The following is a 52,807-nucleotide window of genomic DNA, read 5'->3' on the forward strand; positions in this document are numbered from 1 at the left end:
CGGGTGGGAGCGCTCCACGACGGGCTGCGGGCGATCGAAGACGGCCTGAAGCCGGGCGAGCGGGTGATCGTCACCGGCCTGCAACTGGTTCGGCCGGGCATCACCGTCGAGCCGAAGCTCGTGGACATGCCGAACGGAAGTCAGAGGTCAGAGGTCAGATGATTTTCGCTGGATTACCGGCGAGACGCTGCACTGACGGGCGGGTACCACTAACAGGAGATTATCATGCTGGCACGCTTCTTCATCGACCGCCCCGTCCTGGCTTGGGTGATCTCGATCGTCATCATCCTGCTCGGGGGCATCTCCGCCGTTCTGCTGCCGATCGCCGAGTATCCGGAGATTACGCCTCCGAATGTTCAGGTGACGGCCACGTACCCTGGCGCAGTCGCGCAGGTTGTTGCCGACACGGTGGCCGCGCCGATCGAGCAGCAGGTCGTTGGAGTCGAGGGCATGCTCTACATGTCGTCCCAGAGCAACAACGACGGCTCGTACACCCTGGATGTGACGTTCGCGCTGGGGACCGATGTCAATATGGCGCAGGTGTTGGTGCAGAACCGCGTCGCCATCGCCGAGCCGACGCTCCCGGACGTGGTTCGAGCCATCGGCGTGACTGTCAAGAAGCGGTCTCCGGACATCCTTCTGGCAGTCGGACTCTATTCGGAGATCAACCCGGAGACCGGACGTCCTTATTACGACCAGCTCTATATGAGCAATTACGCCACCATCCAGCTCAAGGATGCGCTGGCGCGGGTGGAGGGCGTTGGCGACGTTCTCATATTCGGCCAGCAGGACTACAGCATGCGCATCTGGCTCGACCCGGACAAGCTCCAGTCGAGGAACCTGACGGCCGACGACGTGATCCGCGTCTTGCGCGAGCAGAACGTGCAGGTGGCGGCCGGACAGATCGGCCAGCCGCCGGTCCCTCGCGGTCAGGACTTCCAGTATACCGTGAGCACTCTCGGTCGGCTTGTCGAGGCCGACCAGTTCGCCGACATCGTCCTCAAGACCGGCGCCGATGGGGAGGTCACCTATCTGAAGGACGTCGCCCGGACCGAGTTGGGCGCCCGGAGCCAGGACACGTTGCTGCGATGGGACGGCAAGCAGTCGGCGGGCATTGGCATCTTTCAGTTGCCCGGCTCGAACGCGCTGGACACGGGCGATCGAATCAAGGCCAAGATGCGAGAACTGGGAACCCGCTTCCCCAAGGGGCTCGGCTATGCCATCGTTTACGACACCACGCCGTTCATTCGCGAATCCGTGAACGAGGTGCTCCGCACGCTGCGCGACGCGGTCATCCTAGTGGCCATCGTCATCCTATTGTTCCTACAAGATTGGAGAGCACTGCTCTTGCCCGTCATCGACGTGGCCGTGTCGCTAGTCGGCACCTTCGCCGTCATGAAGCTGATGGGGTTCTCGCTGAACAACCTGACATTGTTCGGGTTAGTTCTTGCGATTGGCATCGTCGTCGACGACGCCATCGTCGTTCTGGAGAACATCGAGCGCTGGCTGGATAAGGGCCTACCGGTGCGCGAGGCCACGATCCGGGCGATGAACGAAATCACCGGGCCGATCCTCGCCATCACGTTAGTGCTCAGCTCGGTGCTCCTGCCCAGCGCATTTCTTGGCGGTCTCACCGGCCAGTTCTTTCGCCAGTTCGCCCTGACCATCTCGGTGTCGATGCTCATCTCCGCCATAAACGCCATGACCATGACGCCGGCTCGGGCGGCCTGGATTTTCGGTGGACGAAAGCCCGTCAAGGCTGTGGGACAAACTGTCCAGCCTGACTCTTCGAAGCGTCAGGCTGGAAGGTTTGACATACAGGGCAAGGAGGCTCTGCCGTGGTGGAGCTTCGCCCTATTCGGCGGATTGGCAACCGTCTGGCTACTGGCGCCGAATCTTGGCGCTTGGCTCGGCCTGCCGATTGGCGCAGAGGGCAGTGAGCCAGCGCCCGGCGGCCCGCTAGCAACGCTGCGATCATTGGGGGTGTATTTCGTCCTGTTCTTACCCGGCGCCGTCGCCGGAGGGGTGCTTGGCAGGCTCATAATCCGGCCGGTCAACTGGGCCTTGGACCGCTTTTTCCGGGGCTTCAACTGGGTATTCGAGCGGGTGACACAAGCTTACGGCAAGACGGTGGGCTGGTTCCTCCGCCTCAGCGCGATCGTGCTGCTAGTCTACGTCGGCCTGATCGGCATGACCGGTTTCGGCTTCGCTCGTGTCCCCGGCGGCTTCGTCCCTAATCAGGACAAGGGTTACCTGCTGGCCAACATCCAATTGCCCGATTCGGCCTCACTGGAGCGCACAACCGAAGTGACGCAGGCGGTCGAAAGGATTGCCCTCGAAGTGCCCGGAGTTGCACATACGGTGGCCATCCCGGGGCAGTCGTTCGTCCTCAACGCGCTCAGCTCGAATTACGGTTCGATGTTCATCATCCTCAAACCGTTCCCCGAACGCCGCGCCGCGGAGTTATCCGGCGAGGCCATCCTCAGCCATCTCCGCGGAAGGCTGCAGAGGGAAGTTCCGGAGGCACGCGTATTGGTCTTTGGGGCGCCGGCGGTGCAGGGTCTCGGCAACGCCGGCGGTTTCAAGCTGATGGTGGAGGCCACCGGCGACGTGAACTTCGACGCGCTCCAGGGCCAAGCGGACAATCTGGCCGCCAAGGGGAACCAACAGCCCGGCCTCGTCGGCCTGTTCAACGGCTTCCGCTCCAGAACGCCTCAGCTCTACGCCGACATCGATCGGACTAAGGTCAAGACGATGGGGGTGCAACTGACCGACGTCTTCGACGCGCTGCAAGCGTATTTGGGCAGCTATTACGTCAACGACTTCAACCGTTTCGGTCGCACCTGGCAGGTCAATATCCAGGCCGACGCCTCATTTCGCGAGGACGCGGACACCGTCCGGCAGCTCAAGATCCGAAATGCCGACGGCGACATGGTGCCACTGGGGGCGGTGGCCGACGTGCGTGACTCCGCCGGGCCAGTGCAGATCACTCGATACAACATGTTCCCCGCGGCGGCGATCAATGGCGCTTCGTTGCCCGGGATGAGCACCGGCGATGTGCTGGCGACGATGGAGAAGTTGTCGCAAGAGCTGCCGCGCAACATGACCACCGAGTGGAGCGAGTTGAGTTACTTGCAAAAGCAGTCCAGCAAGATCGAGCAGTTCCGGGACCTGCAGCAGAACCCGTTCAGCGCCTTCGCTCTGGGAGTCGTGCTCGTGTTCTTTGTGCTCGCCGGCTTATACGAGAGTTGGTCGCTGCCATGGGCGGTGATCTTGGTCGTGCCGATGTGTCTGCTGAGCGCACTGGCGGGCATCGCCCTGGCGGGGATGGATGTGAACATCTTCGTGCAGGTTGGGTTCGTGGTGCTGGTCGGACTGGCAGCCAAGAACGCCATCCTCATCGTCGAGTTCGCCCGCGACCGGCAGCAGGAGGGTGCATCCCGATTCGACGCCGCCGTGGAGGCCGGCCGGGTGCGGCTGCGGCCGATCTTGATGACATCGTTCGCGTTTATCCTCGGCGTATTTCCGCTGGTGATCGCTCAGGGGGCCGGCGCCGAAATGCGCCGCACGCTGGGCACGGCGGTCTTCGCCGGCATGGTCGGGGTGACCTTGTTCGGCATCTTTCTGACGCCGGTGTTTTACTATGTCGTCCGCCGGTTCAGCGGCTTGCGACAGGAGCCGCTACTGTCCGCCGGGCAAGGAGACGCGCCGCCGAGGGCCGGGGGGTGATTGTCCCGAGCGGCGGCAACGAACGCGCCTAGCGTCACGGCAATTTCGACGGCTCAACGGCTCGAGCCGCCAATGCTATTGGGAAGTGTGGGCCGCTGAGAATGCGGCTGGCAGGCAAGCGCGCGCAGGCATTCTTCCATTGATTGCCGATCGTGCCGTCAGCGAATTGCCAGATGAATAGCCAGTGCTGAAACGAACCGATCAGCAGGATAACATGAAACGTTTCGTGGGCGTGAATCACGCCGGGAATGAGGGTTGGCCAGCCGAATTCCTGACATAAGGCGGCGAGCGAGGTCATCGCACTGCCGGCCAACAGGGGCCAGATAAACGCAAATCCGTAACGCCGCCAGAGATCGATCATCGCCACGATGCCGGACCATCCGAGGCCAAGATAAAGTCCGAGCCGCAGTCCCTCGCCGACGTCGATTGCGAAAAACGTCGTGAATAGAATGCCCGCGACGGCAGCAGTCCAAACCGCGATCAACAACGCCCGGCGCAATCGACCTTGATACAGCAGGCCATAAACCGGAGTGAAGGTGCCGGCAATCAACAGGTAGACCGCGGCGTGGTCGAGCTTTCCCATCAATTGATGTGCCGCGCTGCCGCGAATCATCATGTGATAAAGACCGCTCATCGAAAACTGGAAGACATTCGCCGCAACGTAGACACTCAACAGCGTCACGCGGAGTCTGCCTCCCGAACCATGGCGCAGCAGAATAAGGCCCAGCACCACGAACAACGCCGCCCCGCAGAGATGGCTAATCGCGGCAAACGGCTCGTAAAAGCCCGGCAGATGATAGAGTTGCAGGAGGCTGCTCGATGCGGCGGTCGTAACCGTTGACAACATGCTTTGTCGATTCGCTGAGTTCCGTCGGCGCCTGGGATGCACGCATAGCACGTCCGTGCTTGGGCGAGGAAGTCTACCCGCGGACTGCAAGGGCGTCGAGGTGAGAGTGCGAGAGATGATCGGTCCGTTGGTTCCGCGTCAGGCCTTCTTCTTGCGGAACAGCGAGTGCAACTTGCACGCACATTGCGGGTGCACGCCGGACAGGGAGTACGTCCGCTCGCCGCAGACCGGACAAATCGACCGCTCTTCCGGTGGCAGCAATGGCGGCGGTTTCCGATTCTTTGGCGTTTTATGGTCGGTCATGACGGAACTTGGAGCACGTTGGTAGCGAGGACATTGCCCTTCCGCCCACCTTCACCGTTCCGGTTCTACGGGTGTCGCCATCGCTCCCAGAGTTCCGCGTAGGAGTTTGCATCGCGAATTCCGGCCAGCAGAGCGTCTCGGGTGCCCTCGGCGGCGTGCTGGTCGTCGCGCACGGCGATCGTCTTTTCGCCGGCGAGCACGTACAACGCCTCAAGATTTTCGTTCCGCCCGAATTTTTCCACGATCGCCTTTTTGACGGCTGTCGCGGCGTAATCAATGTCTCGCGCCATGCTTATCCAATCTGTCAACAGACTTTCATTCCTCTGCCGTCACTGGGAGCCGAACTTCGTAGCGCGTCATGCGGTTGACCTTTTGCGGCAATTCTTTAACCAGGCATTCTCGCCGGCATTCGGCGATGCTCATTGAATAGGGAATCCAGGCCCCTTTTTCATATTCGAACGTGCCCTTGGCTTCATCTTCGAGCACGATGAAAGCCTTTCCATACACGACCGGCGCCTTCTTCTCGTACACGGCCCGCGGCTCGCTCGGCGGCGCTGCCCGCGATGGCCGCACGGGCCGCCTGTTGCGCTGGTTGTGGAAGCGATGTTTCTGAGCCATAAGTGGTTCCTCCATCAACTCATCGAAAAAGAGGCCGCGACCTAACAGACTTCCGAGAGGTTCGGAAGGGCAAACATGGCGGCCGGCCAAGCAGGCAAGGCGAAAGAGGCGCCGCGGGCGACAAAAGAGCTACGCCACGGACCGCGTCGTCAAACCGACTGCGTTTCATTGTACCAGCCCCGCTGGCGAAAGATAGGGCGATTCGGACCTGCGCCATCTCCGCAAAACCGCCGGGTCGCACGTCCGCCGTGGCGGAGACAGTCCCGTTCGCCCTGGATGTTTTGCGAGGGGTTCTTACGGCTTGCGACGATGTCGAAAAACTCGGGTTGACGCGGCTTGGTGAGTAAGCATAAACTCACCGCCGCAACGACGCGAGCAAGCTATGAAGACCATCGTCAAACCGAAATCGACGAGCCGAGCGGCAACCCGATCCGCGGCAAAGCTCACCAGCGAAGAGCGCCGCGCCGCGATCGTCGTGGCCGTGCGGCAGGTATTTGCCGAGAAGGGGTTTCACGGCACCACCACCCGCGAATTGGCTGTCGACGCGGGAGTCTCCGAAGCCTTGCTCTTCAAGCATTTTCCAAATAAAGAGGCCCTCTACGCGGCGATGCAGATCTCGTGCAGCCAGCAGTTGGGGGAATTAGTGATGCAGCGGCTCGAGGCCCTCGAGCCATCGGCTTCGACGCTCGTGATCCTGATTCACTTGTTGGTATCGCACATGCTGTCGGTGAAGGCACCGGGTGAGGACGACACATCGATCCAAGTTCGGTTGATGCTGCACAGCATCTTGGAGGACGGGGAGTTTGCCCGGCTCAGACTCCAGAAGCTAGCGTCTTGCTGGATTCCGAAGATTGAAGAATGCTTGCAAGCGGCGATCGCCGCCGAGGAGGCAGTGGTAGGCCCGGTGCGGCCGAACGTGCGCGGTTGGTTCGTGCACCAATTGGCGGCCGGCGTGAAGATCCATCTGCTGCCGACCGTGCAGGTCGTCGATTATGGCCTTTCGCGCGAACAACTGGCCGAACAGGTTGTCTGGTTCGCGCTGCGCGGCATCGGGCTGACCGACGCGGCGATCAAGCGCTATTACAACCCGGCGGCCCTAGCATTGTTTGCCGGATGATTTTTTTGACCCAACGGTGAGTGAGTGCAAACTAAACGGCGGGAGACAATTTGCAGCCTATCCAAGAACCGCCGGGGACTGTCCCCTTTTGTGGAGCGGGCACCATCGTCCGATGGTCGGGAACAAAAGGGGACTGTCCCCTTCTCCGCAGGCGGTTCTTGGATAGGCTCGTAGAGAGACCCAAGGAGGGACAGTCATGCTCGTACTTAGTCGCAAAGTCGGTGAACAGATCGTCATGCCCGATCAAGAGGTGGTCGTTACGGTCGTGGCGATCCAAGGAAATCGAGTCCGGATCGGAATTACCGCCCCGTCGGGCGTGAGTGTCTTTCGAGAGGAGATCTGCCCAGCGGCGAGCGCCAACATGGGCTGCGCGGTCCAAACCGCGCCACTTCAGGAGTCTTAACCGGCGTCCTACCAAGCGGCTTCGAGACCCAGCGAGGGGCCGTCGAGGCTGATGCCGCCGTTGTGGCTGAAGCCGCCGAGCTGCCGTGGGCCGAGGGCCAGGCCGGCGAGGAAGTAGTTGCTCCAACCGCCGCGAATCCAGAGGTGCTGCGTGAGTTGGTAGCGCCCGATGATCGAGATTTCGAAGACTCCGGCGACGCCCGTGCTGGAATTCCTCTGATTGATGGGCACGAAGCCCGGCGGATTGCCGCTGATCGCGCCGCTCGAATTCAAGTTCGAATAGCTTTCACTATTGAAGTTGGCAAAGATGCCGGCCTTCAATTCGCTGTTCAATTGGAACCGCCGCCAATCGCGGATGATTTGGAATCCGACTTGCGGGCCGAGTAGATTGTTGGCCGTCTTGATGTCGATGTTCTCGAAATCTCCGGTGGCCGTGTCGGCGCCGCTGAGGTTGAATTTGTCGGAGACCTGCACGTAGCGCAGGCCCCACAGTCCGGCGACCGACCAGGTCATGCCGCCGCTGCCGCCGAAGCGCTCGTTAATTTCGACATTATTCAGGCGGCTGCCGTAGGTGTAGCCGAGGCTATTGTCGAAGCCGCCGATCAGCCCGTCGGTTTGGGTCCAGGGGGAAAACGCCAGGACGCTGTCGCCGATGGGATCGCCATTGATCGTGCGGCCGACGGACCATTGCTGGAGGCCGAAATAGGTCAGCTCGATGGCATCGCGATCGTTGATGCGATAGCCAAGCTGGAATTTGACGCCCGTGGCCAGTGGAAACAGCTCATCGCCACTGGTGAGTTGGTCGACAACGAAGCTGGGACCGCCGTTGTTGGTCACCGTTTGGCCCAGAATTACATCGCGGTCGTCGGAGCGTTCGAGCCACAGCGCTTCGGCGCTCACCATCCAGTGCGGCGCGTCGGCCGGTAGGCAGATCGTCGAATCCGGCGCGGCTTCTTGCGGCTGCACATAAGCCGGTGGCGGGGCGTACACGGGTTGGCCATAAACCGGCGGGCCGTAGACCGGCGGCTGCACATAGACGGGTTGCTGTGGATAGGTCGGCGGCGTTTGGTAGACTGGCCCTATCGGCGGCGCGGCGGCCGGGCCTTGCGAGATCGGCGGCGCAGCCGGCTGGGTCGTGCCGGGATAAGGCACCGGCGGCATGTTGGCAGGCGAAGCTGGCGCGGCGACCGGCACGGGATCCGGCGGCGGCAGCGAACCGCCGCCTTGCGCCCAGCTAATTGCTGGGATCAAGAGACCGATCGCGACGAACGTCAGGTGGAAAGCGCGGGAATTCGCAGGCATGGGGCGGCAATTGAAGCAAAAACTGCCGCTCGAATCAATGCAGATTTATGCTTCATTGCTGCGCAAGCTGCTGCCGCGCCGCTCGCAGGCCGGCGGAAAGGATCGCGTCACTGCTGTTGCCGCCGGCAATAGTGGCGACCTCGCCGGTGATCGGCTTGGCCGTTTGACGCACCACGATGTCCGGCAGCACGCCGACGTGGACGAACGGCAGGCCGTTTGGCGAGTAGAATTTCGCCGTCGTCAGGCGGATGCCCGCGCCCGCGATATTGAGAGGGAATATGCCTTGTACCGAGCCTTTGCCGTAACTTTTCACCCCGACGATCACGCCCCGATGATGATCGCGGATCGCGCCGGCGAAGATCTCGCTGGCGCTGGCGCTATCGCCGTCGATCAGCACCACCAGCGGCATCCGCCAGGCGCCGGCCGCGCGGGCCGTGTACACATAGTTCTCTTGCGGGCTGCGTCCCTTCGTGGAAACGATGTTTCCTTGGTCGATGAATTTATCTCCCACGTCAACGGCGGCGGTCAACAGCCCACCCGGATTCCCTCGGAGATCCATCACCAGGCTCTTCATCCCCTGGCGATAGAGCTTCCAGAGGGCCGCGTCCATGTCGCGGCTGGTGGTTTTTTGGAAGCAAGTGAGCTTGAGGTAACCGATTCCCGATTCTTGATCGAGCATCTTCACGTCATCGACGCTGGGCACGTCGACGTGCTCGCGGCGGACGACGACGCGGCGTGCCGGTTCGCCGCCGCTGACATCCAGCAGCTCGACCGAAGAGCCCTCCTCGCCCTGCAAAAGTTCGGCGGCTTGATCCGTGGTTAGTTCGCGGGTCGATTTGCCGGCCACCGCGGTCAGCCGATCGCCGGCCTTGATGCCGGCCCGTTCCGCCGGGCTGCCGTGGATCACGTTGACGATCAAGAGCGCGTTTTCAGCCGCCTTCAGCTCGACTCCGAGGCCCACGAAGTTGCCTTCGATTTGCGAATAGAGGTCATTCAGTTGGTCGGCGGTGAGAAAGGTGGTGTACTCGTCTAATCCGCCCGCGGCGCCGGCCGTGTATTCGAGAATCACTGACGTCGGGCTGAGGCCGAGTTCCGCGCGAGCCAGATGAGCGGCCGAGGCGACTACGTCGCGCAGCTCGTCGCGGTCGCGGACCGCATGGTTGTCGGTCAGGTTGTGCAACCTGCGGCGGAAATCATTGACCGTCTCGGACGGAACCTGAATCGGATTGCTGGAAGCGAACGTCGGCTCGTTCAAGGCGATGTCGAGATCGAGCGTCCCCCGGTCGAGCAGGTGCTTCCAATCGGGTTCTTGAACGTAGTGCGCGTAAACCTTCGACAGCACTTCGGCATAGAGGTCGAGCGCTTGGGCCTCGTCGAGCTGAGCGATGCTGCGGCGGAAGCTGCCATCCGCATATCGGCGGCCGAGATCGTAGTGAATCTTGGCTAGATCGATCCGTTGGGCCAGTTGTGTGATCGATGGATTGGTGCGGACGGCATCTTCGTAGAGCGAAAGCGCTTCACCCCAGCGGCGCTGGTCTTCGAGCTTCGCGCCGCTCGATACGATGTTGTTCACATCGGTCGTCAGCGTAGGCGCCGCTTGCGAAGGAGCGACCTCCAATGGCGCCGATTGGGCGGGCGCCACGCGCACCGCGGGCTCCCGAATTTGAATCGGTCCCTGCGCCCGAGCCGAAATAAAGGAGAAAGAAAAGCCAACCGCCGCCAAAACCAAGGCAGAGGTACGAAGCCAGACCCGGGATCGCATCATAGTAAGATTACCTGCGGAGGGAGGGCGCCGTCAGGCCATAAACTGGCCGTCGCATGGGCGTGCATCCGGTCGATAGGCATCGCAAGCAACTGCGATGCCCATGCACTCGCCAGGCATTTCAATGGGGTGGGTAGAAGGCCGATGCGCCATGCCGAGCACCGCAACTTTTGCCGAAGCAATTGCGAAACCGAACATCTCGCGAGCCTTCCGTTGCAAAACTTGTCCTACATGGGAAGCCGAGCGAGGATGGTCTAGCCCGTCGGCCAGATTGAATATAAGACATGTTTCGATGCCTGTCAAAAAGGTTCGTCGAAAGATTTTTTCCGCACGACTGCTACCATTGCTACGACGATTGCCTGAGGTCCGCCAGAGCGCCCCGTTGTGCGAATCGGCTTTGAAAGAAGGTAAAAAAGCTTTGCACGACTTACACGTTCTGGCGCGAAAGAAGCTAGTCTATGGATAAGAAGGGCCGGGTCGGCATAATGCGGGAAACCGCAACAGGTGGCAGAACCGTCGCCGTGCGAAATCCGATGGCTTGAACCATGAAGTGCACGAAGGCCACGAAGGGGGATTCGGAGCAGGATCAAACAGAGGAGACAGAGGGTAAAAGATTGGGCAAATTGCCTCCGTTATCTCGGTTTGCTACTGTTCGAAGTGTCTCTCTTTTGTGGCCACCGTGATCTTCGTGGTAATAATTGTAACTGCCGCAAATCCATTGGAGGTCGTCCCTCAAGATGTCCGTCGTTCAGCCCCCTGCAATCCGAGACGTACTCGATCGCCTGCTCGCCGAGCGGATTCTCGTGCTCGACGGCGCGATGGGGACGATGGTGCATGCTCTCAAGTTTGACGAGCGCGATTTCCGCGGCGAGGTGTTCGCCAATCATCCGAAGGATCTGAAGAACTTCATCGACGTGCTGGTGCTCACTCAGCCTGAGGCGATCAAAAACATCCACCGCCAGTATCTCGAGGCTGGGGCCGACATCATCGAGACGAACACTTTCGGGGCGACCTCGGTGGCGATGGCCGATTTTCAGCTTGAAGGTTCCGTGCGGGAATTGAATCTGGCGGCCTGCCGACTGGCCCGCGAGGCGGTCGATGAGATGAACCTCCGAACGCCCGACCGGCCGCGGTTCGTGGCCGGTTCGATCGGCCCGACCAACCGGCAGCTCTCGATCGCCGGCAACGTGAACGATCCGGGCTACCGCGCCGTAACGTTCGACCAGATGGTTGAGACATATTACGAGCAAGTGGCCGCGCTCGTCGAGGGTGGGGTCGACATTCTGCTCGCCGAGACGGCATTCGATACGCTGGTGCTGAAGGCCTGCCTATTCGCGATCGACAAGTTCTTTGAAGATCGGCGATGTACCGCGCGGGGGAAGGGGACAGTCCCCTTTTCCTCCGAAGACTCCGAAAAAGGGGACAGTCCCCGGCTTCCCGTAATGGCATCGTTCACCGTATTCGAAGGGGGGCGCACGCTTTCGGCGCAGACGGTCGAAGCCTGTTGGAATTCGATCGCCCATGCCGATCTCTTGAGCGTCGGGATCAATTGCTCGCTCGGCCCGGAAATGCTTAGGCCGTATGTCGAGGAACTGTCGCGGATCGCGCCGATTTATGTGAGCTGCTATCCCAACGCGGGACTGCCAAATGCTTTTGGCGGCTTTGACGAAACGCCCGCGATGATGGCCGGCACGCTCGGCGAGTTCGCGGCCAACGGTTGGCTGAATATCGTCGGGGGCTGCTGCGGGACGACCCCAGCGCATATCCGCGCGATCGCCGCCGCGGTAGCTGGCAAGCCGCCGCGCGAGCCGGCCCATCCCGAACCGCTCACTCGCCTCAGCGGCCTCGAGCCGCTGGTAATCCGTCCCGACAGCAATTTCATTATGATCGGCGAGCGGACGAACGTGACCGGTTCGAAGAAGTTCTCCAAGCTGGTGCTGGCGGGCAAATTCGAGGAAGCGGTGGCCGTCGCCCGCGAGCAGGTCGAAGCTGGGGCGAATGTGATCGACGTGAACATGGATGAGGCCCTGCTCGATGGCGAGGCGGCCATGACGCGGTTCCTCAATTTGGTCGCCGCCGAGCCGGAGGTTTGCCGGGTGCCGATCATGGTCGATAGCTCGAAATGGTCGGTGATCGAGGCGGGCTTGAAATGCGTGCAAGGCAAAGCGATCGTCAATTCGATCAGCCTCAAGGAAGGGGAAGAAGTCTTTCTGCACCACGCTCGGCTCGTGAACCGCTATGGCGCGGCGGCCGTTGTGATGGCCTTCGACGAGCTGGGGCAGGCCGTCACCGTCGAAGACAAGGTGCGCATCTGCCGCCGGGCTTATCGCCTATTGACGGAACAGGTCGGCATGGCTCCGACCGATGTGATCTTCGATCCGAACATCCTGACGGTCGCCACCGGGATCGAGGAGCACAACCGCTACGCGATCAACTTCATCGAGGCCACGCGCGAGATCAAACGGCTGCTTCCGTTGGCCAAGGTCTCCGGAGGCGTAAGCAACATCTCGTTCTCCTTTCGCGGCAATGACGTGGTCCGCGAGGCGATGCACTCAGCCTTTCTCTATCACGCCATCCGTGCCGGGATGGACATGGGGATCGTCAACGCCGGCCAACTCGCGGTTTACGAGCAGATTCCCAAGGACTTGCTCGAACGGGTCGAGGACGTGCTCTTCGATCGCCGGCCGGACGCCACCGAGCGGCTGGTCGAATTCGCCGAATCCGTAAAGCGGCAAGGGGGCAAGACTGCCGAGGCCGAATCGGCATGGCGGAGCGGCACGGTCGACGAGCGGCTGAGCCACGCTCTGGTCAGGGGGATCGTGGATTACATCGACCGCGATGTCGAAGAAGCCCGCGGCAAGTATCCCACCGGCTTGGCGATCATCGAAGGGCCGCTCATGGCCGGGATGCAAGTGGTCGGCGATCTCTTCGGCTCGGGAAAGATGTTTTTGCCACAGGTGGTCAAAAGCGCCCGCGTGATGAAGAAGGCAGTGGCCTATCTGCTGCCGTTCATGGAGCGGGAAAAAGCCCTGGCCGGCACCGCGGACAAACCGCGCGGAAAAGTGCTGATGGCGACCGTCAAGGGCGACGTTCACGACATCGGCAAGAACATTGTCGGCGTCGTGCTCGGCTGCAACAGCTACCAAGTGATCGACTTGGGGGTGATGGTTCACTGCGAGACGATCCTCGACACGGCCATCAAGGAAGGTGTCGACATGATCGGGCTGAGCGGCCTGATCACGCCAAGCTTGGACGAAATGGTCCACGTCGCCCGCGAGATGGAGCGTCGCGGTTTCGCGCTGCCGCTTCTGATCGGCGGGGCGACCACCAGCGCCAAACATACGGCCGTCAAGATCGCCCCGGCCTATGGCAAGGAGACGATTCACGTGCTCGACGCTTCGCGGGCGGCCGGGGTCGTCGATCAATTGCTGAATCCCGACGCGAAGCCGCTCTTGGATCGCCGCAATCGCGAGCAGCAGCGGCAGTTGGTCGAATCGTATCGGCAGCGGCAATCGGTGCATTTGGTTCCTTACGAGCAGGCGGTGGCCAATCGGTTTCACACCGACTGGGAGACCGTGCGCATCGACACGCCGGCTTTTCTCGGCCGCCGGGTGCTCGATGATTTTCCGCTCGAGCGGCTGGTGGAATTCATCGATTGGTCTCCGTTCTTCCTCACGTGGGAGCTAAAAGGCAAATACCCCAAGATCCTCTCCGACCCGAAATTCGGCGAAGCGGCCACGCGGCTATACGACGACGCCCGACGGCTTTTGGATCGGATCATTCGCGAGAAGCTACTCACAGCTCGTGGCGTTTACGGCTTTTGGCCTGCCGCGGCGGTTGGCGACGACATCGCACTTTACGCTGACGAGAACCGCGCCGCGGAGCTAATGCGCTTTCACACGCTACGCCAGCAATGGGAGCGCAAGGGACAGAGCGAGTTTTTTGCGCTGGCCGATTTCATCGCTCCGATCGAAAGCGGGCGGCGCGATTATCTGGGGGCATTCGCCGTTACGGCGGGGATCGGTTGCGACGAGCTGGCCCGTGCGTTCGAGGCCGATCACGACGACTACAATTCGATCATGGCGAAGGCGCTCGCCGATCGGTTGGCCGAGGCGTTCGCCGAATTCTTGCATCGGCAGGCCCGGATTGATTGGGGGTACGGCCGCGAAGAGAAGCTTTCGAGCGAAGATCTGATGGAAGAAAAGTATCGCGGCATCCGCCCGGCCCCCGGCTACCCGGCCTGTCCCGACCACACCGAGAAGCGCATCCTTTTCGATCTGCTACAAGCTGAAACCGGCGCCGGCATTCACCTCACCGAAAACTTCGCCATGCTCCCGGCCGCGAGCGTCAGCGGCCTGTACTTCGCCCATCCGCAGTCGCGCTATTTCGCCGTCGATCGCATCGCCCGCGACCAGGCCGAATCCTACGCCCGCCGCAAAGGCCTGCCGCTCTCCGAAATCGAGCGCTGGCTCACGCCGAATTTGGGGTATGAGCCGTGAGTCGCGCTACTTCGCCTCGATCGCCGTCAGGCTCTTCGCGGTTTCAGCGCCGCCGGCGGCCTCGCGCCACGGCGTCGCCAGCCAGAGGATGGCCCGGCCGTCGCGGCTGGCAGTGAGGACGTAGCGACCGTTCGGGGAGAAGGAGACCGCGGTCACTTCCTGCGAATGGGCCTTGAGAGACAGGATTTCCTTGCCGGTGGTGGCGTCCCACAGCTTGGCGAGGTCATCTTGGCTGCCGGTCATCACGCGCAGGCCGTCCGGAGAGAAGGCCACCGATGCGACGGCCGCCGTGTGCCCGGAGAGCGTCTGGAGCACCTTCTCGGAATCCACGTCCCAGATGCAGGCGGTGTCGTCGGCGCTGCCAGTGATGAGCCGTTTCTGCTTACCATCTTTGCTCTGCCAATAGGCCAGCGACAACACTCCCCATTGATGACCAAAGAATCGCTTGTCCTGTTCGTAGCGCTGGAATACATGGAGTTGCTTCGCGGTCGCGGCGTCCCACATTCGGGCAGTTTTGTCGCCGGAGCCGGTGAAGACAACCTTGCCGTCGGGCGAAAAAATGGCCGAGGTGACGCGACTCTCGTGGCCGACAAACGTGCGAATCACCTTGCCGGTCTTGGCGTCCCAAAGTTTCGCAGTCTTGTCTTCGCTGGCGGTGAGCACTTGAGTGCCATCAGGCGAAAAGCAAGCGCTGTTCACGAAGTCGTCGTGACCGATCAACTTCAGCTCGGCCACTCCGGTCTCGGCGTTCCAGATTCGGGCCGAATCGTCCCAACTTCCGGTGACGATCCGCTTGCGATCGGGCGAGAAATTGGCCGAGGCAACGACCCCGTTGGGCGTGAGCGACATCCGCTCGGCGCCGGTGGCCGCGTCCCAAACGTGGGCGCCGTTGCCGCCGACGGTGACGAAGTTCGCTCCATCCGGCGAGAACGTCGCCGACCAGACCTGCCCGCTTTTGAGCGTTAGAAACGCGTCGCGACTGTCTTTACTGCCCGGGCCGAGAATCTCGCGATCGGCTTGCAGATCCCAGATCCGGACCGTGCCGTGCTCGTAGTCGGCCCAGAGCGCCCGCCGCCCGTCAGCCGAGACGGCAAGCTGGCTCGGCGCGGGCGGTGAATCCTTCGCGGTTCCGGACGAGCCGATCGTTTTGATCAATTGAGCCTTATCGACATCCCAGAGCGAAATTATATGGTCGTCGCCTAATAGCAGCGCTTGCCGCCGCTGGGGAATGAATGCCATCGACATTACCGCCGTGAGCGGCTTGAGGTTCAATTCGATCGGCTCGGCGCCGGTGGCGACGTCCCATTGCCCGACCGTATTGTCGGTGCTTGCGGTGAGTACTCGTTTGCCGTCGGGGAGGAAAGCTAGGGCGGTGATCTTCCCACTATGACTGTTGCTTCGCTTGATTAACTCGTTGGTGGTTGCGTTCCAGAGTGCGCAGCCGCCGCGGCCGTCGCCGGTGGCAAAGAGCTGGTCGTCCGGAGAGAAGGCCACCGCGGTGACCTCCGCGTCGAGCGGCTTCGTGGCGCCGAGCAGCTTGCCGGTTGCTGCGTCCCATATCTTGGCAGTGTTCCCATCGCTGCCGGTGGCGATCAGCTTGCCGTCGTGCGAAATCGTCGCGGCGGACGCCCGTCCCGTGCGATCGAGCCGCAATGTCTGCGTGCCGGTCGTCAGGTCCCAGACGCGGGCCGTGTTGTCGGCCGCGGCGGTGAGCAGCAGCTTGCCGTTGGGGAAAAAGACGGCGGTCGAAGTGAGGTAATCGTGCCCTTCCTCGAAGTTCTTGAGCGGCTCGCCGGTCTCAAAGTCCCACGTTTTGGCAGTCCGATCGCGGCTGGCGGTGACCACGCGCTGGCCGTCGGTCGAGAAGGCAGCCGAGAGCACGGCGTCGGCGTGCCCTTGCAGCACCCTTTCCTGAAAGTAGCGCATCTCCTCGTAACCGGCGATACTCCACAACTTGGCCTCGTGGTCATGGCTGCCGGAGAGCACCTGATGACCATCTGGCGAAAAGACCGCGGCTCGAACCCAACTGGCATGTCCGCGCAGCGATTTCACGAGATGCCCAGTCTTGAAGTCCCAAAGCTTGATCGTATTGTCGTGCCCCGCGCTCAAAACCATGTTGCCGTCCGGGGAGAATTCCACGGCGCGGACCGGCGCCGTGTGGTCTTCAAGCGCGCGATATTTCGCCGGGGGAATTGGGCGACCAGCGACGGCGTCCAGATAATTGAACGGCTGCACGTCCTCGGGACGCCAAATCAGAACACGGTTGTCGTATCCCCCAGAAACAACGTATTTGCCATTCGGAGAAAACGCCGCGGCGTAGACCGGGCCATTATGTCCCGTAAATGGCGGGCCTTGCTCGCCCGTGTCGGTGTTCCAAACAATCACGGTGCCATCCTGGCTGGCGGTGACGATCCGCGATTCATCGGCGGAAAACGCGGCGGACCAAACCCACCAGTTGTGCCCGCGATACGTATGCAGCACGTGTCCGCTTTCGACATCCCAGAGTCGGGCCGTCTTGTCGTACGAACTGGTCAGGAGCCGCCGGCCATTGCGCGAGAAGGCGACCGAGAGCACGTCGTCTTGATGGCCGGAGGCCGGATCGCCGGGATTTCCCGCCAGCTTTCGCACGAGCGCGCCGGTCTCGGCGTTGAAGATCTGCACGTAGCCGTCTTTCTTGTTGTTGCCACCCAGCGCCACGTACTTTCCATCCGACGAGAGATCGACCGAGTGAACGTAAAGGCTGCCGTAGGGGATTTCGACCAGCACCTGGCCAGTTTTCACGTCCCAAATCCGGGCCATGCCGTCCCAACTTCCGGAGACGAAACGATTGCCGTCGTGCGAGAACGCGACCGATTCGACCGGGGCCTGGGCGTTCTTTTCGTTCGCGCCCACCGGTTTTAGCGAATAGCTGCGGACGCTTTGCGTCGAGAGATAGCGCAAGCGGCCCCATTCCCAATTGCGAAACTGATTCGGCGACTCATTCAAGAGCTGCTCGGCGGTGTCGAAGGAGTTTTCGTCGATCTTGGCGGCCGCCAGACCGATGCCGGCGATGTAGCTTTGGTACTGCGCGTTGTCGCGTTCCTCGGTTGCCCGCTGTTTCGCTTCCGTCGCCACTTTTTCAGCGGCGGTCGCCTCCATTTCTTTTTTCGTTGCCAGTTCTGCATTCGCGACCGCTTCTTGCTTCGCCTTCGTGGCGACTTCGGCCGATCGCTTTTCGGCCGCGGCCGAAGCAAGGGCGCCCTTTTCAGCCTCCTTGGCGCGGCCTTCGGCGATCACCGCATTATTCTTTTCCTCGATAGCAATCTTTCGATCCGCGCTGACCTGCAAGAAGGCAACGCCCACGACCACAAGCATCGCCGCGGCCAAGCCGACCGCCACGCGCTTGATGGTCTTCAGCCGCTGCTGCCGCGTGTCGCGTTCGCGCTGCGCGGCGACGATCTGCAGCCGCAGCTCCGCATGCGTCGGATCGTCAGCATCCAACAGCGAGGCGCCCAGATCGTAGTCCTCTTTCTTCATCGCCTGCTTGGCATACGCCAGCTTGGCGACGGAGACGCCGGTCTTGGCCTTCGAGTTCCCATCCCAAAGGGCGAAGGCCTCTTGAAAGGCAAATAGAGCGCGAGAGAAGACCTGATAATCTCCTGTGCGCTCCGCTTTGGCCAGATCCTCCTCGGCACGGCTGGAGAGCACGACGCTTTCCGAATGCGATTGATACTCGCGGATCAGATTCTGGAAATCCTGCACCGTCGCCGGGCGATCGGCCGGAGCGGTCGACATCGCCCTCATCGCGATCTCGAGCAGCTCGCCCGAATGCTCGGTCGGCTGGATCTCGTTCTTCGCCGCCGCGAATAGGCAGTTCATCACGTTCTTGCCGGTGTGCGGCGGCTTGCCCGTGATGACCTCATATAGAATCGCGCCGAGCAGATAGACGTCGGCGGCAGGTCCGATCCGATCGACCGGGCCGGTGGCCATCTCGGGGGCCATATAGGCCGGCGTGCCACCCATGCTGCTCGTCTGCGTGATGGTCTCGGCCTTGCGGAACAGGGCCGTGGACATCGCCAGCCCCCAGTCCATCACCAGCACCTCGCCGAAATCGCCGAGCATGATGTTCTCGGGCTTAAGATCGCGATGGATCACGCCGCGCGAATGGGCAAACGCCACCGCATCGGCCACCTTCATCAGAATTTCGGTGTTCTCGGCGAGCGACTTCTCCTCGATCACCGACATCCAGGGCGTGCCCTGCACCCGCTTCATCGAGTAAAACAGCGACCCGGCCTCGTTCGATCCAAGATCGTAGATTGGCACGATGTTCGGGTGGTCGAGATCGCCGGTGACGACCGCTTCCGAGAGAAACTTCTCGCGCTGCTCGGCTTGATTGGCGATGTCGGGCTTGAGCATCTTGACGGCGACCGTGCGGTCGATCGAGGCCTGGCGGGCGGCGTAGACTACGCCCATGCCGCCTTCTCCGATCGTGTTCAGCAGCTCGTAGTCGGACCCCTTTTGGGTCACCGCGGTCACTTCGCGCAGAGCGCGCTTCTTAATGACCAGCTTCGAGTCGCGCGCCTGCACGCCCGATTCGCTCTTAAGGCTGGTGCGCGGCGTGCACGTAGGAGAGTAGGTTCCCTTCCAGAGCCGGGCGACCCGCTCGGTATCTTCGGCCGGGATGTTGCCCGAATCCATCGTCGCGGCGAACCGGCGTTCATCGAACGTGCTCGGCCTTTTTGTCGGCGGGGAAAGCGGAAAGGATCCCGAATCAATCGTGGGAGTGACCGAGCCGCGCCCCGTTTTCTTCGACGAGTCCTTTTCGGCGGTTTCACTGGTGACGTGCGTATCGCTGATCGTCGGATTCGCCGGCGGAGGACTCGCGGCGGATTCATCCGCCGACGGGCCGAGAGCTGCCAGATTGGGTGGCGTAGTCGTGTATTCGACCGTGCCGCTTTCGTGTGGCTGGCGGCCGGTGAACCCCGGCGGCACGAGGGGCGCGATCGGCTTCGCTGGCTCGTCACTCGATTCGGCCGCGCGGCTAACGATTCGCGCCAGCGTCGCTTTGAGCAAGGCCACCGGATCGTCCGTGGCAGGCGGAGTCCATGGCGCCAGCTTCGGTTGGCCGACGCTCGGCGGCACTTCGACAGTCGAAGTCGGCGGCGGCTCTTCTTGATTCCAGTTCAATAAATTGCCGCAGACCGGGCAGCAACCCGCGTTGAGCGGCGTGTCGGACAGATTCGCTTGACAAAAGGGGCAAGTAGACATGGCAGACCGTCACAATCTAGATGACAAGAGGTGCGAACGTTCTTGGTTATTGGGGCTTCCGCAGCCATCGCGCCAGGCGTGCCGCCTTCGAGAGCGATCGCGGATCGAGTTGTTGCATTGCCTGATCGACTCGCTCTTCGCGCGACAGGCCCTTGCCGACGGCAACAGCGGCGCCGGCGGCGGCAATCGCCGCGCCCCAGCGGCTCTTCTCTGTCATATCGGCAGTCGGAGCTTTTGCCGGACCGACGCCCACCGCGGGGCGCTGGAGTTTCGCGGACGGCATGGATATCGCCGGCTTGACGGAAGACACCTGCACCGGACCGACTGGCGCCTCTGGTGACGCAGCCTGGCCGGATTCATTCGACGCATTGGGTGACTCGTTGTCGTTGAACTGCGGCAGATCGTTTTTCGCGGCGCGGTCGTCGCCGCCTGCCGCGTCAATTCGAGATCTCGCCTCGCTCGTGGCCACGGGATTGGGATGCCCCAATTCGATCTGGCCGGTCGGTGGGCGATCCTGGCCGCCGGAATCATCGGTCGGATCGACGGCCCGGCCTTGTCGCACCACCACTTCGATCACGAGCCGCTCGTGCCCTCCCTCGGACAAGAAGAGCTTATAGTGCCCGTCCGGGAGCTTCTTGAATAATCCCGGCAGGTCGGCCAATTCTTGCTCGGGCACAAGGAGCCTTTGCGCCACGTCTCCGGAAGGCGAAATGACCTGTAAGGTTACAATCCGTTCGTCGGCGTTCGTCGCCTCGCTCGAGGCCACGCCCCCTTCCGATGCCTGTGCAATGCTTGCCAGCGGCACCGTCGTCTGGATAGGCACTTCGACGAATGTTGCAACGGCCACGTCGACAAAACCTCCGCTCGTCGTCTGCACGACGTGCGGGGCGTGTATACCTTCGCCCGGCACCGACGCGGTGGATGATGCCGTGGCGGGAAGAGCGCCCGGATCGCCCGATGGCGCCGCAACCACGCTGATCGGGATCGGGTTCGCCCCGTTCGCCGTAAAGAAGTTGAACGGGAACATATGCACTATCGAAACCGGCTGATTCGGCCTGATCGTGCCGGTGCCGCTGGTGCTGCCGTCACCCCAGTGGATGATCCCGCTGAACGTTTGCGTCGGCGCCGCGGACTGCAAGTTGATCGTCAACGTGGTCGAGAACACGTTGTCGACCTGGGTGGCCGACGTTGTGATCATCCAGGGCACGATCGTCAGCGGTTGAGTGCCGGTCGCCGGCGGTGAGGTAGCGTTGAATTGGTTCTCCGTGGCGGCCACGGTCAGCATGTACGGCGTCGTCGAGAATGTGTACAGCGAGGTTTTGAAGACCGAGACCGCGCCGGTCGTGGGATTGATCGCGAACGCGCCGTTGTTCCCCGACGTGATCGCCCAGGCGAACGGCGCCGCGGGGAGATCCACGTCGGTTGACGGGAGTGTGCCGACCGGGGTGCCGTCCACCGCGCCGGTTGAGCCAGGAACTGTCGCGGGCAAGAAATACGTCTGGGGAGTCAAAACTGGCGGGTCGTTCACGTCCTGAACGGTGATCGCGCCCGTCGCTGTCGCGAGGCTGAAGGGGCTCGTGCCGCCGTTGACCGATGCGTTGAACTTCGTCCCCTGCGAGCCGAAACTGGCACCTGTCTGGTCCCAGGCACGATACGTGATCGCGGCGACATTGCCGTTTTTGGCGTCGGGGAGGAATCGAACCAGGTCGGTCGCCCGCAACAGCAGGGCCGAACTGTCAGAGACCGCTCCGAAGGCGGTACCGGTTCCGAAGGCCGTCCAAGTCGCGCCGCCGTTTACCGAGAACTGCCATTGCCCGAGACCATAGCCGGTGATCGTCGTGCCGGTGATGGCGATCCCTTGCAGCGGGGCGAAGTCGACGTCAGTCACTGCCAAGCCGAGTATCGAGGCCACCGTATTGCCGGGGTTCGCGAGGTCGGTGATGTTCTTCTCGGTGATCGTGGTCAACGACTGACCGAGCGACGGATTGAGCACCGGGGCATCGTTGATCGCGGTGGCGACGACGGTGGTTTTGCTGTCGCTCGCCAAATTCACAGGGCCGTCCATGTCTAAAATCGTGAATGTGGTCGTCACGGTTGAACCGGCGGCGGTTTGATGGATCGTGGGGACGAACACCAGGGCCTGCAGCGCGGCCTGCGCCTGCGCCCGCGTGCCGCTGAAGCTGTAGGTTCCCAGAAGCACGTTTGCAGTCCAGCCGACCGTCGAAGCGGCGCTGAATTGGCCGTTCACGGCCGCGCTGAGCGTGACCGTGATCGTGGCCGGTTCGGCAGAGTTGTCGGGATCGGAGATCGTCACGCCGCTGAAGGGCTGAAGCGTGGCGTTGTCGTTCACCGCCTGATTGGCGACGGTCCCCAAGATGGTCGGCGGATTATTGATCGCCGTGGCGACAACCGACGTGTTGGTGTCGCTGGCTGAATTCGATCCGTCGGCCAATTGGATCGTGAAGTGGGTCGTGACCGTCGCTCCGGGAACAACTTGATGATCCGTTGGAGCGAACACCAGCGCCTGCAGCGCGGCTTGCACCTGCGCCCGGGTGCCGCTGAAGCTATAAGTGCCCGCGGCAACGTCGACCGTCCAGCCGACCGTCGAAGCGGACGTGAATTGTCCGTTGGACGCCTGATCCAGCGTGATCGTGATCGACGCCGGTTCGGCCGAGTTGTCGGGATCCGAAATCGTCACGCCGCTAAAGGGCTGGATGGTCGCGTTGTCGTTGACGGCCTGATTTGCGAGCGTGCCCAAGATCGTGGGGGGATTGTTGATCGCCGTGGCGACGACCGTCGTTTGGTTGTCGGTCGCCGAATTCGCGCCGTCCGTCAATTGAATTGTGAATTTGGTCGTCACCGTATTGCCCGGGATGACCTGATGATTGGTTGGAGCGAAGACGAGTCCTTGCAGGGCGGCTTGCACTTGGGCGCGGGTGCCGCTGAATGTGTAAGTTCCCGCTCCCACGTTCACGGTCCAGCCGGTGGTGGACGCCGCGGTAAACTGGCCGTTGGCGGCTTGGTCGAGCGTGACCGTCACTGAAGCCGGTTCGGTTGAGAGGTCGGGATCGGAGATCGTCACGCCGGCAAATGGAGCGATCGTGGCATTGTCGTTGACCGCCTGATTGGCCACCGTCCCCAGAATCGTGGGCGGATTGTTGATCGCCGTCGCGATAACCGAAGTCTTGGAATCGCTGGCCGAATTTGCGCCGTCGGTCAATTGGATCGTGAAATGCGTCGTGACGGTCGTGCCGGGGTTTACCTGATGCTCGGTCGGCACGAACACGAGCGCTTGCAAGGCCGACTCCGTTGCAGCGCGCGTGCCGCTGAACGAATAGGTCCCGGCCCCCACGTTCACCGTCCAGCCAACCGTCGAAGCGGCGGAGAACTGGCCGTTCGCCGCGTTATCGAGCGTGACCGTGATCGAGGCCGGCTCGGCGGGATTGTCCGGATCGGAGATCGTCACGCCGCTGAAGGGGGCGATCGTTGCATTGTCGTTGACAGGCTGATTGGCGAGTGTGCCCAGAATCGTCGGGGGATTGTTGATCGCCGTGGCGACGACGGACGTGGTGTTGTCGCTCGCTGAATTGGCGCCGTCGGTCAACTGGATCGTGAAATTGGTCGTCACCGTGTTGCCGGGAACGACTTGATGGTTAGTCGGCGCGAACACCAACGCTTCCAGGGCCGCTTGCGCCGCCGCTCGGGTGCCGCTGAACGTATACGTTCCGGTCCCCACGTTCACGACCCAGCCGACGGTCGAGGTTGCCGTGAACTGGCCGTTGGCCGCGTTGTCCAGCGTCACCGTGATGACGGCTGGCTCGGTGGAAATGTCTGCATCTGCGATCGTTACGCCACTGAAGGGCTGAATCGTCGCATTGTCGTTGACCGCCTGATTGGCTACCGTGCCCAGAATCGTGGGCGGATTGTTGATTGCCGTGGCAATGACGGTTGTCTTATTGTCGCTGGCCGAATTTGTGCCGTCCGTCAGTTGGATCGTGAACTTGGTCGTCACCGTGTTTCCGGGGATCACCTGATGGTTGGTCGGCGCGAAAACCAGGGCTTGCAGGGCCGCTTCGACTTGTGCTCGCGTGCCGCTGAACGAATACGTTCCCGCTCCCACGTTCACCGTCCAACCAACCGTTGAGGCAGCCGTGAACTGGCCGTCAGCCGGATGATCAAGGCTGACGGTCGCGGAGGCCGGTTCGGTCGATAGGTCCGGATCGGAGATCGTCACGCCGCTAAATGGCTGGATCGTGGCATTGTCGTTGACCGCCTGATTCGCCACGGTGCCATTGATCGTCGGCGGGTTGTTGAATGCCGTGGCGATGACCGACGTGTTGGTATCATTTGCCGAATTCGCGCCGTCGGTCAACTGGATCGTAAAATGGGTGGTGAATGTCGAGCCGGGGATGCCTTCGTGGTTCGTCGGCGCGAAGACCAACGCCACGAGGGCCGATGCCACTTGGGCTCGCGTGCCGCTAAATGTATAGGTGCCCGCTGGGACATTCACGGTCCAACCGACCGTCGAACTCGCGGTGAATTGGCCGTTAGCGGGCGCATCGAGCGTGACCGTGACGGAAGCCGGCTCGCTCGATAGGTCGGGATCGGAAATCGTCACTCCGCTGAAGGGAGCGATGGTGGCGTTGTCGTTGACCGCCTGATTGGCGACGGTCCCGTTGATCGTCGGCGGATTGTTGATCGCCGTCGCGACCACCGTCGTGGTGTTGTCGCTGGCCGAATTCGCGCCGTCGGTCAACTGAATCGTAAACGTGGTCGTCACGGTATTGCCGGGGATCACCTGATGGTTCGTCGGCGCGAAGACCAAGCCTTGCAGCGCCGCTTCGACTTGCGCCCGCGTGCCGCTGAATGAGTACGTGCCGGCGCCGACGTTCACGCTCCACCCCGCCGTCGAGCCGGCCGTGAATCTTCCGTCGGCCGCATTGTCGAGAGTTACGGTTACCGAGGCCGGCTCGCTCGACAAGTCGGGATCGGAGATCGTCACGCCGCTGAACGGCGAGATGGTCGAATTGTCGTTGACAGCTTGATTGGCCACGGCCCCGTTGATCGTCGGCGGATTGTTGACCGCCGTGACGTGAACCGAACTGCTCGAATCCGTCGTCGACGTGACCGAGTCGGCCGCGAGAATCGTGAACGATGTGACCACCGTGTTGCCGGGCGTCACTTGATGCGCCGTCGGAGTGAACACCAGCCCTTGGAGCGCGGTGGAGGCAGCCGCCGCGGTGCCCGTGAACGAAAAAGTGCCGTCGAGGTTGTTCGTGAACGCGCCGAGATTCGAGAACGCGCCGTTGGCGGTGCTGCTCTCGGAAAGCGTGACGTTGATGTTTTCGGCGGCAGAGATTGAATCGCCGATTGTTACTCCGCTAAAAGGATTGGCCGTCTGGTTGTCGTTGATCGACGTCGTAGTGGCGCCGGATATCGTGATCGGTTGGTCGATCGAGATGTTGGAGTGCGCGGTCAAGACGCTGAAGGCCGTGGTGCCGCCGTTCGTCGAAGTGTTGGCTGTGTTGCCGGCGGTGCCGCTGGTTTGGTCCCATGCGCGAAAAGTGATCCCCGGCGAGACCGTGCCGTTGAAATCGGCCGCGGGGATGAAGCGAACATAAGTGTTCGCATCGGCCGCGAGTAGCCTCGCGCTCGTATTGCTCGGACTGTTGAAATCGCTCCAATTGGTTCCACTGTTGGTCGAATACTGCCACTTACCATTCGTATTGTCGACCGCCGTCACGGCGATGCCCGAAAGCGCGCCTGGATCGGGGTCGGTTACGTGGCCGGCAATCAAATCGGACACCTTCGTGCCCGAATTGCTTGCGTTAGGCTCGTTTTGATGGATCGAGGCCAGATTGTTCGCGCCGCTCAGCACGGGCGCGACATTGAGAACTCGCCGCTCTTCGAGGCGGCTAACTTCCATCGGCACATACCAATCGTCGCGCTCGCGCCGTGGGCGCGCGGACGAAGCGCGCCGTCCAGAGCCGAAAACCGTTTCAATCCAACTTGGCGATGCCATCAGGCTCACTCCGTCCCGGGACTTGCCGACCGCACGAGGGTTCACGGAAGGGTGTCAAACTCTGCCGTTCGGCGAATGTTTGATTATCCCGTAGATGGTCCGACCATGTCAAACCGCGGGCACGTCGATTTGTCGTCTCGATTCCAGCACCGACTCCGTTTCTGCGGGCAACCGCAATCGCCTTCCCGTTCCCTCCGGCGTTCGACCTCCGATCGATTTGTTGGAGTTCAGGCTCTAGCCTGCGATTCCCAGCCTAAAGGTTGAACTCCAATAACCCGACCTCCGACCTCTCCGTATCTGATCGTCGCCGAGGCGGCAGTTGCGTCAGACAACTCACCGGTGGCATTGGTATAAACCGAGTTATTGGCCGCGAGATTTAGCGGATCGGAATAGTTGGCGGCGCGCGGCGTGACGACGGCCAGGTTCCGAACGGGCCGCTTATGACGGCTGTACAACGTATACCGGCGGTTCGGAAAAAAGGGCCGACGCGGCGGGCCGCCTTTGCGGGTTATCCGCGTGGCGCGGGAGTCTTGCAGAGCGTTGTATGACTTCATCCTGATAGACCGATTATGGCTCTGGTGAGGGATGAACTCAACGTTCGTGCGGTGTCGAATCGACCGGCCGAATTGAATAACGGGGAAATGCGGCCATGCTGCGAATTTTACGAAACTCCGCTTTGCTGGTCTGGGCGACTTCGCTGGCGGTTGCCGTTTTGACGGCGACAAGCGTCAACGCCGACGAACCATCGGCATCAGCAGTTAACAGCCTATCCGAGAACCGCCGGGGACTGTCCCCTTTTGTGGAGTCTTCGGAACAAAAGGGGACTGTCCCCCTCTCCTCAGTCGACTCCCGGATAGGCTCTGAACCGTCTGCGCCCCGACGGCAGTTCCGCCTAACTGCAAGTGAATTGAAGCTGATCGAGCCGGGCGATTTGCCCACCGACAGCCGCGTCTATCCCACGGCCCAGCCGGAGCCCATTGGCGCCGGCGCCGCGTCGGCGCCAAACGGGACTGAATCTCCGCCGATGCGCGTCCTGCCGCCGACCGCCAAGGATTCCCAGGAGATCGACCCGAGTTGGAAGCCGATCGGCGCGGTAACCGCGACGATCACGAATCCAGCCGGCGATTTGCCGGCCGACTTGGCCGCGCCGCGATTCACCAAGGCGGGAGTAACTTATGCCCCCGCCAACGAAAGCCGCAACTGGATGGCCTACACCTATTTCTGGGAGGCCTCGGGAAGCGTGAGCAACCCGCTTTACTTCGAAGAGCCGAACTTGGAGCGGTATGGTTACCAATTCGGCTGCTTGCAGCCGGCCGTCTCGGCGGCCCACTTCTTCGCCACCATTCCGCTCATGCCATACAAGATGGTGGTCCACCCGCCGCACGAATGCGTCTATTCGCTGGGCTACTATCGCCCCGGTGATTGCGCTCCGCTCCAGCACGAGCGGTTCCACTTCCAACCCGACGCCGCGGCAGCCGAAACCGGCGCGGTCATCGGCCTAATCTTGCTGTTCGCCCGGTAGTCGTGTGTGATTCGTCTCGGGGTGGTCGCGACGCGACGTTCGTGGGCACTTCGATCGACTTGATTAACCTTGTTTTCCATAAACGTTTGCCGGATCGAAAACGCGCTCGGCGACGATGTGAGTTCCTTCGGGAGTGATTTGGCGGAAGAAGCAGCTTCGGTAGCCTTCGTGGCAGGCGGCGGCGCCGATTTGACGGATTTTGAGGAGGATCGTGTCGGCGTCGCAATCAATAAGAATGGCCTGCACCTCCTGCACATGCCCGCTCTCTTCGCCTTTGCGCCAAAGTCGCCCGCGGCTGCGGCTATAGTAGACGGCCCGGCCGGTTGCCAGGGTCTCCTGGTAGCTCTCGGGGCTCATGTAGGCCAGCATCAGGACTTCGCCCGTCTCGGCGTCCTGGGCAATTGCCGGCAAGAGGCCGTCGCCCGCGGCGAAATCGGGCACGGGGTTCGATGGTAGGGAAGACAACGAGGGTTCCTCCGAATGAGAAAGAATGCACAGGGACAGTCCCCTTTTGTTCCGCGACACCCTCACCCCCGTTCGGCAAGCTCACGGCAGGCAGGCCCTCTCCCGTCAAGGGAGAAGGAGAGGACGAGGGGGACAGTCCCCGTTTGTTCCGAAGACTCCGCAAAAGGGGACAATTCCCGACGGTTTTCGCGGCCAGATTATCAATATAACCGATTCCCCTCGATTCTTCGCGTGGCACGGCGGCCACGGAATGGTCAGGCCGAATCGGCGTCCACGGAATGATCCGTGCCCGAAGCCTTCTTGCGCTAAAGCTGAACTTGGCCCCGCGGTTCCAGCAGTCGCTCGGGCCCGCCCGATGATGAAGATGCGCGCAATACGGTCTGGCGATACTGCCGCGCCCGGCCGGATTTCGCTCTGCTCGCGACGCGGACGCGAGCCGTCGTCAGTCACCGAACGTAAGGACCGTCCTTTGAATCGCTCGCTCAGCGTCCTGTTGCCGGTCCACAACGCCCAGGCAACTTTGGGGACCGACGTCGGCAGGATGCTCGATCTGCTCCCCGATCTGACTCATCAATTCGATCTATTGATCATCGACGACGGCTCGACCGACGCCACGTGCGAAGTGGCCGATGAATTGGCCACGCAATACCCGCAGGTCAAATTGCTCCGCAGCGAGCGGCGCCGCGGCGTGGAAGCGGCCCTGCGCGAAGGGCTCGCGCGCACCGAATCGCACGTCGTGCTCGCGCACAACGGCCAGCCGCGGATCGACACGGCCGAGATCGCGCGCCTTTGGCATCGCGAGGACCAGGTTGCCCACCGGATGCCGGAATTCTCCGACGCGACGGCCCGGCAGGTTACGATGAGCAGTTTCCACCTTCTGCGCCGCGACGCCGGCCAACCAGCCGGGCCGTTCCGGTCCGTCCGGCGGATTGAACCGCAGCACGCCGACAACCCCGCGGCCGCGCAATCGCCGCCCTCGTCGCGGCGGCCGAATTTCTTGCGCAGGCTAAAGGATTTCGCGCTAGGCGAATAGCAACGACCGTGGTCCCTTAGCCGGCTGCCAATTTGCGATTCCGGGTAGGCTGCCTTGGCCACTTGCAAGCGCTGCCAGACGGGCATAAAACGGATGCGTTGCCCGGTCGGTCGTCGATCGCTCTCATCTCCGTCCATCGCGATACCTTCCCATGAAATCTTCGCGCCTCGCCTCCAAAGACAACGTCGGTTCGCTCCTCTCCCGCGCTCTCGACGCCGGCAACGGCCTGCTGCGGCTCACGCCCACCTGGGTGCCCCGCAGCTTCTTGCATCCCGGCAAGCGGATCAAGCTCGCCCCGACCGATTGGTATGCCTTCGGCGCACATCGCGGCGGGATCGACGAACGCTGGTTCGGCAGCACGACCGAGGCCGCCAATGAGAATCGCACTCCGGACGAAGGGCTGAGCTACGTGGCGTTCGAGGGACAGCGGTTCACTCTGCGCGATGCCGTTGCCGAGGCCGGGCCGCGACTCATCGGCCAGCGGATGTTCGACCGCTACAAGCGCTGGCCGGTTTATTCCAAATTCTTCGACAACATGGGCCCGATCCCGCATCACATGCACCAGACGTTCGCCGACGCCAAGCTCGTCGGCTTGGAGGGAAAGCCCGAGAGCTACTATTTCCCGCCGCAATACAACAATGTCGACAATAACTTCGCTTACACGTTTATGGGCTTGGAGCCGGGCACGACGAAGGCCCAGGTCCGAAACTGCCTCGAAGATTGGGACCAAGGGGACAACGGCATCCTCGATCTGGCTCGGGCGTATCGACTCAAACGCGGCACCGGCTGGCTCATTCCGCCCGGCGTGCTCCACGCCCCTGGCTCGCTCTGCACCTACGAGCCGCAGTGGGGCTCGGATGTGTTCGGCATGTTTCAATCGCTCGTCGAGGGGCGCGAAGTGCCTTGGTCGCTGTTAGTTAAAGACATGCCGAAGGAAAAGCACCGCGATCTCGATTTCATCGTCGGCCAGCTCGATTGGGAAAAGAACGTCGACACGCACTTCAAAGAGCACAATTATCTGGAGCCGATTGTCGACGCCAGCCGCTCGGCTCCGGGCTGCACCGATCGCTGGATCGTCTACGGCACGATCGACGGGCAGCAGCTCTTTAGCGCCAAGGAATTGACGATCGAACCCGGCGCGAAATGCAAGCTGCAAGACCCCGGCGCCAGCGGCTGGATTACGGTGCAAGGCCGCGGCCGGATGGGCCGACTCGATCTGCAAACGCCGGCAATGATTCGGTTCGGGGAAGAGACCGAAGACGAAGTCTTCATCACCGCTGACGCAGCCGCGGCGGGGGTCAAAATCGAGAACACCGGCAGCGAGCCGCTCGTCGGCCTTCGCTATTTCGGACCGGATGCGCACGCGAATCTGCCAAAGTTGGGCGATTACAAAAAGGGATCATAAATGCCACACGCGAACAATTATCCGAAGCTGCACAACGCCGCCTGGCCCGGCGTCGTTGGCAAGGGCCCTGATTCCGAGCCGCCCATCGATCTCGATACGATGCTCGATCTCACGGCTGCGGCCGAGATCGATGGTCAGAGATTCGACGGATTCGATTTGTTCCTGTTCGACCCGCACGTCAGCATCGATTCGTCGGACGACGACCTGAAGCGCTTGGCCGACAAGGCGCGAAAGCGCAACCTCGTGATCGGCTCGGTTGTCGCGCCGGTCTGGCCGCCGACGGGAGGCGGCTCGGCGATGGGGAGCGACGAGGATCGCAAGAAGTTCCTCGACTCGGTCCGCAAGGGATGCCGGATCGCCAAGACCCTCCGCGAGATTGGGGTCCGTTCCTACGGCGTCGTGCGAATCGATTCGGCCTGCGGCGTGAGCGATTGGCGCACCGACGATCCCGAGGCCAATACTCGGCGGATCGCCGACACGTTCCGCCAGGCCTGCGGCATCGCCGAGGATTTCGGCGAACGGCTGGCGGCCGAGGGGGAAATCTGCTGGGGCGGCATGCACAGTTGGCGGCGCATGATTCAGCTTTTGGAACTAGTCGGCCGGCCGCAGACGCTCGGTTTCCAGGCCGACATGGCCCACACGCTGCTCTACCTGCTCGGCTACAACGCCCCGGAAGACGCCATTCTGCCGCAAGATTTCGACTGGAAAGACGCATCCAAACTCGACGCGGCACTCAAGCAACTCACCGCCGCGCTTCGCCCCTGGACGATCGACTTCCACGTCGCCCAGAACGACGCGACGGTCCACGGCACCGGCTCGCACGACAAGACCGGCCGCCACTGCCTGCCGAAAGATCCGAATGGAAAGCTCGACATCGTGAAAGTGGCCGGTATGTGGCTCCGCGACGAGAAAGGCGCCCTTACCAAGAAGTGCCGCCACATCTGCTGGGACGGGTGCATGTTCCCCAACGCCACGATGATTAATCCCCAGACGTGGCGCGACATCCTGGCGGCGATGGTCGCCGTACGAGATGCCCACGGCTGGCGCGAGCAATGACTAATGTCGAATGACGAATGTCTAATGAATGACGAAGCACGAATGACGAATGGTCGCCGCGCGGGTCGAACCGGTATGGCAAACGATAGTGGAGGCAGGCAATTCGATCTGGAGGAGCGGGCGGCGCGATTTGGTGAAGCGGTCATTGCGTTCGCAAAGCGGATCGCGCTAAGCGCGATAACGGAGCCGCTCGTGAGGCAACTTGTGAAATCCGCGACGAGCATTGGCGCCAACTATTGCGAAGCTGATGACGCCGGCTCAAAGAAGGAGTTTCGCTACCGCATCAGCGTTTGCAAGCGCGAATCGCGGGAAACGAAACATTGGCTGAGAATGTTGGCGGCCGCCGCACCGGACCAAAAGGCGGACGGCCGCGTCCTATGGCAGGAAGCGAAAGAACTGCATTTGATCTTCGCCGCAATTTTTCGCGGCCGCCCCCGCCAGTAAGTCTTGAGGGCGATATACCACATGCCGTTCATTTCAAGAGATCATTCGTCATTCGTGCTTCGTCATTCATTAGACATTCGTCATTAGACATTTCATCTAGACGGCACGGAGATCCAAATGTCAAAGCCCCTCAACATCGGCATGATCGGATACGGCTTCATGGGCCGGGCGCATTCGAATGCGTATCGGCAGGTCAATCAATTCTTCAAGCTCGAGCATCGGCCGGTGCTTAAGGCTTGTTGCGCCCGCAAGGCCGACAAGATCAAAGCCTTCGCCGAGAATTGGGGCTACGAATCGTTCGAGACCGATTGGCGACGGCTCGTCGAGCGTAAAGACATCGATGTGATCGATATCGGCTCGCCGAATAACACGCACAAAGAGATCGTGCTCGCCGCTGCCGCCGCGGGCAAAATGATCCTCTGCGAGAAGCCGCTGGCGATGAACGTCAAGGAAGCGGAAGGGATGGTCGCGGCAGTCGAGAAGGCCAAAGTGCCGAACATGGTCTGGTTCAACTATCGCCGCGTGCCGGCCATCTCGCTCGCCAAGCAGGTCGTCGATGAAGGGCGGATCGGCCGGCCGTTCCACTATCGGGCAACCTATCTCCAGGATTGGACGATTGCGACCGACGTGCCGCAGGGGGGCGCGGCGCTCTGGCGGCTCGATATCGACGTGGCCGGCTCAGGCGTGACGGGCGACCTGCTGGCTCATTCGATCGACACTGCCGAATGGCTAAACGGCCCGATCCGCAGCGTCACCGCGTGCACCGAGACCTTCGTCAAGGAGCGGATGCACGCCGAGACGGGCAAAGTGCAACCGGTGGGAATCGACGATGCCTGCATGTTCCTGGCCGTCTTCGCTAACGGCTCGATGGGCACCTTCGAGAGCACCCGCTACGCCCGCGGCCGGAAGAATTTCAATACCTTCGAGCTGAACGGCGAGGCGGGGAGCGTCTATTTCGATCTCGAAGACCCGCAGTATTTGCAGTATTTCAAATACGCCGATCCGAAGACGGGCCAGAAGATCGAATCGCACCTCACAGGCTGGCAAAAGATTCACGTCACCAACCCCGAGCACCCGTACATGAAGCAATGGTGGGTGCCGGGCTGCACGATCGGCTACGAGCACACCTTCATCAACGCCCTGGCCGATTTTCTCAAGAGCCTGGAGACGAGCGAAAAAGTGCAGCCCGACTTCCTGTCCGCCCTGCACACCCAAAAAGTCTGCGACGCCGTGCTCGCGAGCGCGAAGAGCGGAAAGTGGGTAGAGATCAACTGAGTGGACTACCGCTTCGAGAACTGCGTCCCTCTCCGGGCGCCGCGGAGGCCGTATTTCTTGCGCTCTTTCATGCGGCCGTCGCGCGTTAAAAAGCCGGAGTGGCGGAGAGTTTCTTCCAGCGTCGTGTCGTAGAGCTTGAGCGCTCGGGCGATCCCGAGCTTGCAAGCGCCGGCTTGGCCGGCAGGGCCGCCGCCGTTGATGCGAATCACGATGTCAACCGACTCCCGTCGCTCCGTAAGTTTGAGCGGGTCGAGCACTTGATTCCGCTCTTTCACGTTCGGAAAATATTGCTCCAACTCACGGCCGTTGATCGTGATCTGGCCCTTGCCCGGCCTGAGGCGGACCCGTGCGACCGAGGTTTTGCGGCGGCCGGTGCCAAGAGTGTCTCCAGATTGAATCGTCGGGGCGGCAGCGTCGGTGGACATGAGTGATTTGGTTCGGTGGCTGGGAAAGTTAGGCTGAATTGCCGACGGCCTGGGCGGCCACTGGCGCGCTCCCCTGTGGGTCGCGGTTAAACGATTTGGTTCTACGGCGTTACTTCGCGGCGGCCGTCTCCCGTTTGCCCATCATTCGGCTCCCCGATCCGCGGCCGGTTTTCAATTCGAGCGGCTCGGGCTGCTGGGCCTGATGTGGATGTTCATCGCCGACGTAAATCTTGAGCTTCGAGAGCATGACAGTGGCCAGCTTGTTCTTGGGCAACATCCGCCGCACGGCCTCCTGGATAATCAACTCAGGATGCCGGGCCATCCGCTTCTCGGCCGTTTCCGAACGAAGCTGCGTGTAGCCCGTGTACCAAGTGTATTTCTTCTGCTGCCACTTCTTGCCGGTGAACTTGACCTTCTCGGCATTCACCAACACGATGAAATCGCCCGTATCGACGTGCGGTGTGTAGCTCGGGCGATGCTTACCCATCAGGATCATGGCAAGCTGGCTGGCCAGCCTGCCGACCACTTTGTCGGAGCCGTCGACGAGCCACCATTTCTGCTGCACCTCGCCCGGCTTGGCCATGTAACTCTTGATTGTCATCGTCGTATCGTCGTCCGCTTTTGTTGCGTCTCGAAAAGTTGGGAATTCGGTAGCATACCGGGAACGCCGCCGCCGGGCAAGGTGCTCTCGAAATTCGGTGCTGGGTCAGTTTGAAATCAGGAGTTTTTCTGGAGGCGGATTGCCATATCGCGTGAGATAGCCTCAATCTTAGGCCAATCGAGCAAATCCTTTTGAATCTTCCATAATCGAACCGATTTCCGTGCGGTGGCCACCTCCCGCACGGCGACACCGAGCAGCATTCCCGCCGCGATTGAGATGGAATCCGCTGGAAGATTCAAAAAAAACATCAGGGGAATCGCACCCGCTGCAAATATGGCTAACGGGGGCAGCACCCGCATTTGTCGCAGACAGATGGCGGTAGGAGACGCTGTCTTGTATTCGAGAAGCCGTTCGATTGTCAGACGGAAGAGCCGGTCATCGTGATCGGCTGGCGATGAGTAGGGATTGTCGTTCATGCACCCATCATATCCGACCGCTCATGCAATTCCAGAAATTCGGCGGATTGGCGAGTGATCTCGTGGCCGATGCTGGCAGCGTCGGCCACGGAGACTTTCGCTCATCTGACGGATATGCCACAATCTGGCCTGGAAATCGTGGATAAAAGTCCCCATTCTGGCAATTGTTCACATGAAACTTGCCGTCATCAAGGAGACACTTCCGGGTGAGCGCCGTGTGGCGCTCGTACCAGCGTCCGTGCCGCCGCTGCTAAAGGTCGGGCTGGATGTCGCGGTCGAAACCGGGGCCGGCGATGCAGCAGGATTCTTGGACGCCCAATATGCCGATAAGGGTGCCAAAGTCGTCGGTCGAACGGATGCCTTCACCGCCGATTGTCTTCTCCAAATCCGCTCGCTCGGGGCGAATCCCGAGGCCGGGCGAGCCGATCTGCCGCTCTTTCGCCCCGGCCAAGTGGTGATCGGCATGTGTGAACCGATTTGGAACCCGACCGGCGCGAGAGACCTCGCCGAGCGCGGCGTGACGCTCTTTGCGATGGAACTCACCCCCCGCATCACGCGAGCGCAGAGCATGGACGTGCTCTCGTCGATGGCCACGGTGGCGGGCTATCGGGCCGTGCTGCTCGCCGCCACGACCTTGGGCAAAATGTTTCCGATGATGACCACCGCCGCCGGCACGATCAAGCCGGCGAAGGTGTTTATCGTCGGCGCCGGCGTGGCCGGGCTGCAAGCGATCGCCACCTCGCGGCGGCTCGGAGCTGTGGTTTCGGCTTACGATGTCCGCCCCGTCGTGAAAGAGCAGGTGCAAAGCCTGGGGGCGAAATTCGTCGAAATGGCCCTCGACACGAAATCAGCCGAAGGGGCCGGCGGCTATGCCCAAGTGATGGACGAAGATTTCTACCGCCGCCAGCGCGAGCTGATGACCCGCGTTGTCGCGGAGCACGACGTGGTCATCACGACAGCCGCGGTGCCCGGCAAGAAAGCCCCGGTGCTCATCACGCGAGAGATGGTCGAAGGGATGGCCGCCGGCTCGGTGGTGGTCGATATGGCCGAGCGCGGCGGCAATTGCGAGCTGACCAAGCCGGATGGAACGGTCAATCACGGTGGCGTAACTATTCTCGGCCCTACCAATCTAGCTTCCGACGCCCCGTATCATGCCAGCCAGATGTACGCCAAAAACATGACTACATTCCTCACGCATCTCGTGAAGGACGGCAAAATCCAATTCGACATGGCCGACGAAATCACGCGCGAAACGCTTGTCGCGCGCAACGGGCAAGTGGTTCACCCGCGAGTGCGCGCGGCGCTGGGGATGGAAGAAGTGGCGAAGACTTGAGCCGTTGAGCGCGCTATACTCATGGGATGGGAAGCTCGTCTGACGATCCACAAACGTCGCCGCCGCGAAAAAAACGCCGCCGGTGGTTTCAATACCGCTTGCGGACGCTGTTTCTGGTGATGACAGCGATTTGCGTTTGGCTCGGCTGGGAATCGCATGTCGTTCGCCAGCGGAAGGCGGCGCTTGAGGAAATCAAACGGAGTGACGGTATTGTTTTGTCAGCAGCAGACACGCGCGAATTGTCCGCCGCGTTGATTGCATTGAACGCAGGAAAGGTACAGTCGGGCAAAGACCGGGCGGTCGCCTCGGCGTTTTTGTGGGTGACGAATCAGTCAGCGATCAACACTTCGATTCCCTTCATCCGGGAATGGCTCGGCGACGAGGCGATCGCGTCGATCGCGCTTGCCAGCAAGACTTCCGAGGATGACGTGAGCCGAATCGCGACCTTGTTTCCCGAAGCACACGTGGGCAAACCGCAGTACTCGTCCCCCATCGACAGTCCTCAAGTTCGGTGAGTGACATATTCGTACTGAGTCGGCAACGCCCAGGTCCGTCTGCGGTCGCGCGGCGTTGAGCTGTTAATGATCGCCGATCCCACCGGTTAGTGCCTCGCTGAAACCGAACGCCATCCGTCAGCGAGGCATTGCGATGCTCCGTCCCGCCGCGTCTGGTCCGCGCGTGTTTTTGACCGCCGAGTGGCGGAATTTGGCGATGCTGAACTACGAAGTGGACCCGCACGTGCTGGAGCCTTATCTGCCGCGGCAGTTGGAATTGGATTTTTGGAACGGCAAGACCTATGTGAGCCTGGTCGGCTTCTTGTTCCGCGACACGCGGGTGATGGGCGTGCCGATCCCGTTTCATCGCAACTTCGCCGAATTGAATCTGCGGTTCTACGTCCGCCGCCGCGACACTTTCGAGGAGCGACGCGGAGTGATCTTCATCCGCGAGATCGTGCCGCGGTGGGCGGTCAGCTTCGTCGCCCGCAAGGTCTATCAAGAGAACTATCTGACGCTGCCGATGCGGCATTCGATCGAGTCGGGCCGGCAAGCGGATGGCGGCGTGGCCGTTGAATATGCGTGGCGATTCCGGCGGCGTTGGAATCGGATGCGAATCGAGGCCGCTGGAATCGCGGAACTGCCCGCGACTGGATCGTTCGATGAATTCATCATCGATCATTTCTGGGGCTATAGCGGGCAGCGCAACGGCGATTGCTTGGAGTATGAGGTCGAGCACCGGCCATGGCCAATCCGTGTGGCGACGCAGGTTGAACTGGATTGTGATGCCGCTGGCCTCTATGGAGCCGAATTGGCAGAAGCTCTAGCGTGCCCGCCGCGATCGGCGTTTCTAGTCGATGGCTCAGCGGTGGCGCTGCACTGCGGTGTGCGATTGGCCGCGCGGCTTGAGGCGCCTGCCGTCGCGCCGCGTTAGCCCGAAGCTGTAGCTAAATCCGCAAGAATTCAGATTCATCGTCTTCGCCAATCGGAATTCTGGCGAATTCCGCTTCGTGCCCCGGCGGCTATAATGAGGTCGTCCATTTTTCTCGGAGGACCCATCATGTCGCGCGATCTGCGAATTAATCTCCTGCGCCTCGCGATCGCTCTGTCGATTTGTTGCGCGAACGCGCCGCCGCTCTCACTCGCCGACGAGCCAGTCACGTCGAATGCCGGCGCGACGGCAACCGCCGAAAAGGCGCCGCCGCCGCTCAAGTATTACAAAGGCCGCGAGATCGCCGACGCGATGCACTATTCCGGCGCGTCGTGGCTCGTGCGCGAATCGCGCGAGCGAGAGGAAGAATGCACCACGATGCTCAAGGCGCTGCACCTCAAGCCGGGGCAAACCGTCTGCGACATGGGCTGCGGCAACGGCTTTTACACGCTCAAGCTTTCGTCGCTCGTGGGCAAGGAAGGGCAAGTGCTCGCCGTCGATATCCAGCCCGAGATGCTGAGCCTGCTGAACGAGCGGGCGAAGGAGCACCATCTCGACAACATCAAGCCGGTTTTAGGAACGCCGTCCGACCCGAACCTGCCCGAGGGAAAGATCGATCTCATTCTCTGCGTCGACGTCTATCATGAATTTTCGAATCCGGAGGAGATGCTCGCTGCGATGCGGAAGAGCCTCAAGCCGAGGGGACGCATCGCGCTGGTGGAATTCCGCGCCGAGGACCCCAAAGTGCCGATCAAACCGCTCCACAAGATGACCGAGAAGCAGATTCTCAAAGAATGGCCCGCCAATGGCTTTAAGCTCGTCGAGCAATTCGACAAGCTTCCCTGGCAGCATCTGATGTTCTTCGAGGCGGAAGCAAAATAGCCGCGAAGCCCATTTTTCCCGTCCGATTCCGTCGACCGTGGCTGCCTAGGATACCGGCGTGACCTGGCGGGGTTTTTCGGTTCCGGCTAAATCGGCACGATCCTGCGGCGCGAATTCATCCCGTTGCCAAGGAGGATTCGACGCAAACGGAAAAATCCGGAATCTTGCGAAACCCAACCCAGTTTTCTTGTGTTTACATTTGTTGTGTTTATAATGAAGTCCTAATGTGGGAGTTTAGCACGCCGTCGTAGTCTTGCAGGATTCGCAGACTCTTTCCGGGATTGATCCGCTTATGAAATCAGCTCGGGGCTCATTCTCAGGGTTTGGACTGAGCCTTTAGTCGATCGGAACCACCCTCGACTCGTTTGAGGGTCAGTGTTTGGAACGGGGCTCATGCACAAACCTTCTGAACAAACCCAAGTCGCCTCGGGCGCGAGGTCGGCGTTCTCGTCTTCCTGCCCAGAAGATTGGGTGCCCGGTCGAAGCCTGTCGATGCGGCGCGTGGCGCAGCATGCCGGCCGGGCGGCGGAAGTCGAATGCACGGTTCTCATCTCAGGCGAAACGGGGACCGGCAAAGAGGTGTGGGCTCGGGCCTTGCATCGCAGCGGCCCGCGGGCGGGCAAGCCGTTTGTACCCGTCAATTGCGCCGCCTTGACCACGACCTTGGCCGAGAGCCAATTGTTTGGCCACGAGAAAGGGGCCTTCACTGGCGCCTTGGGCAGCTCGCTGGGCATCTTTCGCGCAGCCCAGGCCGGCGTCGTGTTTCTCGACGAAGTGGGAGAAATGCCGCTGGAACTCCAGCCGAAGCTGCTGCGCGTCTTGCAGCAGCGCGAGGTGACACCGGTGGGAGCCGCCCATCCGGTGCCGATCGACGTGCAGGTGGTGGCGGCAACGAATCGGGATTTGGAGGCGGAGGTCTCGGTCGGGCGGTTCCGAGAAGACCTGTTCTACCGGCTGAACATGGTGGAACTGCGAGTCCCGCCCCTGCGCGAGCGAGTGGAAGATATTCCCGAGTTGATCGAGTTCTTCACCAGCCGCTTTGCGGCCAAGTATCAGCGGCCCTTATGGCGGCCCGACGCCGATACCTTGCGGGAATTCGTCGAGTTTGAATGGCCGGGCAACGTCCGCCAGTTGTCGCACGTAATCGAGCAATCTTACGTGCTCGATTCCCAGCCCTGCTTGCCGCGGGGCAGTTCGTCGAATCGCGGAGCCCAAACGATGCTGCCGAGTTTCAATCTGGCTCGGCTGCGGAGCGAAGCGATCCGGCAGGCGCTCGACGTGACTCGCGGTCACAAAGGCCGGGCAGCCAAGTTGCTCGGCGTGCATCCCAATACGCTCACGCGCCTGCTTGCGCAAGCAGAATCGGATGATAACGGAACCGATTCTTCCGATCCTGACAGGGCCTACTGAGCTTCAGTCTGCGGGCATTTGGCGGCACAGAGCGGCCGATTTCCAGATGCGGCTGACTGCCCGATTTCCTCGCTGACCGCTCGGCGATCGAGGAGCGTCAAGGACATCCATTCGGCCCGTTCGTAGTTGTCACCATTTTGGTGAGGCATCACTAATTTGGTGAATCGGCGCAACGTTCTCAGCCTTTGAAACTTACTCCGATTCTATGGACGAGTTTTCAACATCCTCCGTTGAAATCATGGAAGTCTCGCTCTTTTTCTCGTGGTCCTAACACTCGCAATCGACCCGCAGGCAAGCGGTTAATGCGATCCGCGAGAAAAATGGAGACGGATGGAACGCTTGTTGCGGCGGATGAGCGGGCTAATTTGTGCTTCAGGGGGACAGAGAAAGGGATTTTCGATGAACGCAGCCCAAGAGAATCTGTATCAAGATGATCCCGATCCTGACCATCAAGTCGGGATCCGCCGCGAGACGGCGCGGCAGCCGCGCGTGCGCCGCCCGCAACACATCCGTACGAGCCGGCCGGCTGGCTTCAACGGCAAGCATCGCCGCCGCAACAAACGTTATCTCTTTTGATCGTCGGCGTGCATGCCAGCACGGCTCGCGCGACTCATCGCCCGGCAGAGTTTTCAATTGTCAATTGGAAACGACTGGGGTTGATCGTCAGATGGTAGCCGGGAAGCGAGTTAGGGCTGATTCGGGCCCCGACGTCCGCCGCTTCGGGCGGAAGAATGTAGAACTCGACGTTCTTCCATACTCTTCGGCCGATGCGTAGTTGGGCAATCTTCGCAATCTGGGCCATGACGTCGCGTCCCTCGGCAATGTGGTATTTGACTTTCCGCGCGTCGGGCCCAACCGCGAGCCCAGCCGTCTCGGCTAGGTTCTGCGCGATCACCGTCGATTCGCCGGCGTTGCCGAAGGTGAACGTCAACGGACGGCGGTCGTCGACGATGGCCGTCAGCCGGATGGCGCGACCCTCGCGGTAGATCGGCAAGGTATTGCCGAGCAAATTCGAGTCGAGCTTGTCGACGAACAGCCGCCAAGTGTCCTTCAATCCCTTGAGCGGCCCCAGTTGGCCGGGCGTCGGCAACGCGGCCAACGCCGCTGCGATGGCCGGGTCTTTGCCGAGCCGCTCATATCGTTGGGGCAAGTCGTCGGGCGTGTCGCGATACGCGAGAAGCTTTAACGTGGCATCGGTGCGGGCGTTGACCAGATCCATCAGCGCCGTCTTGAGTGGCGGCCCCATTCCCAATTTTTCCGGGGGAATGTAAACCTTTCTCAGTTGCTCGACAGCGGCGTCGGCGTTTTTCTGCTCTGCGTCGAGTTGTTTTCTTTGCGCAGTGCCGGCCTTGGCCGCCGCGGCCAATTCGCGAGTTTTCTCGGCAGACTCTTCGAGCTTGCTGAGTCGCGCGAAAGTGGCCTCGTTCGCGTCCAATAATTGTTCGACACTGGCTCGTGCCTCGCGATGCCGTTTCTCGAAGCGCTCGAGCGTCGCCAGCCGATCGCGAAGCTCCTGTTCTTCGGGCAGGATCCAGAGCTTTCCGACCTTCGATAGACCATGCTCTTGCAGCACGGCCTCCGGTGATGGCTCGCCGCTATCCGCCGATCGACCAACTGAAGTCCAGACCGTCAAGCACGCGACAACGCGGCAGCAGATCGCAATCGCCAGCCATCGATGCTTCGGGGCTTTCATGCGCGAATTATGACGCCCAACAACCGGGAAAGTCCAGCCACGAGGAAGCGGGCGGTCGGCGGGAGGCAGGCGATAGGAGGTGCTGAAGCTCTACCGGCGGAAGAACCGGCACTGGCGGCAGAACCGGCGTAAGTCGGCCGCCATTCTAGTCGCCGAACAAAACCCGCCGATCATGGATGGTGGCGACAAGGGATTTGCGCGGGATCAGGATCGGAGGTGCAGGATGTGGAAGTCGCTGTTCTTAGCATTGGGCATCTTCACGCTCGTGCTCGGGCTGGAAGCACTCGTGGTCGACAGCGCCACGTTCGCCAATCATGGCGATCCGGCCATCAAAGGAGATCTCGTGCCGGCCGAATGGGCTCCCTGGAGCCTGCTCTCGGCCGGGACCGTGGTGATCCTCTATTCGTTCACCCTGCCGCAGAAGCTCAAAGGAGGCGGCTAGCGCCAAGGGTGAAGTACGAAGGGCGAAGCGTGAGAACATCGCCATCACTCGGCATTTCGTACTTTGTACTTTGTACTTCGCACTTCGTACTTACTTCCCTTCCTTCTTCGCCGCCTCTTCCTTGGCCTTCGCGAGCTGATCGAGAACCAAGACGCCGTCGCTGTAGTATTGATCTCGGGTGTAGTTCCCATCTTTATCGACTTCCGCCCAGCGGCCGTCGCGAATCCCCTTCTTGTAGCAATTCAATGCCGACTGTTTGCCATCTTCATAATAGAACCAGACGGGGCCGTCGAGCTTGTCGTCTTTGTAAGTTCGCTTCGTCTTGATTTGGCCGTTTTCGTACCATTCGGTCTCGGCGCCTTCATGCTTGCCGGCCTTGAAGTTCACTTGCAATTGCTTCTTCCCGTTCTCGTACCATAGAGTTTGCACCCCTTCGGGCTGGCCGTGATCGTATGTGGCCAGCATGGCGGTCGGCTGTTCGGGAGTATCGTGCCACTTGGTAAACGTGCCTTGGAGTTGCCCCTTGACGTAGGTCGCTTCGCTGAGCTTCATTCCGTCGGGATACCAGCGCATCTCCTTACCGTCTTGAAGGCCGTCTTTGTAATGCGCCGACAGGCTCTTGGCCCCATCCTGATACCATTCCCGATCGGGGCCGTTCTTTTTTCCTTCGTGGAATTCGGCCTCGCTGGACATATGGCCGTTTTCGTACCAGCGTTGATCGAGCCCCTCTTGGTCGCCGTGAATGTAGTGAACCAGGAACCGCGGCCGGCCCGCGGAATACCAGCGGGCGAGTGTTCCCTCGACCACGTCTCGATCGTACGTGGCTTCGAGGGTTTTCTTCCCGTCCGCGCCCCACTCGATGTGCTTGCCTTGCCGCTTTCCGTCCTTGAATACGGTCTGCTCGATCTTGTCGCCGCTGGAGAGATAGCGAGTCTCGGTGCCGTCTTTCAGGCCGTGCCGGTAAGTCCCTTCCGCTTTGACTTTACCCGACGGATACAACTCAACCCAGGGTCCGTCGAGAACGTCGTTTTGGTATCGATAGCGCGAGGCTTCCGCGCCATCGCCAAAATAGCTGATCTCCCAGCCATGCTTGATCGGTTCGCCATGGCCAAGATCTTTCACTTCGGTCCGAAGGCGCAGCTTTCCATCGGCATCACGTTTTTCAATTGCCTTGACGTCGCCGATCGCAAAGCTGACGGCGAGGATTCCGAGCGTTTTGAACAGCAAGAGCATGGCAATCGGATCGATGTTTTCGGGAGGTTCTGGGGACGAACGAAGAAGGGATCGGCGGCGCGCCGGCCCAATTCAGCAGTGGCGTCTGCCCCTACGACCGCTACCTCAATGATAAGTCAGAAAACCGGGAATAGAAGGCGAAAAAACCGCTATTTCCCGTCCCGCAGGGCGTCGAAGTATTCCTTGGCATGCTCGCGCTGACTGCGCGGGAGGCGCTGGCCGGTGAGCGGATCGGCCGAGTCGTGCTTGGCGCTCTCGATTTGGGCCTTGATCTCTTCTTGGACCCGTCCTTTGATATTCGGGCCCTCGGCCTCGCCGACGGAGACTGCCGCCCCCTTGGTCATTTTCTGTTTCACGCTCGAGTCGTAGAACTTGGTGTCGGTGGGCTGCTCGGGGCGATGGCCGGAGGCGCGAGCTTTGCCGCCGCCGTTGGTCTCGCCAACCAAACGGTCTGAATCGATGTTGCAATTCCCTTGTCCATCGCATTTGCACATACCGGCTTTGCAGTCTGAAATCTGATCGAGCGTGAGGTCGAGCATCGCCAACTCGTCGCTTTGCTGCTTGAGATCGCTCAGTTGCCCCCGTAATTGGTCGAGCGCGTACTTAGCAGCCCCGGCCTTGCCGCTCTGGAGCGCTCCAGCGCACTGCTTGCACTGGCCGGCAAGCTGCTTGAGCTGGTTCATCTGGGAACTCTGCTGCTGCAGCTTGTCGAGCTGCTGTTGAAGTTTCTGGGCCTCGGCCGACTTGCCGGCGGCCGTCATCTGTTGAATCTGGCGTTCGAGTTCCTTTTTCGCCTGCTCGTGCTTCTCGACCATCTTCTCGAGGCTCTTGCGCATGGCGTCGAGTTGCTCAGCAAGCTGCTTTTGCTTCTCGGGGTCGAGCTTGTCGTTGTTCAGCGCGTCCTTGAGTTTGTCGAGTTCCTTGATGGCCTTTTGAAAATCGCCGTTCTTAAGGGCGTCGGCCAGTTTTTCGGCCGGGCCATTCTTGAGGTCCTTCATTTGCCCGAGTTGTTGCTTGAGCTTGTCGTCGCCGCCGAGCTTCTCGCGGCGCGCTTCGAGTTCCTTGGCAAAATCGTTCAACTTCACCAGCGCCTGCTTTTGATCGAGACCGTCCTTCTTGGCTAGGTCTTTGATGCCTTGTTCGATCTTCTTGAACAAGTCGCCGCCGTCCTTCAATCCTTGCTCGGCCGCTTCCTTCTGCCGCTCGGCCAGTTTCTTGCGCAGGGCCTCGGCCGACTGCTGGAGTTGCTGCGAGTTGGGGGGTTGGATGGCCGCGTTGGCTTCCGGTTCCTGGCCTCGATCCGAGATAAAGGTCAAGCTGAAGGCGAGCAGCGCCGGCAGCAAAGGGACCAAGTTTCTCCTTCCCAGGGGCACATGGAACCGCGAGCCGACGTCGATCCGCTCGATGCGGCGAATGGCGTCGTTCACCAGCGCCTGCCCCACGTCGCTCTGCAACTCGGACTGCGGCAGCGCCAGCGCGCTCGACACTCGCTCCTTCAAGCCGAAGCGGTGATCGATTTCAATCGCCGCCGCCAGCGAGTCATCGCGATGCAGCCAAGTCCACAGGCCGGCGCTCAGCAACCCCGCCAGAACCGCCCCGCCAATCCAGCCGGCCGACCACGCCCAACCGTCGATGCCGAGCGGCCAGATCTTTGCCACGGCGATTGCGATCGCCGCGACGAAGAGGGCCGCAGTCCAGCTCCAGGCTAGCGCGGCAAGGAATCGTCCAAGGATCAGCCGCCGCCGCGCCCGAGCAACCTGTTTGCGAAGCGTGTCCATGGGGTTTTGGATTTCCGATTTTGGATTTTGGATTGTCGGTTTCGGCCGATTGACTATCGCGCATAATTAGACGGCATTTCCGGCTGGTTCATTATAGGCGTTTTCACGTGTCCAAGTCGCTAGTGGCCCGAAAAATCATTGTCGTCGTGGGCAGGAGCGATTCGTCCGAATGCACGATCGGACGACCAGTGAATCCGCGCGTCGAAATGCGGTATAATGCTCGGGCGGCGGGCCTCGATCACCCGTCGCGGCTGAACAGAACAAACGGCGCGACTGAAATGTCGCGATCAACCAATGACTTCGGCAACTCCCCGGCCCTCAGTCCCCAGCGCCAAACCCCCGTCGTCCAGCCCCCAGCCCCCAGTCCCCAGCCCCCGGTCGCTGCCGACCCCCGACGAGCGGCCGGGCGCCGACGTGGTCATCTACGACGGCCATTGCCGGATTTGCACCGCGCAGATAAAAAAACTCACCTGGTGGGACTGCCAGGGAAAGCTGGCCTATCTGTCGCTGCACGATCCTGAGGTGCCGCGCCGCTATCCCGACTTGACGCACGAGCAATTGATGCAGGAGATGGTGATCGTGGATCGCCACGGTGATCGACATCGAGGAGCGGAAGCGATCCGCTATCTCTCGCGGCGCCTGCGCCGGCTGTGGTGGCTGGCCCCGATCTTGCACATCCCATTCAGCTTGCCACTGTGGAGCTGGCTCTATCGGCAAGTTGCGAACCGGCGCTACCGCTTCGGCCGAACCGCGGAATGCGACGGCGGGACTTGCCATTTGCATCAGAGATAGCATTTTATGACTGAATATCGGATCGAGCACGACTCGATGGGGGATGTCCGAGTGTCGGCGGCGGCGTATTACGGCGCGCAGACGCAGCGGGCCGTCGAGAATTTTCCGATTTCCGGCTGGCCGCTGCCGCCGGATTTGATTCATGCCCTGGGGCTCGTGAAGTTTGCCGCCGGCGTGGCAAATCACGATCTAAAGAAGCTGACAGCCAGCGGCAAGAACCCGATCACGTACGAGCAGGTCGAGGCAATGCTCGCCGCCTGCCGTGAGGTGTACGAAGGGAAGTTCGACGACCAATTCCCGATCGACGTCTTTCAAACGGGCTCCGGCACGTCGAGCAACATGAACGCCAACGAGGTGATCGCCAGCCGCGCGACCGAGTTGACCGGCGGCGATCGCTTCGCCCCGAAGAAAGCGATCCATGCCAACGACCATGTGAACATGGGGCAGTCCACCAACGACATGTTCCCCACGGCCATCCACGTCGCCGTGGCGCTGGCGATCAAGAATCGGTTGCTCCCGGCCCTGCGACGGTTTCACGAAACGCTTGCCGAAAAGTCGCGGGCGTGGGACCGAATCATCAAGATCGGCCGGACGCATCTGGCCGACGCCACTCCGCTGCGGCTCGGCCAGGAAATCGGCGGCCTCGCGCGGCAATTGGGGCTATCGCTCGAACGGGCCGAGCGGGCGATCGCGGCCGTCTTGGAATTGCCCGCCGGCGGAACGGCCGTCGGCTCGGGTATCAACACGCACGCGGAATTCGGCCGCCGCGTGGCCGCCGTGCTCGCCACGGAGACCGGCATCCCGTTCGTCGAGGCGAAAAACCACTTCGAGGCCAACGCCCAGCGCGACGGGCTGGTCGAATGCCACGGCCAACTTCGCGCGATCGCCGTCACGCTCTTCAACGTGGCGAACAACATCCGCTGGCTCGGCTCTGGGCCGCGCTGCGGGTTCTATGAAGTGATGCTACCCGATCGCCAGCCGGGCAGCTCGATCATGCCGGGCAAGGTGAACCCCGTGATGTGCGAGAGCATGATGCAAGTCACCGCCCGCGTGATGGGGAACGATCAGGTGGTGGCCTTCTCCGGCGCGACCGGCGGGCAATTCCAGCTCAATATCATGATGCCGGTGATGGGCCACTCGACGCTCGAGAGCATCCGCCTCCTGGCTTCCGCGACCGAGGCCTTCGTCGATTTCTGCGCCGTGGAAATGGAAGCCAACGCCGCGGCCTGCGAAGCCGCGGTCGAAAAGAGTCTCTCGATGGTCACGAGCTTGAACCCTTATATCGGCTACGAACGCGCCGCCGCGCTGGCCAAGGAAGCCTTCAAGACCGGCAAAACGATCCGCGAACTCTGCCGAGAACAAAGAATCCTCTCCGACGACGAACTGGCCAAAGCCCTCGACCCCTGGAGCATGACCGAGCCGCACGGCTAGCACATTCCGCGGATTTTTTGAAAGAGGTCTTTAATCCACAGATTACACAGATTTACACAACTTTTTGAACCCTCTTCGGACTCAGATTCCGACTTCGTCCAATCTGTGAGAATCTGCGTAATCTGTGGATGAAAATCTTTGATGGAATGGTTCTGATGCCCAGGCAATGTTTGTCATTTGACAAACGGGGAATTAAGCTGTGGCTTGTTGTTGATTTCGCCGTCTGTAGCGAGCTGGCCCGGGAGACGGAGCGGCAACCCTTTCCGTTCGGAACAATCTAATGAGAATAACTGCACTGCTGATTACACTCTACATATTGTTGAATGTCGCGCCGACAGTTTACTCAGCAACCACCTACTCCATTACTGACCTTGGAACGATTGGTCGATCCCTCAGCACAGGCTGGAGCATCAACGCCAGCGGCTGGATTGCCGGTGAGTCGACTACAACTGGTAATGCGGTGGATCACGGGTTTCTTTATGACGGCACGATTCACGACCTGGGAACTCTCGGCGGAGCGTATAGCGAAGCCTTCGGCATCAATGCCGTCGGCCAAGTGACTGGCGAGGCCGACGTATTCGACAGCGGATTTCATGCGTTTCTTTACGATGGAACGATGCACGATTTGGGGACGCTCGGGGGAAGCAACAGTCGCGGTCGCAGCATTAACGCTAGCGGCGAACTGACAGGTTGGGCCGAAACGACTGTCGACGTCGCGACTCGCACAGCCGCGACTCACGCATTTCTCCATGACGGCTCGATGCACGACCTTGGTACGTTCGGTGGACAGTACAGCGAAGGCTGGGGAATTAACGACAGGGGCCAGATTGCAGGCGGTGCCAATACAGCCGGCAATGCTTCGAGTCACGCGTTCCTCTATGATGGCACGATGCACGATCTGGGAACGCTTGGTGGAGTCAATAGTGACGGCTTCGGCATCAACGCAAGCGGCAAGGTGACGGGCGAGGCGGACACTTCCAGTGGTGCAACTCACGCGTTTCTCTATGACGGCACGATGCACGACCTGGGAACCCTCGGCGGAGACTCGAGCGAAGGTTTCGGCATCAACGTCAGCGGCCAGGTGACGGGCTGGGCATATACAATCGGCGACGCCGCGCAGCATGCGTTTCTCTATGTTACCCCCGACGGAATGGTCGATCTCAATTCACTCATCAGTCCCGCCTCTGGATGGATCTTGGTCGATGCCTACGCCATCAACGACCGCGGCCAAATCACGGGAGAAGGGGCGATTTGTGGCGCGACGCATGCGTTCCTGCCACCCCGACGCCCGAGCCGAGCACATTTGTGCTCGCCGGATTGGGAATGCTGGGCGCCCTCGGCTATATTCGTCGCGCACGAAGAGCATCCCGATAGGGATGACAGCGATTAGCCGGCGGTTGAGGCCGTTAGGCCGACACCGCCGGAAACTGTGCGATAAGCGGCGCCGACCCCGGCGGCGTCGCAGCGCTCGCATCCCTCCGGGATGCAAATCTCATTTTGAATTCTCGTGACCGGGGGTATCGGCCTGCCGGCCTCGACCCCCGGCTAATGGCTGGGAACCCTCTCGGGTTCCATTCTTGCGGTTGGCTCCTTATGCGGTTCGCGGCGCCCACGCACTTTGAGCCTTCACCGACTAATTCCCCGCGGCCGCGGCTTTCACGTCGTAGCAGTTGAGCGTGCCTTGGTCGCGGAGCAGGAGGTGACCGTTGGCGATCACCGGGTGGGGCCAGCTTGTCTTGGGGCTGCTCCCTTCGGGAGTGAAGCGGCCGAGTTCTTTGTAGGCGGCTGGGCTGGCTTCGACCAGCGCCACCGGGCCGTTCTCGCTGCGGACGCAGAGGCGGCCGTCGGCGGCGGAGATCGAGCCCTTGCCTACCGAGCGGTCTTCCCACTGCACTTTGCCGGTGGCGAAATCGACGCACATCAGGGCCGCGCTGGAGGTGCCGTAGACGCTATCGCCGACGAGAACCAGGCCGCCGTGGTGAGTTTGTAGCTTGGCAAGAAAATACACTTCGGTCGGCGTGATTTTGTCACCGTCCGCGGCGAGCTTCGCCAGGCCTGCGCCTTTGCGGGTCGCTGCGCTGAACACGGAGTTGTTGCTGAAGATCGGCGTCACGGCGTTCATGCTCCCCTGCGACGTGTTGTCATAACGCCAGAGGAAGCGACCGGTCTTGGCCTCGATTCCCACGAGGCCCTTGCCCAAGAATTGGATGTATTGGCGTATGCCCCCGACCTCGCCGATCACGATCGATGCGAACCCCGCCGGATCGCCGCCGGGCACGGCGCACTGCCAGACGCCGCTGCCATCGTTCTTATTTAGCGCCACCACGGTGGCCTTACTGCCGCCGGGGGAGCAAATCACATTTTCTCCGTCAACCAACACTGACTCGGCATAAGCCCAATTGCCAGGCTTGCCGTCGAATTCCTTGCGGATGTTTTTTGTCCAAACGATCTTGCCGTCCTTTGTGTCGACGCAAGCCAAGTCGCCGTCGGAGGAAAGCACATACGCCCGGTCGCCGTCGATGGTGGGCGTGGAGCGCGGGCCCGGATAGTTCGGCCGTTGCATCGGCATACCTACGTCGCCAAGGCTTGTGGACCAGAGCTTCTTCCCATCCGACTCGCTCAAGGCGATAAGCTGCTCGATCTTGCCATCCGGCGTGCCGACGAGGTAGATCTGCCCTTTCGCCACAGAGGGCGTGGAATACCCTTTGCCGAGGTCGGTTGCCTTCCACGCAAGCTTCGGCCCGCCTTCCGGCCACTCTTTGAGCAGGCCGGTCTCTTTCGACACGCCATCGCGATTCGGCCCGCGCCATTGGGGCCAATCCTCCGCCCTCGCGGAGACGACGCAAAGGCCAAACCAACCGACGCACATGGTCAAAAGCAGTCGCGGTTTCATGGATCAATCTCCGGTCAATGGGTTGAGAAGCGAGCTGTGCGAATGGGTGGCACGGGCCAGCGAAGTCGGCCCGTGCCGGAGAGCAGAGTTTTCGCCACGATGCAATCCAACTGACGAAACCCAGACTGCCCGGCGTCGATTCGCCATTTACGTTTAGCAGAAGCGCGCCAAGTGCAGTCGCAAATCGCCGGTCAGCACTGGCCGACTTCGCTGGCCAGTGCCACCCGGCACCACGAGCTAATCCTTGGATCGCTTGGCTTCCCAATCTCGGCTTGAGTCCTGACCGTCGCGATCGATGTCCGTCTTTCCCTTGATCGTGTCGCCGCTGACCTTGCCTTTGTACTTGAAGGTCATCTTCTGCCCGTTCCCTTCACGGACAACGGTGAACGAGAGGTCGCCGTCCTTGTACTTTCCGTCTTGGATATCGGTGTCGCCGGCGGGTCCAGTCAGAGTGCCGGTGAGCTTGTCGCCGTCCTGCTTCAATTTCAGCGATAGGTCGAAGGTCTGATCGTTGAATTTCACTTCCCACTTCCAAGTGCCGGTCGGGTTTTCCGCCGCGCGAACCATTCCCGCCACCGCGACGATTGCAAAAACGAGCGGCACCACAAGAAGTCGTTTCATCGCATCTCCTCCCCGAGAAAAGAATTACAGAGAAAAGGATTCAAGAACCCGCCGACGTGTCACTGCCCGCTTGAATTCAGATCCACTAACCCCGAACCGGCCGCGGGGTTCCGAGGATTCCTCGGCGAATCACCGCAATCCGCATAATCTGCGGACGAACGCTTTTGATTGTAATCCTCGGCTACATCAGCCACCAGTTGCCGCTGACGACGACGTAGATGCCCAGCAGCAGGTTGGTGACGGCGTGGGCGGCGATGCAATCCCAGACATTGCGAGTGCGGAGCATCAGCCAGGTGACGGCGGAGAACCAGACCGCGGCGGCCAGCGCTTCTCCGGGGTGCATGAGCACGGGCAACGCCGTGCCCGCGATGATGGCGAGCCGATTGACGCGGCCGAATGGCACTGTCCACCATTCGGGGGCGACGAAATATCGCGTCAGAAACCCGCGCAGAAAGAACTCTTCGATCACTGGCACGACGAGCGCCAGGCCGACGAAGCGGATCGCGAGAAAACCATACGCCCACGCCGGCGAGCTGGCCAGTTCGTGCTGCGGATTGAACGCGCTCCGCGCGCCGACGCCGGGAGTCCAACCGAGATGCGATTGAATGGTTCGTTGAGTCCAAGCCAGCGCGATCCAGACGACGGCACCAACGACCCCCACCATGATCGCTAGCAGACTGGCCCGGCAAGGAAATTGCCGATACCCAGGATAAACGTACGCGATCGCCGCCACGGTCAGCAAAATCTTGACCGTGTAAATCAGCGGGTAATGGCGATATTCGATGCCCAGATCGAGCCACGCCGCGGATTTTGCGCCCGGCTCGGCGGGGGGCCCCGGCTCGAAGCTGCCCGCTAGCATGTAGACGACAAACGGCAGCAGAAAGACCAGCCAGGGATTGGATCGGGCGGCGCGAAAACTCATTAGTCGTTCGTTAGCAACTGGTAACGAGCGCCTAACAAACCCGGCTGGGAGAAGGGGACAGTCTCCTTTTGTTCCGACGACTCCACAAAAGGGGACAGTCCCCGCCGGGTTTGTTAGACGCTCTATGCCGAAGAATTGCCCTTTTCCTTCTACGGAATCCGAGTAATATAGATACCTAGAGCGATTCCTACCACGTGTGCCAGGCCGTCGCGCTCAATTGGGCTTGGTGCTGCCGCGGGCCGGCAATGTTGGCCGGTTCGGGTTTGGTTGGCGGAACCAGCGGTTTTGATCCTCGGAATTCAGATGACCAGCGATGCCACAATTTGTCCGGGAAATCGGCCTCCCGCGGGCCGATCGGCAGCGCTGATTTGCTGCCGGTAGGCAGCGGGGGCCTGCTGCGGTAACGCAGCGGCGGTCTGAGGACCAGCGGTTTCACCGGCCATTTTCCACTTTCCCCCTTTCCAGGGTGTCTGAGACTCTATCTATGGACCTCGCAAAACTACGAAACATCGGAATTTCGGCCCACATCGACTCGGGCAAGACCACCTTGAGCGAGCGCATCTTGTACTACGCCGGCCGAATCCATCGCATCCAAGAGGTCAAGGGCGAGGGCGGGGCTACCATGGACTACATGGACCTCGAACGCGAACGCGGGATCACCATCACCAGCGCCGCCACGACCGTCGAATGGGAAGATCATTCGATCAATTTGATCGACACGCCGGGACACGTCGATTTCACAGTCGAAGTCGAGCGCAGCCTGCGCGTTCTGGACGGGGCGATCCTCGTGCTCTGCGCGGTCGGCGGCGTGCAATCGCAGTCGCTCACGGTCGATCGCCAGATGAAGCGCTATCATGTGCCCCGGCTGGCGTTCATCAACAAGATGGACCGCACCGGCTCGAACCCCGACCGCGTGGTCGCTCAGGTCAAGGAGAAGATGGATTGCGACGCGATCCTCATGCAATGGCCGATCGGCAAGGAAGACGGCTTCCTAGGGGTCATCGACCTGGTGACGATGAAGGCCCTTTATTTCGACGGCGACAACGGCGAGAAGGTCCGCGAGGAAGCGATTCCGGCCGAATTGCTCGACGCGGCCAAGCTGGCCCGGCATCACATGCTCGAAAGCCTTGCCATGTATAGCGACGAGCTGATGGAGCGGCTGCTCTCCGAGGAAGCGGTGCCCGAGGAATTGATCCACGCGACGATCAAGAACGCGGTGCAGACCCAGGACGCCACGCCGGTCTACATGGGGTCGGCCTACAAGAACAAAGGGGTTCAGCCGCTCTTGGATGCGATCGTGCGCTATCTCCCGTCGCCGCTGGAGCGGAAGATCGCCGCCAAGTCGTATGCCAATCCCGACGAGCAATTCCCGCTCGAACCCGATCCGGCCAAGCCGCTCGTG

Annotated in this window: 38 protein-coding genes; 21 read left to right on the forward strand and 17 right to left on the reverse strand. The window is 61.2% G+C overall.

Annotation, left to right across the window (positions count from 1 at the left end):
- The first annotated feature begins 225 nt into the window (after positions 1 to 225).
- The gene (locus VGY55_08025; GenBank protein HEV2969922.1) at positions 226 to 3,729 is read left to right on the forward strand and encodes an efflux RND transporter permease subunit; all 3,504 of its coding nucleotides are present in this window, start codon (positions 226 to 228) and stop codon (positions 3,727 to 3,729) included.
- Between the two features lie 34 nt (positions 3,730 to 3,763).
- On the opposite strand, the gene VGY55_08030 is transcribed toward VGY55_08025, so the two are convergent.
- The 3 genes from VGY55_08030 to VGY55_08040 all read right to left on the reverse strand — a co-directional run bounded on the left by VGY55_08030 (position 3,764) and on the right by VGY55_08040 (position 5,497).
- Positions 3,764 to 4,576, reverse strand: coding sequence for a hemolysin III family protein (locus tag VGY55_08030; GenBank protein HEV2969923.1), 813 nt, complete (start codon positions 4,574 to 4,576; stop codon positions 3,764 to 3,766).
- A gap of 368 nt (positions 4,577 to 4,944) precedes the next feature.
- Positions 4,945 to 5,169 (reverse strand): hypothetical protein, encoded by a 225-nt coding sequence (locus tag VGY55_08035; protein ID HEV2969924.1) that lies wholly within the window; start codon positions 5,167 to 5,169, stop codon positions 4,945 to 4,947.
- Between the two features lie 25 nt (positions 5,170 to 5,194).
- A complete protein-coding gene (locus VGY55_08040; protein HEV2969925.1) occupies positions 5,195 to 5,497 on the reverse strand; it encodes a hypothetical protein in 303 nt (100 codons plus the stop codon).
- A 382-nt stretch (positions 5,498 to 5,879) separates the two neighbouring features.
- Between VGY55_08040 and VGY55_08045 the strand changes: the two genes are divergently transcribed.
- The gene (locus VGY55_08045) at positions 5,880 to 6,614 is read left to right on the forward strand and encodes a helix-turn-helix domain-containing protein (protein HEV2969926.1); all 735 of its coding nucleotides are present in this window, start codon (positions 5,880 to 5,882) and stop codon (positions 6,612 to 6,614) included.
- Between the two features lie 196 nt (positions 6,615 to 6,810).
- On the forward strand, positions 6,811 to 7,017 hold the full coding sequence (locus VGY55_08050; GenBank protein HEV2969927.1) for a carbon storage regulator: 207 nt from the start codon (positions 6,811 to 6,813) through the stop codon (positions 7,015 to 7,017).
- A gap of 8 nt (positions 7,018 to 7,025) precedes the next feature.
- Here VGY55_08050 and VGY55_08055 read toward each other — a convergent pair whose 3' ends face one another.
- Together VGY55_08055 and VGY55_08060 are read right to left on the reverse strand one after the other, a co-directional pair.
- The gene (locus tag VGY55_08055; GenBank protein HEV2969928.1) at positions 7,026 to 8,318 is read right to left on the reverse strand and encodes a hypothetical protein; all 1,293 of its coding nucleotides are present in this window, start codon (positions 8,316 to 8,318) and stop codon (positions 7,026 to 7,028) included.
- Positions 8,319 to 8,370: 52 nt separating this feature from the next.
- Positions 8,371 to 9,966: a S41 family peptidase gene (locus VGY55_08060; GenBank protein ID HEV2969929.1), complete on the reverse strand. Its 1,596-nt coding sequence runs from the start codon at positions 9,964 to 9,966 to the stop codon at positions 8,371 to 8,373.
- 851 nt (positions 9,967 to 10,817) lie between these two features.
- On the opposite strand from VGY55_08060, the gene metH reads away from it, so the two are divergent.
- A complete protein-coding gene (gene metH, locus VGY55_08065) occupies positions 10,818 to 14,579 on the forward strand; it encodes a methionine synthase (protein ID HEV2969930.1) in 3,762 nt (1,253 codons plus the stop codon).
- Positions 14,580 to 14,585: 6 nt separating this feature from the next.
- Here metH and VGY55_08070 read toward each other — a convergent pair whose 3' ends face one another.
- Both VGY55_08070 and VGY55_08075 read right to left on the reverse strand, forming a co-directional pair.
- Entirely contained in the window at positions 14,586 to 19,826 is a 5,241-nt protein-coding gene (locus VGY55_08070; protein ID HEV2969931.1) for a protein kinase, read from the reverse strand.
- A 46-nt stretch (positions 19,827 to 19,872) separates the two neighbouring features.
- Positions 19,873 to 25,848, reverse strand: coding sequence for a hypothetical protein (locus VGY55_08075; protein HEV2969932.1), 5,976 nt, complete (start codon positions 25,846 to 25,848; stop codon positions 19,873 to 19,875).
- A gap of 649 nt (positions 25,849 to 26,497) precedes the next feature.
- Here VGY55_08075 and VGY55_08080 point away from each other — a divergent pair.
- Positions 26,498 to 27,370, forward strand: a complete 873-nt coding sequence (locus VGY55_08080) for a hypothetical protein (GenBank protein ID HEV2969933.1) — start codon at positions 26,498 to 26,500, stop codon at positions 27,368 to 27,370.
- Positions 27,371 to 27,433: 63 nt separating this feature from the next.
- On the opposite strand, the gene hisI is transcribed toward VGY55_08080, so the two are convergent.
- On the reverse strand, positions 27,434 to 27,835 hold the full coding sequence (gene hisI, locus VGY55_08085; GenBank protein HEV2969934.1) for a phosphoribosyl-AMP cyclohydrolase: 402 nt from the start codon (positions 27,833 to 27,835) through the stop codon (positions 27,434 to 27,436).
- Between the two features lie 469 nt (positions 27,836 to 28,304).
- On the opposite strand from hisI, the gene VGY55_08090 reads away from it, so the two are divergent.
- From VGY55_08090 to VGY55_08110, 5 genes are all read left to right on the forward strand, one after another.
- The gene (locus VGY55_08090) at positions 28,305 to 28,868 is read left to right on the forward strand and encodes a glycosyltransferase (GenBank protein HEV2969935.1); all 564 of its coding nucleotides are present in this window, start codon (positions 28,305 to 28,307) and stop codon (positions 28,866 to 28,868) included.
- Positions 28,869 to 29,019: 151 nt separating this feature from the next.
- Positions 29,020 to 30,273, forward strand: coding sequence for a hypothetical protein (locus tag VGY55_08095; GenBank protein ID HEV2969936.1), 1,254 nt, complete (start codon positions 29,020 to 29,022; stop codon positions 30,271 to 30,273).
- Entirely contained in the window at positions 30,274 to 31,329 is a 1,056-nt protein-coding gene (locus VGY55_08100) for a TIM barrel protein (GenBank protein HEV2969937.1), read from the forward strand.
- Positions 31,330 to 31,404: 75 nt separating this feature from the next.
- Entirely contained in the window at positions 31,405 to 31,773 is a 369-nt protein-coding gene (locus tag VGY55_08105; GenBank protein ID HEV2969938.1) for a four helix bundle protein, read from the forward strand.
- 117 nt (positions 31,774 to 31,890) lie between these two features.
- Positions 31,891 to 33,048, forward strand: coding sequence for a Gfo/Idh/MocA family oxidoreductase (locus tag VGY55_08110; GenBank protein ID HEV2969939.1), 1,158 nt, complete (start codon positions 31,891 to 31,893; stop codon positions 33,046 to 33,048).
- 5 nt (positions 33,049 to 33,053) lie between these two features.
- Here the strand turns inward: VGY55_08110 and rpsI are convergent, their stop codons facing one another.
- From rpsI to VGY55_08125, 3 genes are all read right to left on the reverse strand, one after another.
- On the reverse strand, positions 33,054 to 33,473 hold the full coding sequence (gene rpsI, locus VGY55_08115) for a 30S ribosomal protein S9 (GenBank protein HEV2969940.1): 420 nt from the start codon (positions 33,471 to 33,473) through the stop codon (positions 33,054 to 33,056).
- Between the two features lie 109 nt (positions 33,474 to 33,582).
- Complete coding sequence (gene rplM / locus VGY55_08120; GenBank protein ID HEV2969941.1) at positions 33,583 to 34,074, reverse strand: 50S ribosomal protein L13; 492 nt, start codon at positions 34,072 to 34,074, stop codon at positions 33,583 to 33,585.
- A gap of 116 nt (positions 34,075 to 34,190) precedes the next feature.
- On the reverse strand, positions 34,191 to 34,550 hold the full coding sequence (locus VGY55_08125) for a hypothetical protein (GenBank protein ID HEV2969942.1): 360 nt from the start codon (positions 34,548 to 34,550) through the stop codon (positions 34,191 to 34,193).
- A gap of 172 nt (positions 34,551 to 34,722) precedes the next feature.
- Here VGY55_08125 and VGY55_08130 point away from each other — a divergent pair, with 172 nt between their 5' ends.
- The 6 genes from VGY55_08130 (at position 34,723) to VGY55_08155 (ending at position 40,176) form a co-directional block, all read left to right on the forward strand.
- Positions 34,723 to 35,883, forward strand: coding sequence for a Re/Si-specific NAD(P)(+) transhydrogenase subunit alpha (locus VGY55_08130; protein ID HEV2969943.1), 1,161 nt, complete (start codon positions 34,723 to 34,725; stop codon positions 35,881 to 35,883).
- Positions 35,884 to 35,909: 26 nt separating this feature from the next.
- Positions 35,910 to 36,398 carry a hypothetical protein gene (locus tag VGY55_08135; GenBank protein ID HEV2969944.1) on the forward strand — a complete coding sequence of 163 codons (489 nt, stop codon included), beginning with the start codon at positions 35,910 to 35,912 and terminating at the stop codon, positions 36,396 to 36,398.
- A 133-nt stretch (positions 36,399 to 36,531) separates the two neighbouring features.
- Positions 36,532 to 37,311, forward strand: a complete 780-nt coding sequence (locus VGY55_08140; GenBank protein HEV2969945.1) for a DUF2071 domain-containing protein — start codon at positions 36,532 to 36,534, stop codon at positions 37,309 to 37,311.
- Positions 37,312 to 37,437: 126 nt separating this feature from the next.
- Entirely contained in the window at positions 37,438 to 38,190 is a 753-nt protein-coding gene (locus tag VGY55_08145) for a class I SAM-dependent methyltransferase (protein ID HEV2969946.1), read from the forward strand.
- Between the two features lie 393 nt (positions 38,191 to 38,583).
- Entirely contained in the window at positions 38,584 to 39,600 is a 1,017-nt protein-coding gene (locus tag VGY55_08150) for a sigma-54 dependent transcriptional regulator (protein ID HEV2969947.1), read from the forward strand.
- 399 nt (positions 39,601 to 39,999) lie between these two features.
- Positions 40,000 to 40,176, forward strand: a complete 177-nt coding sequence (locus VGY55_08155; GenBank protein ID HEV2969948.1) for a hypothetical protein — start codon at positions 40,000 to 40,002, stop codon at positions 40,174 to 40,176.
- Between the two features lie 34 nt (positions 40,177 to 40,210).
- On the opposite strand, the gene VGY55_08160 is transcribed toward VGY55_08155, so the two are convergent.
- Positions 40,211 to 41,293, reverse strand: coding sequence for a retropepsin-like aspartic protease (locus VGY55_08160; GenBank protein ID HEV2969949.1), 1,083 nt, complete (start codon positions 41,291 to 41,293; stop codon positions 40,211 to 40,213).
- 223 nt (positions 41,294 to 41,516) lie between these two features.
- Between VGY55_08160 and VGY55_08165 the strand changes: the two genes are divergently transcribed.
- Positions 41,517 to 41,735 carry a hypothetical protein gene (locus VGY55_08165; GenBank protein ID HEV2969950.1) on the forward strand — a complete coding sequence of 73 codons (219 nt, stop codon included), beginning with the start codon at positions 41,517 to 41,519 and terminating at the stop codon, positions 41,733 to 41,735.
- A 90-nt stretch (positions 41,736 to 41,825) separates the two neighbouring features.
- Here the strand turns inward: VGY55_08165 and VGY55_08170 are convergent, their stop codons facing one another.
- Positions 41,826 to 42,968 carry a hypothetical protein gene (locus VGY55_08170; GenBank protein ID HEV2969951.1) on the reverse strand — a complete coding sequence of 381 codons (1,143 nt, stop codon included), beginning with the start codon at positions 42,966 to 42,968 and terminating at the stop codon, positions 41,826 to 41,828.
- A gap of 149 nt (positions 42,969 to 43,117) precedes the next feature.
- Positions 43,118 to 44,746 (reverse strand): hypothetical protein, encoded by a 1,629-nt coding sequence (locus tag VGY55_08175; GenBank protein HEV2969952.1) that lies wholly within the window; start codon positions 44,744 to 44,746, stop codon positions 43,118 to 43,120.
- A gap of 294 nt (positions 44,747 to 45,040) precedes the next feature.
- Here VGY55_08175 and VGY55_08180 point away from each other — a divergent pair, with 294 nt between their 5' ends.
- From VGY55_08180 to VGY55_08190, 3 genes are all read left to right on the forward strand, one after another.
- The gene (locus VGY55_08180; GenBank protein HEV2969953.1) at positions 45,041 to 45,538 is read left to right on the forward strand and encodes a DUF393 domain-containing protein; all 498 of its coding nucleotides are present in this window, start codon (positions 45,041 to 45,043) and stop codon (positions 45,536 to 45,538) included.
- Positions 45,539 to 45,544: 6 nt separating this feature from the next.
- A complete protein-coding gene (locus VGY55_08185; GenBank protein HEV2969954.1) occupies positions 45,545 to 46,969 on the forward strand; it encodes a class II fumarate hydratase in 1,425 nt (474 codons plus the stop codon).
- A gap of 280 nt (positions 46,970 to 47,249) precedes the next feature.
- Positions 47,250 to 48,359 (forward strand): hypothetical protein, encoded by a 1,110-nt coding sequence (locus VGY55_08190; GenBank protein HEV2969955.1) that lies wholly within the window; start codon positions 47,250 to 47,252, stop codon positions 48,357 to 48,359.
- A 243-nt stretch (positions 48,360 to 48,602) separates the two neighbouring features.
- On the opposite strand, the gene VGY55_08195 is transcribed toward VGY55_08190, so the two are convergent.
- The 3 genes from VGY55_08195 to VGY55_08205 form a co-directional block, all read right to left on the reverse strand.
- Positions 48,603 to 49,862 (reverse strand): PQQ-binding-like beta-propeller repeat protein, encoded by a 1,260-nt coding sequence (locus tag VGY55_08195; protein ID HEV2969956.1) that lies wholly within the window; start codon positions 49,860 to 49,862, stop codon positions 48,603 to 48,605.
- A gap of 237 nt (positions 49,863 to 50,099) precedes the next feature.
- The gene (locus tag VGY55_08200; GenBank protein ID HEV2969957.1) at positions 50,100 to 50,483 is read right to left on the reverse strand and encodes a hypothetical protein; all 384 of its coding nucleotides are present in this window, start codon (positions 50,481 to 50,483) and stop codon (positions 50,100 to 50,102) included.
- Between the two features lie 181 nt (positions 50,484 to 50,664).
- Positions 50,665 to 51,405: a CAAX prenyl protease-related protein gene (locus tag VGY55_08205; GenBank protein HEV2969958.1), complete on the reverse strand. Its 741-nt coding sequence runs from the start codon at positions 51,403 to 51,405 to the stop codon at positions 50,665 to 50,667.
- A 484-nt stretch (positions 51,406 to 51,889) separates the two neighbouring features.
- Here VGY55_08205 and VGY55_08210 point away from each other — a divergent pair.
- The coding region (locus VGY55_08210; protein HEV2969959.1) for a GTP-binding protein at positions 51,890 to 52,807 on the forward strand (918 nt) is incomplete at its 3' end.

The sequence above is a fragment of the Pirellulales bacterium genome, assembly GCA_035939775.1.
In the GTDB taxonomy this organism is placed as follows: Bacteria; Planctomycetota; Planctomycetia; order Pirellulales; family DATAWG01; genus DASZFO01.

Coding starts and splice junctions, on each gene's coding strand:
- VGY55_08030 (HEV2969923.1), bottom strand. CDS start 4,576: ATGTTGTCAACGGTTACGACCGCCGCATCGAGCAGCCTCCTGCAACTC.
- VGY55_08055 (HEV2969928.1), bottom strand. CDS start 8,318: ATGCCTGCGAATTCCCGCGCTTTCCACCTGACGTTCGTCGCGATCGGT.
- VGY55_08150 (HEV2969947.1), top strand. CDS start 38,584: ATGCACAAACCTTCTGAACAAACCCAAGTCGCCTCGGGCGCGAGGTCG.
- VGY55_08155 (HEV2969948.1), top strand. CDS start 40,000: ATGAACGCAGCCCAAGAGAATCTGTATCAAGATGATCCCGATCCTGAC.
- VGY55_08165 (HEV2969950.1), top strand. CDS start 41,517: ATGTGGAAGTCGCTGTTCTTAGCATTGGGCATCTTCACGCTCGTGCTC.
- VGY55_08145 (HEV2969946.1), top strand. CDS start 37,438: ATGTCGCGCGATCTGCGAATTAATCTCCTGCGCCTCGCGATCGCTCTG.
- VGY55_08105 (HEV2969938.1), top strand. CDS start 31,405: ATGGCAAACGATAGTGGAGGCAGGCAATTCGATCTGGAGGAGCGGGCG.
- rplM (HEV2969941.1), bottom strand. CDS start 34,074: ATGACAATCAAGAGTTACATGGCCAAGCCGGGCGAGGTGCAGCAGAAA.
- VGY55_08160 (HEV2969949.1), bottom strand. CDS start 41,293: ATGAAAGCCCCGAAGCATCGATGGCTGGCGATTGCGATCTGCTGCCGC.
- VGY55_08195 (HEV2969956.1), bottom strand. CDS start 49,862: ATGAAACCGCGACTGCTTTTGACCATGTGCGTCGGTTGGTTTGGCCTT.
- VGY55_08050 (HEV2969927.1), top strand. CDS start 6,811: ATGCTCGTACTTAGTCGCAAAGTCGGTGAACAGATCGTCATGCCCGAT.
- rpsI (HEV2969940.1), bottom strand. CDS start 33,473: ATGTCCACCGACGCTGCCGCCCCGACGATTCAATCTGGAGACACTCTT.
- VGY55_08140 (HEV2969945.1), top strand. CDS start 36,532: ATGCTCCGTCCCGCCGCGTCTGGTCCGCGCGTGTTTTTGACCGCCGAG.
- VGY55_08075 (HEV2969932.1), bottom strand. CDS start 25,848: ATGGCATCGCCAAGTTGGATTGAAACGGTTTTCGGCTCTGGACGGCGC.
- VGY55_08100 (HEV2969937.1), top strand. CDS start 30,274: ATGCCACACGCGAACAATTATCCGAAGCTGCACAACGCCGCCTGGCCC.
- VGY55_08080 (HEV2969933.1), top strand. CDS start 26,498: ATGCTGCGAATTTTACGAAACTCCGCTTTGCTGGTCTGGGCGACTTCG.
- VGY55_08025 (HEV2969922.1), top strand. CDS start 226: ATGCTGGCACGCTTCTTCATCGACCGCCCCGTCCTGGCTTGGGTGATC.
- VGY55_08200 (HEV2969957.1), bottom strand. CDS start 50,483: ATGAAACGACTTCTTGTGGTGCCGCTCGTTTTTGCAATCGTCGCGGTG.
- VGY55_08185 (HEV2969954.1), top strand. CDS start 45,545: ATGACTGAATATCGGATCGAGCACGACTCGATGGGGGATGTCCGAGTG.
- VGY55_08070 (HEV2969931.1), bottom strand. CDS start 19,826: ATGTCTACTTGCCCCTTTTGTCAAGCGAATCTGTCCGACACGCCGCTC.
- VGY55_08180 (HEV2969953.1), top strand. CDS start 45,041: ATGACTTCGGCAACTCCCCGGCCCTCAGTCCCCAGCGCCAAACCCCCG.
- metH (HEV2969930.1), top strand. CDS start 10,818: ATGTCCGTCGTTCAGCCCCCTGCAATCCGAGACGTACTCGATCGCCTG.
- VGY55_08130 (HEV2969943.1), top strand. CDS start 34,723: ATGAAACTTGCCGTCATCAAGGAGACACTTCCGGGTGAGCGCCGTGTG.
- VGY55_08205 (HEV2969958.1), bottom strand. CDS start 51,405: ATGAGTTTTCGCGCCGCCCGATCCAATCCCTGGCTGGTCTTTCTGCTG.
- VGY55_08135 (HEV2969944.1), top strand. CDS start 35,910: ATGGGAAGCTCGTCTGACGATCCACAAACGTCGCCGCCGCGAAAAAAA.
- VGY55_08175 (HEV2969952.1), bottom strand. CDS start 44,746: ATGGACACGCTTCGCAAACAGGTTGCTCGGGCGCGGCGGCGGCTGATC.
- VGY55_08190 (HEV2969955.1), top strand. CDS start 47,250: ATGAGAATAACTGCACTGCTGATTACACTCTACATATTGTTGAATGTC.
- VGY55_08110 (HEV2969939.1), top strand. CDS start 31,891: ATGTCAAAGCCCCTCAACATCGGCATGATCGGATACGGCTTCATGGGC.
- VGY55_08040 (HEV2969925.1), bottom strand. CDS start 5,497: ATGGCTCAGAAACATCGCTTCCACAACCAGCGCAACAGGCGGCCCGTG.
- VGY55_08095 (HEV2969936.1), top strand. CDS start 29,020: ATGAAATCTTCGCGCCTCGCCTCCAAAGACAACGTCGGTTCGCTCCTC.
- VGY55_08035 (HEV2969924.1), bottom strand. CDS start 5,169: ATGGCGCGAGACATTGATTACGCCGCGACAGCCGTCAAAAAGGCGATC.
- VGY55_08125 (HEV2969942.1), bottom strand. CDS start 34,550: ATGAACGACAATCCCTACTCATCGCCAGCCGATCACGATGACCGGCTC.
- VGY55_08170 (HEV2969951.1), bottom strand. CDS start 42,968: ATGCTCTTGCTGTTCAAAACGCTCGGAATCCTCGCCGTCAGCTTTGCG.
- VGY55_08045 (HEV2969926.1), top strand. CDS start 5,880: ATGAAGACCATCGTCAAACCGAAATCGACGAGCCGAGCGGCAACCCGA.